At 59.1% G+C, this 57,671-nt stretch carries 39 protein-coding genes and 1 pseudogene (1 of these 40 cut by a window edge); 31 read left to right on the plus strand and 9 right to left on the minus strand.

Translation table 11 applies throughout. The features are described from left to right. The first annotated feature begins 136 nt into the window (after positions 1-136). The 19 genes from DXX3274_RS07480 to DXX3274_RS07575 all read left to right on the plus strand — a co-directional run bounded on the left by DXX3274_RS07480 (position 137) and on the right by DXX3274_RS07575 (position 26,139). Entirely contained in the window at positions 137-526 is a 390-nt protein-coding gene (locus DXX3274_RS07480) for a hypothetical protein (RefSeq protein WP_042859273.1), read from the plus strand. 796 nt (positions 527-1,322) lie between these two features. Further along, entirely contained in the window at positions 1,323-2,480 is a 1,158-nt protein-coding gene (locus tag DXX3274_RS07490; RefSeq protein ID WP_042859274.1) for a M20 aminoacylase family protein, read from the plus strand. Positions 2,481-3,451: 971 nt separating this feature from the next. Next, on the plus strand, positions 3,452-3,955 hold the full coding sequence (gene tssB, locus DXX3274_RS07495) for a type VI secretion system contractile sheath small subunit (RefSeq protein WP_012770486.1): 504 nt from the start codon (positions 3,452-3,454) through the stop codon (positions 3,953-3,955). A 31-nt stretch (positions 3,956-3,986) separates the two neighbouring features. After that, positions 3,987-5,465, plus strand: coding sequence for a type VI secretion system contractile sheath large subunit (gene tssC, locus DXX3274_RS07500; RefSeq protein WP_038660504.1), 1,479 nt, complete (start codon positions 3,987-3,989; stop codon positions 5,463-5,465). 6 nt (positions 5,466-5,471) lie between these two features. Then, the gene (gene tssE / locus DXX3274_RS07505) at positions 5,472-5,903 is read left to right on the plus strand and encodes a type VI secretion system baseplate subunit TssE (RefSeq protein WP_013317140.1); all 432 of its coding nucleotides are present in this window, start codon (positions 5,472-5,474) and stop codon (positions 5,901-5,903) included. 2 nt (positions 5,904-5,905) lie between these two features. Next, positions 5,906-7,672 carry a type VI secretion system baseplate subunit TssF gene (gene tssF, locus DXX3274_RS07510; protein WP_038660500.1) on the plus strand — a complete coding sequence of 589 codons (1,767 nt, stop codon included), beginning with the start codon at positions 5,906-5,908 and terminating at the stop codon, positions 7,670-7,672. Then, positions 7,636-8,649, plus strand: a complete 1,014-nt coding sequence (gene tssG / locus DXX3274_RS07515; RefSeq protein ID WP_039691354.1) for a type VI secretion system baseplate subunit TssG — start codon at positions 7,636-7,638, stop codon at positions 8,647-8,649. The genes tssF and tssG overlap by 37 nt, the downstream gene beginning before the upstream one ends. 2 nt (positions 8,650-8,651) lie before the next feature. Beyond that, positions 8,652-9,866: a type VI secretion system-associated FHA domain protein TagH gene (tagH, locus tag DXX3274_RS07520; protein WP_038660494.1), complete on the plus strand. Its 1,215-nt coding sequence runs from the start codon at positions 8,652-8,654 to the stop codon at positions 9,864-9,866. After that, complete coding sequence (gene tssJ, locus DXX3274_RS07525) at positions 9,866-10,387, plus strand: type VI secretion system lipoprotein TssJ (RefSeq protein ID WP_042859275.1); 522 nt, start codon at positions 9,866-9,868, stop codon at positions 10,385-10,387. Before tagH ends, tssJ begins: the two co-directional genes overlap by 1 nt. A 2-nt stretch (positions 10,388-10,389) precedes the next feature. Beyond that, on the plus strand, positions 10,390-11,727 hold the full coding sequence (tssK, locus tag DXX3274_RS07530) for a type VI secretion system baseplate subunit TssK (protein ID WP_038660487.1): 1,338 nt from the start codon (positions 10,390-10,392) through the stop codon (positions 11,725-11,727). A gap of 16 nt (positions 11,728-11,743) precedes the next feature. Next, positions 11,744-12,520, plus strand: a complete 777-nt coding sequence (icmH, locus tag DXX3274_RS07535; RefSeq protein WP_038660484.1) for a type IVB secretion system protein IcmH/DotU — start codon at positions 11,744-11,746, stop codon at positions 12,518-12,520. 15 nt (positions 12,521-12,535) lie between these two features. Next, positions 12,536-15,154: a type VI secretion system ATPase TssH gene (gene tssH, locus DXX3274_RS07540; RefSeq protein ID WP_042859276.1), complete on the plus strand. Its 2,619-nt coding sequence runs from the start codon at positions 12,536-12,538 to the stop codon at positions 15,152-15,154. 2 nt (positions 15,155-15,156) lie between these two features. Continuing rightward, positions 15,157-16,695: a sigma-54-dependent Fis family transcriptional regulator gene (locus DXX3274_RS07545; RefSeq protein ID WP_042859277.1), complete on the plus strand. Its 1,539-nt coding sequence runs from the start codon at positions 15,157-15,159 to the stop codon at positions 16,693-16,695. Next, positions 16,695-17,258 (plus strand): type VI secretion system-associated protein VasI, encoded by a 564-nt coding sequence (vasI, locus tag DXX3274_RS07550; RefSeq protein ID WP_039691349.1) that lies wholly within the window; start codon positions 16,695-16,697, stop codon positions 17,256-17,258. The genes DXX3274_RS07545 and vasI overlap by 1 nt, the downstream gene beginning before the upstream one ends. A gap of 11 nt (positions 17,259-17,269) precedes the next feature. Continuing rightward, on the plus strand, positions 17,270-18,712 hold the full coding sequence (gene tssA / locus DXX3274_RS07555; protein ID WP_042861939.1) for a type VI secretion system protein TssA: 1,443 nt from the start codon (positions 17,270-17,272) through the stop codon (positions 18,710-18,712). Positions 18,713-18,737: 25 nt separating this feature from the next. Continuing rightward, on the plus strand, positions 18,738-22,235 hold the full coding sequence (tssM, locus tag DXX3274_RS07560) for a type VI secretion system membrane subunit TssM (RefSeq protein ID WP_042859278.1): 3,498 nt from the start codon (positions 18,738-18,740) through the stop codon (positions 22,233-22,235). Positions 22,236-22,288: 53 nt separating this feature from the next. After that, positions 22,289-23,722, plus strand: coding sequence for a VasL domain-containing protein (locus DXX3274_RS07565; protein WP_042859279.1), 1,434 nt, complete (start codon positions 22,289-22,291; stop codon positions 23,720-23,722). A gap of 71 nt (positions 23,723-23,793) precedes the next feature. Then, the gene (locus tag DXX3274_RS07570; RefSeq protein ID WP_042859280.1) at positions 23,794-25,161 is read left to right on the plus strand and encodes a tetratricopeptide repeat protein; all 1,368 of its coding nucleotides are present in this window, start codon (positions 23,794-23,796) and stop codon (positions 25,159-25,161) included. 45 nt (positions 25,162-25,206) lie between these two features. After that, positions 25,207-26,139 (plus strand): DKNYY domain-containing protein, encoded by a 933-nt coding sequence (locus DXX3274_RS07575; protein WP_042859281.1) that lies wholly within the window; start codon positions 25,207-25,209, stop codon positions 26,137-26,139. Positions 26,140-26,228: 89 nt separating this feature from the next. Here DXX3274_RS07575 and DXX3274_RS07580 read toward each other — a convergent pair whose 3' ends face one another. After that, positions 26,229-27,107 (minus strand): ABC transporter six-transmembrane domain-containing protein, encoded by an 879-nt coding sequence (locus DXX3274_RS07580; RefSeq protein ID WP_042859282.1) that lies wholly within the window; start codon positions 27,105-27,107, stop codon positions 26,229-26,231. Positions 27,108-27,204: 97 nt separating this feature from the next. On the opposite strand from DXX3274_RS07580, the gene DXX3274_RS07585 reads away from it, so the two are divergent. Beyond that, entirely contained in the window at positions 27,205-27,783 is a 579-nt protein-coding gene (locus DXX3274_RS07585) for a TetR/AcrR family transcriptional regulator (RefSeq protein WP_042859283.1), read from the plus strand. 42 nt (positions 27,784-27,825) lie between these two features. On the opposite strand, the gene DXX3274_RS07590 is transcribed toward DXX3274_RS07585, so the two are convergent. From DXX3274_RS07590 to dgcN, 3 genes are read right to left on the minus strand one after another with little or no spacing between them, the layout of a single operon-like run. Continuing rightward, positions 27,826-28,686, minus strand: a complete 861-nt coding sequence (locus tag DXX3274_RS07590) for a D-amino-acid transaminase (protein WP_042859284.1) — start codon at positions 28,684-28,686, stop codon at positions 27,826-27,828. Next, a complete protein-coding gene (dgcA, locus tag DXX3274_RS07595) occupies positions 28,686-29,696 on the minus strand; it encodes an N-acetyl-D-Glu racemase DgcA (protein WP_042859285.1) in 1,011 nt (336 codons plus the stop codon). Before dgcA ends, DXX3274_RS07590 begins: the two co-directional genes overlap by 1 nt. 10 nt (positions 29,697-29,706) lie before the next feature. Continuing rightward, positions 29,707-30,699 carry an N-acetyltransferase DgcN gene (gene dgcN, locus DXX3274_RS07600; protein WP_042859286.1) on the minus strand — a complete coding sequence of 331 codons (993 nt, stop codon included), beginning with the start codon at positions 30,697-30,699 and terminating at the stop codon, positions 29,707-29,709. Between the two features lie 1,439 nt (positions 30,700-32,138). Here dgcN and DXX3274_RS07605 point away from each other — a divergent pair. The 6 genes and pseudogenes from DXX3274_RS07605 to DXX3274_RS07625 form a co-directional block, all read left to right on the plus strand. After that, positions 32,139-33,167, plus strand: a pseudogene (locus tag DXX3274_RS07605) (diguanylate cyclase domain-containing protein); the annotation flags it as partial. A gap of 115 nt (positions 33,168-33,282) precedes the next feature. Beyond that, on the plus strand, positions 33,283-33,414 hold the full coding sequence (locus DXX3274_RS24395; RefSeq protein WP_256379569.1) for a hypothetical protein: 132 nt from the start codon (positions 33,283-33,285) through the stop codon (positions 33,412-33,414). A gap of 315 nt (positions 33,415-33,729) precedes the next feature. Then, positions 33,730-34,575 carry an iron uptake transporter permease EfeU gene (gene efeU, locus DXX3274_RS07610; protein WP_042859287.1) on the plus strand — a complete coding sequence of 282 codons (846 nt, stop codon included), beginning with the start codon at positions 33,730-33,732 and terminating at the stop codon, positions 34,573-34,575. Positions 34,576-34,617: 42 nt separating this feature from the next. Further along, positions 34,618-35,739: an iron uptake system protein EfeO gene (gene efeO, locus DXX3274_RS07615; RefSeq protein WP_042859288.1), complete on the plus strand. Its 1,122-nt coding sequence runs from the start codon at positions 34,618-34,620 to the stop codon at positions 35,737-35,739. An 11-nt stretch (positions 35,740-35,750) separates the two neighbouring features. Continuing rightward, the gene (gene efeB, locus DXX3274_RS07620) at positions 35,751-37,064 is read left to right on the plus strand and encodes an iron uptake transporter deferrochelatase/peroxidase subunit (RefSeq protein WP_042859289.1); all 1,314 of its coding nucleotides are present in this window, start codon (positions 35,751-35,753) and stop codon (positions 37,062-37,064) included. Between the two features lie 50 nt (positions 37,065-37,114). Continuing rightward, on the plus strand, positions 37,115-37,342 hold the full coding sequence (locus DXX3274_RS07625; RefSeq protein WP_042859290.1) for a DUF1272 domain-containing protein: 228 nt from the start codon (positions 37,115-37,117) through the stop codon (positions 37,340-37,342). A 103-nt stretch (positions 37,343-37,445) separates the two neighbouring features. On the opposite strand, the gene proP is transcribed toward DXX3274_RS07625, so the two are convergent. Then, the gene (gene proP / locus DXX3274_RS07630) at positions 37,446-38,951 is read right to left on the minus strand and encodes a glycine betaine/L-proline transporter ProP (RefSeq protein ID WP_042859291.1); all 1,506 of its coding nucleotides are present in this window, start codon (positions 38,949-38,951) and stop codon (positions 37,446-37,448) included. 112 nt (positions 38,952-39,063) lie between these two features. Here proP and DXX3274_RS23670 point away from each other — a divergent pair, with 112 nt between their 5' ends. Continuing rightward, positions 39,064-39,255 carry a hypothetical protein gene (locus tag DXX3274_RS23670; RefSeq protein ID WP_152495237.1) on the plus strand — a complete coding sequence of 64 codons (192 nt, stop codon included), beginning with the start codon at positions 39,064-39,066 and terminating at the stop codon, positions 39,253-39,255. A gap of 188 nt (positions 39,256-39,443) precedes the next feature. Here the strand turns inward: DXX3274_RS23670 and DXX3274_RS07635 are convergent, their stop codons facing one another. The 4 genes from DXX3274_RS07635 to DXX3274_RS07650 are packed head-to-tail and all read right to left on the minus strand — an operon-like array spanning position 39,444 to position 42,936. Then, complete coding sequence (locus tag DXX3274_RS07635; protein ID WP_050569825.1) at positions 39,444-40,157, minus strand: 4'-phosphopantetheinyl transferase; 714 nt, start codon at positions 40,155-40,157, stop codon at positions 39,444-39,446. Then, the gene (locus tag DXX3274_RS07640) at positions 40,154-41,083 is read right to left on the minus strand and encodes an efflux RND transporter periplasmic adaptor subunit (protein ID WP_042859292.1); all 930 of its coding nucleotides are present in this window, start codon (positions 41,081-41,083) and stop codon (positions 40,154-40,156) included. Before DXX3274_RS07640 ends, DXX3274_RS07635 begins: the two co-directional genes overlap by 4 nt. Then, complete coding sequence (locus tag DXX3274_RS07645) at positions 41,080-41,799, minus strand: ABC transporter ATP-binding protein (protein ID WP_042859293.1); 720 nt, start codon at positions 41,797-41,799, stop codon at positions 41,080-41,082. The genes DXX3274_RS07640 and DXX3274_RS07645 overlap by 4 nt, the downstream gene beginning before the upstream one ends. A 9-nt stretch (positions 41,800-41,808) precedes the next feature. Next, positions 41,809-42,936: an ABC transporter permease gene (locus DXX3274_RS07650; RefSeq protein ID WP_042859294.1), complete on the minus strand. Its 1,128-nt coding sequence runs from the start codon at positions 42,934-42,936 to the stop codon at positions 41,809-41,811. 696 nt (positions 42,937-43,632) lie between these two features. Here DXX3274_RS07650 and DXX3274_RS07655 point away from each other — a divergent pair. The 4 genes from DXX3274_RS07655 to DXX3274_RS07670 all read left to right on the plus strand — a co-directional run. Beyond that, on the plus strand, positions 43,633-44,610 hold the full coding sequence (locus DXX3274_RS07655) for a hypothetical protein (RefSeq protein ID WP_152495238.1): 978 nt from the start codon (positions 43,633-43,635) through the stop codon (positions 44,608-44,610). Between the two features lie 148 nt (positions 44,611-44,758). After that, positions 44,759-51,733: a type I polyketide synthase gene (locus tag DXX3274_RS07660; protein ID WP_042859296.1), complete on the plus strand. Its 6,975-nt coding sequence runs from the start codon at positions 44,759-44,761 to the stop codon at positions 51,731-51,733. A gap of 146 nt (positions 51,734-51,879) precedes the next feature. Continuing rightward, a complete protein-coding gene (locus DXX3274_RS07665) occupies positions 51,880-56,190 on the plus strand; it encodes a beta-ketoacyl synthase N-terminal-like domain-containing protein (protein ID WP_042859297.1) in 4,311 nt (1,436 codons plus the stop codon). Between the two features lie 2 nt (positions 56,191-56,192). After that, a protein-coding gene (locus DXX3274_RS07670; RefSeq protein ID WP_042859298.1) for a PfaD family polyunsaturated fatty acid/polyketide biosynthesis protein crosses the window boundary here: on the plus strand, positions 56,193-57,671 show its beginning. 1,530 nt of this gene lie beyond the right edge of the window; only the first 1,479 of its 3,009 coding nucleotides appear in the window; the start codon lies at positions 56,193-56,195; the stop codon falls past the right edge of the window.

Genomic DNA, 57,671 nt, shown 5'->3' on the forward strand with positions numbered 1-57,671 from the left:
CCTCATGCTGGGTCTGTAAGTCAGTTTGAGAAACATCACGGCGTAGAGTATGAGTCACCTGAAGCTAAACGTATTGCTAAAGAAATGAATGCGCCTAAACCACCTAAAGCTTGTAAATAGAAATGGAGAGGTTTAAATGAATAGTGATGATTTTGAGTTTTATGAAGATGATGAAGGTATTGCAGTAAATATTGACTTGGATATTTTCAATGAGACAGATATGCAAGTTGTTTATCTGGAGTCAGATTCCAGTGATGACAAGATGGTGGGTGATGTTAATTTTATGATTAATAATCAGGATGATTTTTTTAAAATATCAGAAAGGGAAATATCTTCATATATTGCATCCGTTTACAAAAGCAAAGATGTTCGCTTTAAATTGATGAAGATTTATATTTTCCCTGATATGGAAAATGAGTTCGGTTTTTTATTTAGATGGGTAGGGGATGCTGAACACGGTATAGGTATTAAGTTCTCAGGTCTATCAGTTAAGAAAATAGGAAGTGCAGAGGTGGCGTTTCTATAAAAAAAGCCGGAAGCGATCTAACGATCCTTCCGGCTTTTTTATATTTATCAATCGGTATTATTAAGCCAGCATCGCACCCGGTTCAGCCTGGAGCATGATCCGGCCCAGCAGGGCTTCACTGCTTAACGACTGGCCGAGTAACCCGCTTTGAATCAGCCAATTGCCTGCCAGCGTCATTCGCCGTTGTCGCCCCCCAGTCCGCGCCTTCGGTGTCGCTGCCATCCAGTTCGGCCACCAGCGCGGCGATATCGGTGTCGTCGTCCCGCCGGTCAGCATCAGCCCGTTGCGGTAGAGGCTGATACGAAGCAGCGCCCTGGCGCGCTAAAACCGGCTTGTGCCATTGTGTCGCCTTCAGGATTATTTACCCGCAATTTATTGAATTACCCGTCAGAGATTGATTAGCGTCTTAATCACTATCTTTACCCACTATCCTTACCCACTCACCTGTCACGGTAACCGGCTCCCGGTCATCAAGTCCGACTCAGCCAGCAGCTTTTAAGCTCGACTGGCAAAAGGCGGGTGGAGTCTGCTTTTTTGTTATTTCCCCAGTTTCAATCAGTGTGCTGGACAGGTAACTATCCAGAACCAGTGCAAGATGTCGGCGGTAATGCCGATAATGGTGATTGAAAGATGAGATGGCACGCATGGGCGTTATCCCGCGTGCATTCTTGTCGGACATGGTTTTGTTCATGGAGGCTGGTGGAGTAGAGTAAGTGATTCTCTGTGGGCGATTCCTGAACAGAGTGAGCGGCATATCAGGCGGTGGGCTCTGATGTGAATCAACGGGAGGATGCGTATGGGGATTTCTCCGGCGCTGATTGCGCAGGCCGTTGAATGGCGGCGCAAACTGCATGCCAATCCGGAACTGGGCTATCACGAGCGTCAGACGTCCGGGATGGTGGCGACGTTGCTCGCCGCCTTTGGTTTTCAGGTTCATACCGGCCTGGCGGATACTGGCGTAGTAGGAACGTTGGAGAACGGGCCTGGTCCTGTTATTGGATTGCGGGCCGACATGGATGCGCTGCCGGTTACCGAACTGAGCGATCTTGCTTATAAATCCCGGCATGCCGGCGTCATGCATGCCTGTGGTCATGACGGACATACCGCCATGTTGCTGGCCGCCGCCCGCCATCTCAGTGAAACCCGGCGTTTCAGCGGTACGGTGCGGGTGGTGTTTCAGCCGGCGGAAGAGAATCTGGGCGGTGCGCGACGTATGGTGGAGGAGGGGTTGTTTACCCGTTTTCCAATGGATGACATCTATGCGTTGCATAACTGGCCGGGGCTGCCTGTTGGACAGGTCGGGCTGAGCAGTGGGGCGATGATGGCCTCCCTGGATTCGTTTGAAATCGTGCTGATCGGCAAAAGCTGTCATGCCGCCATGCCGGAAAACGGCGCTGACCCGATTATGGCCGCCTCTCAACTGGTGCTATCGTTACAAACCATCCCTTCGCGACGCCTGTCGCCTCAGTCGTCTGCGGTGATCAGTATCACGCAGATTAACGGCGGCGAAGCCATCAACGTCATTCCGGAAAAAGTGGTGCTGCGCGGTACGCTGCGCTGCCTGCAAACCTCAGTGCGCGAGCAGGTGAAGGCGTTGATTGCGCAGTTTGTGGCGCAAATCCCCGAAGTATTCGGCGTCACGGGCTCCATTGCCTATTACCCCGGTTACCCGGTTACCCAAAATGACGCCCGAGCGGCGCAAATGGTGCGTGAGGTAGCGGAAACGACGTTTGGCGCGAGCCAGGTGCATTGGGAAATTGCGCCGTCTATGGCGTCCGAAGATTTCGCCTGCATGCTGGAACACTGTCCCGGCGCCTATTTCTGGTTAGGGGCCGATGGCGATACGCCATCCCGTCCGCTGCATAACGCCTGTTATGACTTCAATGACGCGTTGATTCCACACGGTGTCGCCATGTGGGTGGCGTTGGTGGAAAAGCGGCTACCGATTGGGTAAATCTCTCCGGTCTGCGTTGGGGCTGGAATAATTGACGTCAATGGAAACTAATTTTCCTTAAAATATGATTTTTATTTTTTCTTGATTCAAATTGCAATTATGAATAATAGAATAGGAATCGGTTTCCTATAAATGCCGTTGTCAGACCGGAGGAAACCATTTTTTTCTGATGTTTCAGCGAGAAACTGCCATGCAATATGGTTTTTAATTGAGCGATGTCCCGGTGTTTTATTTGCATTTCATGACGAAAATAGTGGTGAAATGTTTCGTTTGCGTTATGCCCTGGCATAAAAATAATCATTTTTTAGTCATGTAAATATTCCATATAAAAAAGCGGTTTATTCCTGAAAATAATTAGCTGGATAATTGTTTTAAAATCTAACGAAATTAGAGAGGCCAAAAATACCCGTTTTTTGGAAAATTGTAATGCAGGTTTATGTAACTATTTCACCGGTAATAATGTATGTTTTCGGGGTGTTCATTTTATTTATATTGTTGTTTTTTATTGTGTTTTTTTATTTTTGGAGCTTTGGGATATCAAAAGTATATTAGCGTTGACCATGTGTCAGCGTTATGTGTATGATTGGCGAACGAAGCAGAAATATATCTACACATTTTGAATACAGTTCTGTCGTTTTTTATTGGCTTACTGATTCCATACGGTTTAAGAATGCGTTGAGTGAATGCGCCGAGGCGGCGGGTTCTATTTCGTGCATATCGTCGGTCGAAAAACAAACATATCCAAAATAATTCGAGTTGCAGGAAGGCGGCAATCGAATGAATCCCCGGGAGCTTACATAAGTAAGTGTCCGGGGGAATGAAGGCAGCCAACACACCTGCAACTTGAAGTATGAAGGATATAGCCTATTTGTTCGCTGAATAGCCCGGTCTGTCATGGATTCTGGCGGGTCGTTCAGTAGGATTCGACCTTATTTTTTCGGGCCAGGGTGCCCTCACGTTGGTATTGACATATGGCAAAAGGAACTGACGGTGCATCTGTCGCACCAAAGGAACGTATTAATATCAAATATGTCCCGGCCACTGGTGGTCAGCAGGCGGAAATTGAACTGCCGCTTACGCTGATGGTGGTGGGAAATATGAAAGGACGCACAGAAGAGACGCCGATTGAAGAACGTCAAACGGTGTCTATCGACAAGAACAACTTCACTTCGGTGATGAAAGAGGCCAACCTGGAGCTGAATTTCAGCGTGCCTAACCGTCTGGAAGAAGACAGCCAGGATGACCTTCCCGTCAAACTCAGCATTGCTTCGCTGAATGATTTCTCCCCCGATCGCATCGCCCAGCAAGTGCCGGAACTGCGCAAACTGCTGGAACTGCGTGAAGCCCTGGTCGCTCTGAAAGGGCCGCTGGGTAATATTCCCGCTTTCCGTAATCGCCTGCAGGATCTGTTGTCCAGCGAAGAAGCCAGAGAGCAGCTGCTCAAAGAGCTGGATCTGGTGAAACCCGCCGAATAATTGATTGTTACTGACGAGAAGGGAAACAAACATGTCAATGGTTGAAGAACAGGCCCAGACAGGCGCGGCCGGTGGTTCATCGTCGCTGCTTGAAGAAATCATGGCGCAGGCGCGCATCACCCCGGTGGATGAAGGTTATAACGTCGCCAAGCAGGGGATCGCCGCGCTGGTGGCCAACATTCTGGACAGCGGTAACGCGGCCGAGCCGGTGAACAAGGCGCTGGTCGACAGTATGATCGTTGAACTGGACAAAAAGCTCAGCAAGCAGATCGACGTGATTCTGCATGCGCAGGAACTGCAGGAGCTGGAGTCTTCCTGGCGTTCGCTGAAGTTGCTGATCGATCGCACCGATTTCCGCGAAAACATCAAAATCCTGCTGCTGCACGCGACCAAAAACGAGCTGCTGGAAGATTTTGAGTTCGCACCGGAAATTACCCAGTCCGGTTTCTACAAACACGTTTATTCCAGCGGCTACGGCCAGTTCGGCGGCCAGCCGATCGGCGGGGTTATCGGCGATTACGCGCTGACCCAGAGTTCGCCGGACATCAAGCTGATGCAGTATGTCAGCGCGGTGGGCGCTATGGCGCACGCGCCGTTTATCTCCTCCGTCGCGCCGACCTTCTTCGGCGTGGACAGCTTCACCGATCTGCCGTCCATCAAAGACCTGAAATCGGTGTTTGAAGGCCCGGCCTACACCAAATGGCGTTCGATGCGCGAGTCGGAAGATGCCCGCTATCTGGGCCTGACGGCGCCGCGTTTCCTGGCCCGTCTGCCTTATGACCCGGTAGAAAACCCGATCAAAGGGTTTAATTACAAGGAAGACATCAGCGCCAACCACGAACACTATCTGTGGGGCAACACCGCTTACCTGATGGGTACCGCCATCACCGATAGCTTCGCCAAGTACCGCTGGTGCCCGAACATCATCGGCCCGCAGAGCGGCGGCGCCATCACCGATCTGCCGGTGCACGTCTATGAAGCGATGGGCCAGTTGCAGGCCAAGATTCCGACCGAGGTGTTGATCACCGACCGCCGTGAATACGAAATGGCCGAAGAGGGCTTCATCACCCTGACCATGCGCAAAGACAGCGACAACGCCGCGTTCTTCTCCGCGAACTCGGTGCAGAAACCCAAGGTATTCGCCAACACCAAAGAGGGTAAAGAGGCGGAAACCAACTACAAACTGGGTACGCAGTTGCCGTACATGTTCATCATCAACCGTCTGGCGCACTACATCAAAGTATTGCAGCGCGAGCAGATCGGTTCCTGGAAAGAGCGTCAGGATCTGGAGCGCGAGCTGAACAACTGGATCAAGCAGTACGTCGCCGATCAGGAAAACCCGCCGGCAGACGTACGCAGCCGTCGCCCGCTGCGCGCCGCCCAGATCAAGGTGCTGGACGTGGAAGGCGAACCGGGTTGGTACCAGGTGACCATGGCAGTGCGCCCGCACTTCAAGTACATGGGGGCGAATTTCGAACTGTCCCTGGTTGGGCGTCTGGATAAGGAATAACGACTGATGCCGTCGCTCTCTGCCTGGGAGCGGGGATCTGCGGCCAGCCTGTTTGATCGTATCCGGGGAGAGGAGCGCCGTTCCTCTCCCGAAACGGAGTTGGAAGACTTGATCGAGTCGGTGAAACGCCAGCTCGATCAGGTGCTGAATACGCGTCCCGGCAGTTGTCGCAGCGCACCCGAGCTTGGCGTGATTGATTTCAATGACGCCACGCAGGGCGGCGCGGATATCCGGGGCAAGATCCGTGAAGCGATCCGACAGTGTATCTGCCGCTTTGAACCGCGAATTGTCCATGTGGACGTCAGTGCGTCGGACTATCTGTCCAATCCGCTGGAGATGTCGTTTCAGGTCACCGCGCATGTGCGGCTGGAAGATCTGGAGCAGGTCACCTCCTTCAATATTCATATGGACAGCCACCGCCATTACAGAATGATGTGATTATGTCGCTGGAACATTTCTTCAGGGATGAACTCGCCTATTTGCGTCTGCAGGGACGCGAATTCGCCAGGGCACACCCTGAACTTACCCGATTTTTGTCAGAACAGACGACGGATCCGGATGTCGAGCGGTTGCTGGAAGGCTTTGCCTTTCTGACCGGCAGCCTGCGGGCGAAGATCGAGGATGAGTTTCCGGAACTGACTCACGGCCTGCTGGGCATGCTGTGGCCGAACTATTTGCGCCCGGTGCCCAGCATGACCATCATGCAGTTTTCGGTACTGCCCGGCGCCATCGCGCAACCGGCGTTCGTGTCGCGCGGCTGCGAGCTGGACAGCCTGCCGATCGACGATGTGGTCTGCCATTTTCAGACCTGCCACGATGCCTGGATCTACCCGGCGGATATCCGCCAGATCAACGCGCAAAGCGGTAACGACATGTCCGCCATCACGCTGGATATCGGCCTGCACGGGCCGTTGTCGCTAGGGGATCTGCAGCTCGATAAACTGCGTTTCTTCCTGGGCGGCGACCGCTATACCGCCTACGAACTCTATTTCTGGATCGCCAGCCAGCTGTCGCACATTGAGCTGGAAATCGACGGTAAACGCTTTCGTCAGGAAGCGAATGTGTTGAAAACCGTCGGCTTCGAGCGTGAAGACGCAATGCTGCCGTATCCCGGCAACGTCTACTCCGGCTACCGTATCCTGCAGGAGTATTTCTGTTTTCCGGAAAGTTTTCTGTTCTTCCAGTTGTCCGGCGCCAGCTGGCCTAATCAGCCGCTGATGGTGACGGATTTTAAACTGCACTTCTGCTTTGACCGGCCGTTGCCGGCGGAACTGAAAATCCGTCCGGACTCGTTCATGCTCAACTGCGTGCCGGCCATCAATCTGTTCCGCCATGACAGCGAACCCATCAATCTGGATGGTCGCCAGACCGATTACCCGCTCAAAGCCAGCTACCGCCACGCCGACAGTTTCGAAATTTTCTCCATCGACAAGGTGGAAGGCTGGGTGGAGGGCAACAGCGGGCGTTCGCGCGGCATTCCGCGGCTCTATCAGCCTTTCGAGAGTTTCCAGCATCAAATCGAGCGAGCCAAAGGGCGGCTGGCGCTGTATTACCGTATTCGGGTGCGTGAAGCGGTCAGCGGCGACGGCTTTGACCACCTGCTGTCGTTTGTGCGCGGCGACGAGAAAGAGGTGATCGATCTTGATGAATCCATTTCGGTCACCCTGACCTGCACCAACCGTTCGCGAGCGGCGCAGTTGCCGGTGGGCGCCATCTGCGTGCCGACCGGCAGCTCGCCGTCTTTCGCCACTTTCCGCAACCTGATTCGGCCGACCCGTCCGCTGCGCCCGGCGCTGGACGGCAGCCTGCACTGGACGCTGATCTCCAACCTGTCGCTGAACTATGTGTCGCTGCTGCGGCGCGATGCGCTGGTGCAGATTCTGCGTACCTACGACTTTCCCGCGTTGCATGACAAGCAGGCGGAGCAGGCGTCACGCAAGCGGCTGGCGGGGATCGAGACGATTGAAACCACGCCGGTGGACCGGCTGGTGCAGGGGATGCCGGTACGCGGGCTCAAGTCGGTCTTGTCGGTGCGGCAATCGGCGTTCTCCAGTGAAGGCGAACTCTATCTGTTCAGCACCGTGCTGGCGCATTTCTTTTCGTTGTACGCCAGCGTCAACGCCTTCCATCTGCTGGAAGTGGTCAACATCGATAACAAGGAGCGCTACCGATGGCCGGTGCAGATAGGTCAGCACTCGATGATGTAATGCCCGGTCAGGCGATGTTTCGCCAGGATGCGCGCCACTTCAACTTTTTCCAACTGGTGGAACTGCTTAACCAGATGGAGGGCGTCGATCTGGAGCAGGCGCTCGACTTCCGGCCGGAGTTGGAACGCATTCGCTTTCGTTCCACCGCGTCGATTGGCTTTCACCCCAGCGACGTACTGCGGGTGGGAGAGGATGTCGACGGCCGGCAGGAACTGGAGGTCGCGTTTCTCGGTCTGCACGGCAGCCAATCGCCGATGCCGGGGTATTACCTCGAAGAACTGGCGTGGGAGTACGCCCAGGGCGAGCAGAAGCTGGGCGTGTTTCTCGATTTTTTCCATCATCGGCTGCTGACGCTGCTGCATCGCGCCTGGCGTAAATACCGCTATCACGTCCGTTTCCAGAATGACGGCGAAGACGGTTTCTCCCGGCTGATGTTCGCACTGGTGGGGCTCGGCAATGACGCGGTACGCGACAGCCTGCCGGTCAACCGGGCCAAGATGCTGTCTTACGCCGGCCTGCTGGCCAGCCCCAGCCGCTCGCCGGAAGTGGTGGCCGGCCTGGTTATTCACTGCTTTGACCTTGAAGACGTGGAGGTCATCGCCTGGCAGCACCGCAAAGTGCCGATTTTCGAAGACCAGCAAAACCGGCTGGGACGCGCCAACAGCGTGCTGGGCGGGGATTTTGTCATTGGCGACAAGGTGAATGACTGCGCCGGCAAATTCCTGCTCAAAGTGGATAACCTCAGTTTCAGCCGTTTTCTCAGTTTCCTGCCCAACGGCGAGCATTTTCAGCCGCTGGTGCGTTTTGTTTCCTTCATCTTGCGCGATCAACTGGCCTGGGACCTGCGCCTCGGTTTCGCCGAAGGAGAAGCCAGAGGCTTGCGGCTGGGCGATGACCAGAGCAGCCGTCTGGGATGGAGCAGCTTTCTCGGGCAGCCGCCGGCCGACCCGTATGTGACGATTTGTGTGCAGGAGTAATTGTGAACGAAAACAACCCACTCACTCTGGTTGTGCTCAACAGCGAACAGCTGGATATCAATTCGCAGGTGCAGCACCGGTTTGATCACCGCGGCGGCACGCTGGGCGCGTCGGAAAAAGATCAGTGGCAACTGCGCGACCGGCTTGGCGCGGTATTGCCGGAACATGCGCGCATCGAACTGCAGGACGGCCAATTTTGTGTGTGCGATCTAAGCGGCCAGACCTTCATCAACGGTGCGTTGTCGCCCATCGGCCGTGACCGCCGGGTGTGTCTGGCGCATGGCGATGAGCTGGTGATCGGCCCGTTTCGGCTGGGGGTTTACCTCGACGATCCGGCGCGCGAGCAGGACATCGATCAGGTGTTGGGCCAGCGCCCCGGCGATGTGCTGGAAGGGTGGCTTGGCGAAGAGCGACACAGCCCGACCGTCGAAGAGACGACGGCGAGCCGATTTAATGACCCGTTGTGGGCGTTGCAGCAGGAACAGAGCCGCTCGCCGCTGGCAACGGAGGGTGAGCACGGCGACGAACTGCCGACCTCGCTTTCTTCTTTTTCTGCCGTTGAGGACACCATGGATCAGAAATTTGTGGAATTACCGACCATTGATAACCCGCACGCCGGGGCGGGGCTGGGCGGGCAGGCTGACGCGGTGACGCTGGCGCCGCTGCTGCGCGGGCTGGGCGTATCGCTGAATACCGGTGATGAGCAGCAACTGCGCGAGATGCTCGAAGAGATGGGCCGAAGCCTGAAGGCGATGGTGGAGGGGTTACTGACGCTGCAGGCCGATCAGGCGGCTCTGGCGGATACCCATCTGCGGCCGATCGAAGATAACCCGCTGCGGCTGGGGCTGGATTACACCGATACCCTATCGCTGCTGTTTGCCGATGATAAAAGCCCGGTGCATCTGTCCGCGCCGGCGGCCATCAGTGAAGTGCTCAGTAATATGCAGGCGCATCACCGGGCCAACCAGCAGGCGATCGCCGTGGCGCTGGAGAGCATTCTGCAGGCGTTTTCACCGGCGGCGCTGCTGGGCCGGTTCGAACATTATCGCCGCAGCGGCGAACGTCAGGCGCTGGACGACGGCTGGGCATGGCAGATGTACCAGCACTATTACCGCGAGCTGACCTCGCCGCGTCAGCAAGGGTTCCAGAAACTGTTCCATCAGGTGTATGCGCAGGCCTATGACCGCGCGGTTCGCCAGCAACAGGAGCAGAAATAATGCTGCGAGCCTTATGGTTATGCGCCTTGATCCTGCTGCTTCCCGGCTGCTCCACGCTCGGCAAGATGGCGAAGGTGGCGGCCAATCCGGATATTCAGATCGGCAGCAACGATAACCAGCCGTCCACCGTCGGTTTCAGCCTGGTGGCGGAACCGGACGTTAACCCCAGCGAGAGCGGCGAAGCGGCGCCAGTCGAGTTTCAACTGGTGATGCTGGCGGAAGACTCCCGTCTGCTGGCTACCGATTACGATCAGGTGACCACCGATATCGAAAAAGCGCTGGCCAAGAATTACGTCAGTCATCAGGACTACACGCTGCTGCCGGGGCAGTTCAAATACCTGCCGCCGGTCAAGCTGGATGAGAAAGTGCATTACATCGGAGTAATCGCCAAGTACGCCGATCCGGACAGCGCCGAGTGGCGCAAGGTTGTCAAGTTGAAAAACACCGGCCGCACTTATCAGCTTCTGGTGCATCTGCGCCGTGAAGAAGTCGAAATCAAGAAAGATCAAGAAGAAGAATAACTATGTCGAGCCGAAATCGGATTATTTGGCGGGAAGGGCTGTTCATCAAGCCGCAGCATTTCCAGCAACAGCAAAGACACACGGACTACGCGCTGCATGCCCGTCTTAGCGCGCTCAGCGATTATTTTTATGGCCTGCAGTCGCTGGCGATCAACGAGGAATACCTCAACTTCGGGCGCATCGCGCTGGTGAACGCCACCGGCGTGATGCCGGACGGCACGGTATTCAACATTCCGGGGGATGACGCGCTGCCGCAGCCGCTGGAGGTAACCGATGTGGCGCTGGCTAACCAGAAGGTCTATCTGGCGTTGCCGCTGGCGGTGAACGGCGTCAGCGAGGTGGGACAAACGGGCGCCGGCGTCGCCACCCGTTTGCAGTCGCACCGCCATGATGTGCGCGATTTGCACAGCGAAGGCGGCGACGTGGTATCGGTGGAAGTGGGCAAGGTCAGCCTGCGGCTGATGCTGGAGCGCGATGACCGCAGCGCCTACGCCTCGCTGGCGATTGCCAATATTCTCGATAAGCGGCCGGACGGCGGTCTGGTGCTGGACCCCAATTTCATGCCGTGCAGCATCAGCGTCACCGCCATTCCGAGCCTGAAACGCTTTTTGGGCGAGTCCGCCGGTCTGGTGGCGGAACGCGCCCGCAGTCTGTCTCAGCGCATCGCCGCGCCGGGTCAGCAAGGGGTGGCGGACGTGGCGGAATTCATGATGCTGCAACTGCTTAACCGCGCTCAGCCGCAGCTATCGCATCTGGCGCGCCTCGGTACGCTGCACCCGGAGCGGCTGCACGAAGCGCTGGTGCAACTGTGCGGCGAACTGATGACCTTTACCGACGAGTCGCGTCTGCCGCCGGAGTTTCCCGCCTACCGTCACGAGCATCAGCAATCCAGCTTTGAGCCGCTGATGATGGCGCTGCGTCAGGCGCTGAGCACCGTACTGTCGCCGCGCGCGGTGTCGATCCAGATGAAGGCGCAGCCTTACGGCGTGCGGGTGGCGCTGGTGGGCGACGCCGAACTGATGACCAGCGCCGAATTTGTGCTGGCGGTGCGCGCCCGTATGCCGCAGGAGCATTTGCGCAAACAGCTGTTGCAGCAAACCAAGATCGCCTCCAGCGACAAAATCCGCGAACTCATCAGCCTGCAACTGCCCGGCGTGCCGCTGCTGCCGTTGCCGGTGGCGCCGCGTCAGCTGCCGTATCACGCCGGCTACAGCTACTTCCAACTGGACAGGCAAAGCCCGGCCTGGAAATCGCTGGTCACCAGCAACACGCTGGCGTTCCACATCGCCGGCGAATTCCCGGAACTGGACATGCAACTGTGGGCCATCCGCGGCCAGTAGTTAACAGGAGGATCCCGTGAGTACCGACATCATCAAAAGCGATCAGTTGGGCGACCTGCTGTATGACAACGCCCGGCAACTGGATATGGATTCCGATTACTGGTTTCGCCTGCGCGGGCAGAGCATCAACCCGATGATCGACGCCGTTACGCCATTGCTGGGCATGGTGGAGCGGGTGCGCCAGCTGTCTGAATACGACGGCGTGGCGGAGCTATACCAGCGCGTACAGTCCGAAATTCAGGCCATTGAGCAGGAACTGCATTCCCACGGTTACGAAAACGGCGTGATTTTGTCGTTTCGCTACATTCTGTGCACCTTCATCGACGAAGCGGTGATGGGGCGGGAGTGGGGCGGCCAGAGCGTATGGTCCGCCCATTCGCTGCTTACCCGTTTCCACAATGAAACCTGGGGCGGCGAGAAGGTGTTCGTGTTGCTGGAGAAGCTGCTGGATGACCCGACGCGCTACCGCGACATTCTGGAGTTTATCTACCTGTGTCTGTGCCTCGGTTTCGAAGGCCGCTACCGGGTGATGACCCAGGGACGCGAAGAGCTGGATCGGGTGGTGCGCCGTTTGCACGACACCCTGCGTCCGGAGCCGGAAAATCCGCCGACGGTATTCCACCTCAATCTGGGGCAGCAGTCTTCCCGTTACCAACTGCGGAAACAGATTTCGCTGCGCACGCTGTTTATCGGCCTGTGCGTGGTGATGGCCGCGGCGTTTGGCCTCTATCACTACCAGCTAACCAACCAGACCCAGGACGTGCTGCGTCAGCTGGGAGAATTATTACAATAACAGGAGCGTATTCTCGTGATTCGAATCGAACTGCCGATCCTGGTTGAGCGACTCAACCCGCTGTGCCGCCACATAATGGAAGAGGCGGCGGCGCTGTGCATTCAGCATCAGGGCGCGGAGATCCGCATTGAGCACCTGCTGCTGAAAATGCTGGAGACGCCGTTGTGCGACGTGCGTCAGATCCTGAAACGCGCCGGGATGGATGTTGACGAACTGGCGGCATTGCTGCAGCCCAATGCCGCGGACAAAGGGTTTGAGTCGGGCTATCCCTCGTTTTCGCCGCTGCTGGTGGAGTGGTTGCAGGACAGCTGGCTGCTGGCCTCGGCGGAACTCCAGCACGCCCGTCTGCGCAGCGGCGTACTGCTGCTGGTGTTGCTGATGACGCCGACGCGTTATCTGTCGGCGACGGTGACCCGCCAGTTGGCGCAGATTAACCGCGAACTGCTGCGTCAGCAGTTTGACGAATGGGTAAAAGATTCAGCGGAAACCGAGGTGATCTCCGCCGCTGGCGCGACGCCGGAACAGGCGGCCGCGGCCACCACCCAGCTGTCCCGCTATACCCAGAATGTCACCGAGTCGGCCCGTCAGGGCAAACTGGACCCGGTATTGTGCCGCGATCATGAAATCGACCTGATGATCGATATTCTGTCCCGCCGTCGTAAAAATAACCCGATCGTGGTCGGCGAGGCCGGGGTGGGTAAAAGCGCGCTAATTGAAGGACTGGCGCTGCGCATTGTCGCCGGTCTGGTGCCGGAACGGCTGCGCGATGTGGAACTGCTGACGCTGGATTTGGGCGCGATGCAGGCCGGCGCGTCGGTGAAAGGCGAGTTCGAGAAGCGTTTCAAAGGCGTGATGCAGGAAGTGAAAGAGGCGCCGAAACCGGTTGTCCTGTTCATTGACGAAGCCCACACGTTGATTGGCGCCGGCAATCAGGCCGGCGGTCTGGACGTGTCCAACCTGCTTAAACCGGCGCTGGCGCGCGGCGAACTGCGCACCATCGCCGCCACCACCTGGAGCGAATACAAGAAATACGTGGAAAAAGACGCCGCGCTGTCGCGTCGCTTCCAACTGGTGAAAGTGGGCGAGCCGAACGTCGACGAAGCCACGGTGATTTTGCGCGGGCTGCGCAGCATTTACGAACAATCGCACGGCGTATTGATCGACGAAGAAGCCCTGCAAGCGGCGGCCAATCTGTCCGCGCGTTATATCTCCGGGCGTCAGTTGCCGGACAAAGCGATCGACGTACTGGATACCGCCTGCGCGCGCGTCGCCATCAACCTGACCACGCCGCCGCGCGCGGTCAGCCAGTTGCAGACCCGTTTGCATCAGCAGGCGCTGGAAATCGCTCAACTGGAGCGTCAGGGCCGCATCGGCCTGGGCGATACCGCAGAGCGACTGGCGACGCTGCGTGACGCCAGCGAAACGGATGCGGCGACGCTGGCGCAACTGGAAGCCGACTGGCAGCGTCAGAAAACGCTGGTGCAGCAGATCGTCGCCCTGCGCACCGCGTTGCTGGCCGATGAAGCGCCGGAAGATTTCGATGCCGCCGCCGCGGCCGCTGAACTGGCCGACGGCGAGCGGGCGCTGGCCGAACTGCAACAGCCGTCGGTGCTGGTGTCCCCGCATGTGGATAAAACCCAGATTGCGTCGGTGATCGCCGAGTGGACCGGGGTGCCGTTGAACCGGATTTCCCAGGGCGAGCTGGACGTGGTCACCCGCCTGCCGGATTACCTCGGCGACAGCATCAAAGGGCAGCAACTGGCGATCGCCCAGTTGCACAAGCACCTGCTGACCGCTCGCGCCGACCTGCGCCGTCCCGGTCGACCGCTGGGCGCGTTTTTGCTGGTGGGGCCAAGCGGCGTGGGCAAGACCGAAACCGTGGTGCAGATTGCCGATCTGATGTTCGGCGGCCGTAATTATCTCACCACCATCAACATGTCCGAGTACCAGGAGAAGCATACGGTTTCCCGCTTGATCGGTTCGCCGCCGGGGTATGTCGGCTTTGGCGAAGGCGGGGTGCTGACCGAGGCTATTCGCCAGAAACCCTATTCGGTGGTGCTGCTGGATGAAGTGGAAAAAGCCCATCCGGACGTGCTCAACCTGTTCTATCAGGCGTTTGACAAGGGCGAACTGGCGGACGGCGAAGGGCGGGTGATCGACTGCCGCAATGTGGTGTTCTTCCTGACCTCCAATCTGGGGTTCCAGACGATTGTCAATTTTGCCGAGCACGTCAATGTTGCGGATCGACCGGGCGAACTGCTGGATGCGCTCTATCCGGAACTGGCGGCGTTCTTCAAACCGGCGTTGCTGGCGCGAATGGAAGTGATTCCCTACCTGCCGTTGGATCACGACACGCTGGTGGCGATCGTGCAGGGCAAGCTGTCCCGTCTGGTTACGTTGCTGCAGCAGCGCTTTGGCGCCGAGGTGGTTATCGACGCATCGGTGCCGGAAGAGATCCTGCGTCTGGCGAACCGCAGCGAAAATGGCGCGCGCATGCTGGAGTCGGTGATCGACGGCGCACTGTTGCCGCCGGTGTCGTTGCAATTGCTGCAACGCATGTCGGCCGGTCAGCCGGTCAGCCGCATTCATTTCCGGGTGGAAGACGGCCAGTTCCGGTCCGAGGTGGAGGGCTGAGCATGCAATCAGCCCTCGATCTGGCGCTCTCGCTGACCCGTCACCGGGATGAAGCCGGCCTGTGCGACTGGCTGATGAGCACGCTGCGTGCCGCATGGCAGCCGCAGGGTGCGCTGCTGGGGATGGTGGATGTCAGCGGTCGTCAGTTGATATGCAGCGGTTGGGTGCATCGCGCGCCGCTGTCGCTGTCGCTCGGCGTGGATGATTTCAGTCATCCGCTGGCTTACGTGCTGCTCAAGAATCAAACGCGCAGCTGGACGTCGTTGTACGGCGGCGCGCGTATCGAACACGGCGGTTTTCGCCAGTTGCTGACCGACGCGGGCGCCGCCTGCGGCCTGTACGCCATGCCGTTGCAGGCGGACAGCGGCAAACCGCTGGCGGTGCTGGCGCTGCTGGATACGCCGGAGCGGCTGCAGGCGCTGGGGAAACATGGCGATTGCGCGCAGCTGGCGCAGGTGTTTTGCCGTCAACTGGCGCTGATCCGCGATTTGGGACGCAGCCGGCGCGAGCAGACCGCGCTGCGTGATTCGCTGCGCCAGATTAAAGACGAAGGCGCGCTGCGGCGTGAGCGGGAAAAACGGGTGGCCGCCGGGCTGATTGGTCAGTCCGGCGCGGTGCGACAACTGCATCAGCAGATCTGTCAGGCGGCCAGCCACCGGTTGTCGGTGCTGATTCACGGCGAAACCGGCGCCGGCAAAGAGGTGGTGGCCGGGCTGTTGCACCAGTGTTCCGAGCGCGCCGAACGACCGTTTATCGCCATCAACTGCGCCGCTATTCCGGAAAACCTGATTGAAAGCGAGCTGTTCGGCTATGAAAAAGGCGCGTTTTCCGGCGCGCAAAGCAACAAGGTCGGGCTGGTGGCGCAGGCCAACGGCGGCACGCTGTTTCTGGATGAAGTGGGCGACATGCCGCCGCTGATGCAGGCCAAGCTGTTACGGGTATTGGAAACGCACAGCTTCCGGCCGCTGGGCGCCGGGCAGGAGCAACATTCCGATTTCCGGCTGATCGCCGCCACGCATCAACCGCTGGAACAACGGGTGGCCGAAGGCCAGTTCCGTCAGGATCTCTACCATCGTCTGTGCCAGTGTCTGGTGCAGGTGGCGCCGCTGCGCGATCGTCCGGACGACATCAGCCTGCTGTGCGAACACTTCATCGGGCAGTTCGCCCGCCAGCAGCAGAAAAACCTGGGGCCGTTGCACCGTGCGTTTCTCAAGCAACTGGTGGGCTACGACTTCCCCGGCAATGTGCGTGAGCTGAAGAACCTGCTGGAGGTGGCCTGCGCCCATACGCCGGAAGGGCAGCCTATTCGTCTGGAGTCGCTGCCGCCGGAGTTGCGTGAGCGGGTGTGCGGCGAAACCGCCGCCGATAGCGATGCTTTCCACCATATTCAGGATCTGCGCATCGCCACCCAGCAGTATGAAGCCGCGGTGATTGCGGCGCGTCTGCGCCAGTTTCAGGGCAACCGACTGCTGGTGGCGGAGAGCCTGAATATTCCCAAACGTACCCTTGATCACAAGTGCCAGAAACTGGAGGTGAACTGATGATGCTGACGATGGTGCCGCTGCTGATGGCGGCAGTCGGCTCGCCCGATCCCGCCTGGCAATCACTGTGGGAACAGTGCCGCAATGAGACGTCGCCGCAGGTGCGTCTGGCCTGTTATGACGCGCTCGGACGCGAGACGGAACGCGCGGGCGCTGTGCCGCCCGCTACGAATAACGGCGCGGCGGGGGAGAACGCATTTCGTCTTAACCGCGAGGCGGTCAATGGCGACCTGACCCTGACGCGCACGCTGGCGGACGGCAATACGCTGGTGATCAGCTGCGCCAGCAGCATTACCCATCTGCGGCTGACGCTCAGCCAGCCGTGGCCGGGCGACAACGTCACCTCGCAACTTGACGGCGCCGGCGCGCCGGATAACTGGTTTGTGCGCAACCGCGGCACGCTGCTGGAATTTGGCCGCGGCCTGCCGGCGATCGACGCGCTTAAGCGCTGGGTCGGCCACCGGGAGCTGGTGCTGAATGGCGAGCAGGATCATGTGCTGCGCATCGATCTCACCGGGCTCGGCGAGGCGCTGGCGCCGTTGCGCCAGCAGTGCCGCTGGTAGGAGCGATGAGCATGTATGCACACCCTTGGTGTAAGCGACTGTTGACGACCCTGCCCGACGATGCCCTGCGGGCGGCGGTGGCGGCGGATGATCCGCTGTGGGAACAGGTGGAAACCGAGCTGGTCAAGCTGGGGTCGCTGGCGCACAGCCAGGTGGATCTCAATGCTGTCGCCGGTCAGTGCCTGACGCTGCTGGAAAGCCGTACCAAAGACATGCGCGTGCTGGTGCAACTGCTGCGCTGCCTGCAGCACCCGGCCAAGGCTACCCCGTTCGCCACCGCGATCATGCTGCTCGACAGCTGGCTGGACGCTTACTGGACGCTGGCGTTTCCCGCCAGCCCGGTACAGAAACAGAAGCTGATGGTGCAGATCATCCGCCGTTTTGAGGGCGTGCTGCCCCGCATGGCGGAAAACGCCTCCGGGGCGGAACTCAGCCAGTTGCATCAGTTGGCGGAACAACTGGCGGTACGCTGGAGCGCGCTGGCCGCCGACAAAGCCGACCTGACCGACGAACTGGTGGCGGCGCTTCACCGCGCCCGCCAACGCCATCAGGCACAGGAGAAAGCCAATCAGGCGTCGGCTGAGCCGGCGTCTGGCGGGTCGGGCGGAACAACCGGGGACGTTGCTGCCGCCGGCGGCGGTCATGGGAGCGCCACCGGGGCGACCAGCGCGGTCGCTACGGTGGAAATCAACAGTTCGGATGACCGCAACTGGAAGCAGACGCAGCTTAATGTGGCGGCGCTGCTGGTGGAGCGTCAGCCGGAAGCGCCGGTGGGATATCGCCTGCGCCGCAACGCGGTCTGGGCCGGGATCGCCACGCCGCCGACGGCGGCTCGCGGTAATAAAACCCAACTGGCGCCGGTGTCGCTTGACCGGGTGGATGAGTACCAGAGCGCGCTGGCACAAGCGGATCTGGCGTTGTGGAGCAAGATTGAACAGAGCCTGACGCTGGCGCCGTACTGGTTTGACGGCCACATGCTGTCGGCGACGGTGGCAACCCGGCTGGGACATAGCGCGGTCGCCAGCGCCATCGCCGATGAACTGTCGGCGTTTCTCGCCCGGCTGCCGGAACTGCGTGAACTGGCGTTCAGCGACGGTTCGCCGTTCCTGTCCGCCAAATGCGCCCAGTGGTTGCAATCGGCCCAGCCGGCACGCGGCGGCGGCGGTCAGCGGCAGGACGACCTGGCGGCCGAAGCGGCGGCCTGTTGCGCCGAGCAAGGGCTGGGGGCGGCGCTGTCGCTGCTGGATGAGCGCATTCGGCGGTTGAAAGAACCGCGCGAGCGTTTTTGCGCTGAACTGGTGCTGGCGGATTTGCTGGCGGAAGAAGGCATGAAAGCACTGGCGGCACAACATTATCAGCACCTGTGGCAGGAAAGCGAGCGACTGGGCCTGATGCAGTGGGAACCGGGAATGGTCAGCCGACTGGAACGGCTGGGCGCGTCCCGCAGGAAATAAGACATTCGGAGTTGAATGGTCACTTATGTTGAAAATAATCATTACCTTTCTGCGGCAACAGCTGCCGAAACTGAAACCTTCCTGGCTGCTGCTGGGGGTGGTGGTATGGGTGGTGGCGCTGGTGCTGGCCTGGTGGCTGGGGCCGCGTCTGACCCTCGGCGACATGCGTCCGCTGCAAAGCGTGTGGGGCCGCGTGGTGTTCACGCTGATCTGGCTGTGGCTGGGCTTTGCCTACAGCGCCTGGCGCGTCTGGCGCCGGGTGCAGCAATTGCGCGCGGAGCGGCGTGAACAGCAGATTATCGAGCAGGACCCGCTGCAGGTGTACGTCGACAGCCAGCAAACCTTTCTGGACCGCTGGTTGCAGGCATTTCAGGCCCAACTGGGCAAAAAGGCGCTGTACGCCATGCCCTGGTATCTGGCGATCGGCCTGTCCGGCAGCGGCAAAAGCAGCCTGATTCATCGCGCCAATCCGGCCAACAAGCTCAACCCGAAACTGGATGCGGAACTGCGCGAAGTGGCGGGCGGTCAGCAGGTCAACAGCTGGGTCGGCGAGTCGGCGGTGATCTGGGACCCGAGCGGTCAGCTGCTGGCCCAGCCGGAAGTCGGGGCGGAGCCGTCGGCCGGACGTCATGCCCGCCTGTGGCAGCATCTGTTGCAGTGGCTGAGCCTCAACCGTCGTCGCCAGCCGTTGAACGGGCTGGTGCTGACGATCGATCTCTCCTGGCTGTCGCAGGCCAGCGTGTCGGAGCGCAAGGCTTACGCGCAGGTAATGCGCGCCCGTTTGCAGGAAATCGCGGTTAACATCAACACCCGTCTGCCGCTGTATGTGGCGCTGACCCGTCTGGATATGCTGCGCGGCTTTGACGTGGTGTACCGCTCGCTGAACCGGGAAGCGCGTCAGGCGGTGCTGGGGGTGACGTTCACGCCGCAGGCCAGCCACGGCAAAGGCTGGCTGGAAGAGCTGGAGCGCTTCTGGGACGACTGGATCACTAACCTCAACAATAATCTGCCGGAAATGCTGCTCACGCAGTCGGAGCGCGGCGTGCGCAATACGCTGTTCACCTTCGTGCGCCAGCTGGCCGGGCTGAAGGATTACGTGACGGAAGTGCTGAACGAAACGCTGGCGACCGGCGACGACCGCGCGTTTCTGGTGCGCGGCGTGTACGTCAGTTCTGTATACCAGCAAGGCGTGCCGTTTGACGCTTTCGCGCAATCCGCTTCCCGGCGCTATCAGTTGCCGGAACCGATCAACGCCGCCATGCGCGGCGAGTCCAATACGTTCTTCGTCCAGAAGCTGTTTCCGGAGGTGATTTTCCCGGAAGCCAGCCTGGCGGGGGAAAACCGGCTGCACAGCCTTTATCGCCGCCGCCGCATGAGCATCGGCATTACCGGTATGGTGCTGTTCGGGCTGGCGATGATCGGCAGCTGGCACCATTTCTACCGGGTGAACGAAGAGGCCGGGCGTAACGTGCTGACCAAGGCGCAGGCGTTCATCGGCACCAACGAACTGGAAGGGCAGGCGGGGTACGGTTACCAGCAATTGCCGCGTCTGAACCTGATCCGCGACGCGACCCTGTCGTTCGGCAACTACCACGAACGTACGCCGATGCTGGCCGACCTCGGCCTGTATCAGGGCGATAAGATCGGCCCTTACGTGGAAGGCTCCTACCTGCAGATGCTCAATCAGCGTTTCCTGCCGGCGGTGATGCAAGGGCTGTTGGAGGACCTGAATCAGGCGCCGGCCGGCAGCGAGCAGAAGCTGACCATTCTGCGGGTGATGCGGATGCTGGACGACGCCTCCGGACGCAACAAGACGCTGGTGGAACAGTTCATGGCGCTGCGCTGGCAGAAAGCGTTTCCGGGCCAGGGCAAGGTGCAGGAACAGTTGATGCAGCATCTGGATTACGCGCTGGATCATACCGACTGGCACCAGTCGCGCGAGCAGAAGGATACGGTGGCGATCTCCACGTTTGCGCCGTTTGTGGACCCTATCGCCAGCGCCCAGCGCGAGCTGAGCAAGCTGCCGATGTACCAGCGCGTCTACCAGAGCCTGGTGATGAAGGCGACGCAGGTGTTGCCGCCGGATCTGGCGATTCGCGACGAGGTGGGGCCGACGTTTGATTCGGTGTTCACCCTGCGCAACGACAAGGCGGGCACGGTGCCGCGGTTGCTGACCTATCCCGGTTTCAGCGATTTCTACCTCAAACAGGACAAAGCGCTGCTGGACCTGACCGCGCTGGATGCCTGGGTGCTGGGCCAGCGTGAGCGCGCTCACCTGAGCGAGGCCGACCGCAAGGAGATCCTGCGTCAGGTGAACGACCGCTACATCACCGACTACATCAACCAGTGGCAGAAAGTGCTGGCGAATATTGATGTACAGTCGCTGGAAAGCCCGGAACAGGCGCTTAACGTACTGACGGATATTACCGGTAACGACCAGCCGTTCCAGCGCGTGTTGACCACGCTGAGCGACAACACCCGGATCCGCAAGCTGGCGGATGACGAGAACGACACCGCGCAAGGCATCAATACCCGTATCGGTCGCCCGTTCATGACCATCAACGCCGCGCTGAGCGGGCGGGGCGAGCAGGGGCCGCTGGTGCAGGAGGTCAATCAGAAGCTGACCGATCTCTACCACTATCTGGATCAGATCGTGAACGCCACCGATCCGGGGCAGGCGGCGCTGAAAGCGGTACAGGCGCGTCAGGGCAACAAGTTCGCCGATCCGGTGTTCGCGTTGCAGCAGTATGCCCGCAGCCTGCCGGCGCCGCTGGACCGTTGGGTCGGCCAACTGGCGGGAGAAAGCGCCAGTCTGGTGACCGGGCTGGCGATGTCGTCGCTTAATCAGGAGTGGATGGACAAGGTGGTGACGCCGTTCAACGAGAAACTGGCGGATCGCTATCCGTTCAATCCGTCTTCCGACAAGGATGTGCCGTTGTCCGAGATGGAGCGTTTCTTCGCCGCGGGCGGTACGCTGGACAGCTTCTACCAGACCAACCTCAAGTCGATCATGGAAAGCGGCATGCTGGAAGGGGAAGGCGCGTCGCCGTTGCAGACCGAACTGGGGAAACAGCTGGACCGCGCCACCCGCATTCGTCAGACGCTGTTCAATGCGCAGGGCAGTCTGGAAGTGCACTTCGTGGTGGAACCGGTGGAGCTGACCGCCAACAAACGCCGCAGCGTGCTGAATCTTGACGGACAGTTGCTGGAGTACAGCCACGGCCGCCGGACCAAAACGCCGCTGGTGTGGCCGAACAGCATGCGCGACGGCGCCGAAAGCAAGCTGACGCTGGTGCCGGATGACCGCGAGCGCTCGCCGCGCAGCCTGAGCTTCACCGGTCCGTGGGCGATGTTCCGCCTGTTGACCAACGGTCAGCTGACGCAGGTGAACGACAACACCTTCGACGTGCGTTTCTCGCTGGAACAAGGCGGCATGACCTATCGCGTCTATACCGACGCCAGCCACAACCCGTTTGCCGGTGGCCTGTTCAGCCAGTTCAAACTGCCTGATTCTCTTTATTAACCCAGAGGGCGAGCAGGCCCAGTCCTTGCTCGCCCGTAGCCGGATGAAGTGATATGCAAGATGCACAACAGGCCCTGAAAGTGGGCCGTGATCCACGGATGCTGCCTGAGTACGAGGCGTTGCGCGCGGAAATCAACAAGCTGAGCCATGCCTCCCGCCCGGAAGTGGACTGGATGCGGGTGCACGATATGGCGACCGCTATTTTTGAAAAACAGGGCGTCGACCTGCAAACCGCCATCTATTTCACCCTGGCGCGTTCGCGGCTGGCCGGGCTGAACGGTTTTACCGAGGGCTGTGAATTTCTCGCCAACCTGATCGTAACCCAGTGGGAAAACTTCTGGCCGCCGGTACATCAGGAGCGGGCGCGCATCGAAATTCTGGACTGGTTTATCGCCCGCATCAGCGAGGTGATTCGCCAGTACGCCATCAGCCACGAACACAAGCGGCTGGTTTATCGCTGCGAGCGCGCTCTGCAACTGATGAGTGAAAAACTGCATAACTCCGGCCTGAGCCGCATCCCCCGGGTGGAAAACCTGCTGCACTTTATCGAGGGTTACACCCATCTGTTTGATGAAACCGAGATTGTGATTGTCTCTGACGATCAGACGCTGAAAAAACAGCAGGATATGCAGATTCCGCCGATGGTGTTCTTCCAGTCCGACATGGAACCGGGCGGGATGGCGTCCGCGGCGGCGGCGGCCCAGCCGGCGCTGCCGTCGGGCAGTATTCTGGTCGGCCGGGAGAAAGGGCAGATGAAACCGACGGTATTGAAGATCGAAGCGCACCGCAAGCAGAAGCCGGCCTGGTTCTGGTTTGTCTGCGGCGTGCTGACCTGTGGACTGCCGGTAGCGGCGGTGAGCGGCTGGCAGTACTGGCAGGATCAAAAAACCGAGGCGCTGGCGCTGTTGCAGCAACCGGCCTATGCGTTGCCGTCCGCGCCGGATCACAACGATATCCGCCGGGTGCGCATCGTGCTGGGCGAGCAGAAGCTGCAAGGCATGGAAGGCGAACTGATCAACCGTTATCAGGCGCAACTGGAGCAGGTCAAGAACGCCTCGCCGTTCTATCTGTACCAGTATGGTGAAGGGCTGAAAGGCGTCATGCAGCAGCTGTATCCGGACTCGCTGGCGGTCAAAGAGATGGACCGTCAGTGGCAGATCGCCCTCGACCGCCAGCAGGGCGACAAGCCGCCGCGCGTCAGCGGCTACGAGCAGGCGCGCGCCGGAGTGGGCGAGACGCTGCAACAACTGCTGGATTTGGAGAAACAGCGCCGTACGGTGACCATTTCGTATCTGAAGTCGCAACTTTATGATATTCAGAAATATTTTGCTTCCGATGTGCCATTTAGCATCCGTTTACGGACGATGGAGGCGCGCAAAGCCGCCCGCCAGCCGCTGACCCCGGCGGAGCTGCGCGGCATGGAAGATGAACTGCGTGCTTTCAATATCCGGCTGTACCGATTGCAGCAAGGCGATAGCGGCAGTTAAGGCCGCCGCGTCGGGCGGGATGGCGCTGCCCGGCGGCGTCGCCGGATGTCTCCAGGGGTAACGACGGTAACATGATGAGAAAAATACGATTATTGACGGCGCTGTCCGTGTGTCTGCTGGCTGCCTGTCAGGCGCCGGTGTCGTCGCTGTCCGACGCGGATTTGCGTAAGTCGGCACAGAGCGGCAACGGAGAAGCGCAGTACCGGCTGGCGAAGCAACTGGCTTCCCGTTCGCACTACGGCGAAGCCATGCAGTGGATGCAAAAAGCGGCGGATCTGTCAGACCTGTCCGGGCCGCGGGAAAGCCGGGCGCTGGCGGCGTTGCAGGTGGGCGACTGGTATCAGACCGGGCTGGGCGAGCCGAAAAATACGCCGCTGGCGCGCCAGTGGTGGCAGAAAGCCTCGCGGCTGGGCAGCGGCGAGGCCGGCTACCGGCTGGGAATGGACTGTCAGGCGCAGCATCAGGGCAAACTGGTGGCGGCCTGTCTGGATGCGTTCGAACGCGCGGCCGACAACCAGTATGCGCCGGCGCAGCTGGTAGTGGCGCAGTGGTATGCCGCCCATCCCGGTGCGGAAGAAGAGGCCGCCGGATGGGTAGAGAAGGCGGCGGATCTGGGCAACCGGGACGCGCAGTACCAGCTCGCCCAGCGTTATGAACAAGGGAAAGGCGTAGCGAAGCGGACCGACCTGGCCGAGCGCTGGTATTTCCGGGCGGCGGACAAGGGACAAACCCAGGCGCAGTTGTGGATGGCCCGGCACGCCGACGGTAAAGACGCGCTGGACTGGTATCAGAAAGCGGCGGCCGGTGGCGAGGCGCCGGCGCAACTGTGGCTGGCGCAGGCGTATCGCCGTGGCGATCACGGGTTGCCGCAGAACGACAAGCAGGCCAATTACTGGCTGGAGCGCGCCTCCGGCAAGGGCAATGGCGAGGCGGATTACAAGCTCAGCCAGGTACAGACCGATAAGGCCAAACGGGAACAGTATCTGGTGCTGGCGTCGTCGGCCGGCTATGTGCCGGCGCAGCTCGAACTGGGCGACTGGCTGCTTAAGCGCGGCGAACTGGAACGGGCTCGCGAGGTGTTCGCCAAAGCGGCGGCGATCGGCGATACCGAATCCCGACTGGCGTACGGCGAGATGCTGCGGCTGGGGCAGGGCGGCAAGGCGGACTATGTGGAAGCGATGAAACAGTATCGCTTCGCGGCGCATGACGGCAACCGTATGGCGCAGTATCGTATGGGGATGATGCGGCAGGATGGACTGGGCGCATCGCGCAACCGTATTCATTCCTACGCCTGGTATTCGCTGGCGGCGACCGAGGGCATGGCGGAGGCCATCGCGGCCCGCAATGATCTGGAAGCCACCATGCAGCCGGATGAAATCAAGGCCGGGCAGAAACTGGCCATGCACTGGTCGACAGGCAAGGAGACGGATACACAGTGATTCAATGGGGAAAGTGATTCGATGGGTAAAATTAAAGGAAAGCGTATGAAACGGAACGGATATCTCGCTCTGCTGCTGAGTATGGCGGCGCTGTCGTCGCAGGCGGAAGTGAAGCCTCCCTATCAGGTTGAGCAGGGTAAGGTGGTGTACCGGGTATCGACGAATGCGGATCCGCAGGTGCTGACGGAAGCCAAACCGGAAGATTTCCGGGTGTTGTTGCGGGAAAAGCGGGTGGCGCTGGCGGTATCCGGCCCTCGTTACTACTGCAACCAGCAGCCTCTGCCGGACGGTTTCAAGCCTGAAAGCGCCAAACTGCGCTACGACGCTTTTCTGATTACCAATGTCGGGTCGTTCGTCGGCTGTGAGCGCATGAAGCAGGATATCGATGCCGACAGTTTTCAGGCGCTGGATTTTCCGTTCTTCCGCGATCGCAATCATGTCTGGCTGCCTGACGGTGAGGAGATGAGTGGCGTGGATATCGCCAGTTTCAAAACGCTGGCCAGAAATCAGGCGTTCGACAAGCAGAACTACTATTTTGTAGAGAATGAAACCAGCGTGGTTGCCTATCAAAAGCAGGCGCCGAGCGCGGGCAACTGCTTTGGCTGGGCCACCATTGACGGCAGTCTTTACTACCGTGGCGAGCAGCGCGCCGATGGCGATGCCGCCAGTTTCCGCTGCCTGACGTTCAGTACCGCGCTGGACAAAAACGGTTTCTATGTCTTCGGGCGGCCGTATCAGAGCATCCCGGCCGGGGTGAAAACGGCGGATATCCGCATGTTGCCGAATAATGAAAAACTGGCGACCGACGGCGAGCATGTCTGGTTTTTGGGGGTAGAGCCGGTGCAACTGGCCGGACTGAGCCTGCGCCACGTCAGGGTGGTGCCGGACGCCAACGGTTATACCATTAGTGACGGCAAAACCCGCTGGCTGTGCGGCTCCGGCAAGGTCAACGGTCGCCCGCTGTGCCGCAAGGGATGAGTGGCGTGGCAGATGCCGCCGGGCGATAGACCTGCGGTGAGAACGCGCCCTGTCCTGATGCGGCAGGGCGCGTATGGCCGGTCGGGACATCAGGTCAGCCCGGTGTTGATCCGTTTCCCGATGTCCTTCAGTTTGGAAAATTTTTCAAGTAACTGAGGCGCGTCATCCAGACTCATCACGAACATCCACAAATAGGTCATGACCGAATAGATATGCCCGGCATTGCTGTATCCTTTTGCCAACATCAGCATAATGACCGCGCCGAAGAGCAGTGCAGCGGCCACGCCGATTGACAAATACCCCCAGGCTTCGCGATCGGAAAGACGAATCCTCAGTCTGGACAACATCACATAATGCTTGATCAGCGTGCGCGTTTTCGCCTGCCCGATCAGCCCCACCTCTTTTTCAAGGCGATTGTTGAGCCGGTTGTACAGGTATTCATTCTTTTGGATATAGCTGGCCAGAAAAAAGCTGAAAACCAGCAGGATCGCCAGACAGAAGAACCCGGCCCAAAACTCGATAATCATCAACATGAATACCGCGCCGCTGACCGAAAATAACGACGTCAGCAAGACGGGCAGGTGCACTTCGAAGAAATCCACGAATTCTCTGGACAAGGCTACTCTGGCCGCGACAGTCGACTGCGAATGCTGGTTTTCTCGCTGGGTGACAATCACCGGGACCGCCAGCTCCGCATAAATGCGTGAAAAAACGCGGGTATCGGCACTGCGTCTGGCGGCCCCGATGAGCCACATCAGCAAGACAATGATGGCATAAACCAGCGCCAGCGCGGCGTTGCCATCAATAATCGCGTTAATGGCAAAGCCTGCAAACAGCGGGTATGTCAGCAGCAAGGTGTTTTCCGCGGCTACCAGTCCAAAGGTCAGAAGTAATTTTTTATTGTGCAGTCGCATCAGCGCCTTAAGCGTCACCCAGGCGTTGTGCGGAGCTGGCTTGCGATGAAACATGATGGCAACTCGTGTTAATATCAGTATGTTGAGCAAGTGCTCAAGCGTGAGCGGACTGTACTTGAGCGTTTGCTCAATGTCAATGCGGGAGCAAAACATGAAAAATGAGTCGGGCAATGCGTTGAAAGAGACGATTCTGGACGCCGCCATCGCCCTGTTTAAGGAAAAAGGGGTGACCGCGGTTAAAACGCGAGATGTCACTGATTTTTTGGGGATTTCACGCAGTCACATTTACCACTATTTTTCTGACTGGAATGCGTTGCGCATCGCAGCGTTTTTACGTTTTATGCGCATGGATCTGGACGAGATTACCGCCCGGGTCGGCGCATTGCCGCCAGATGCGCGCTTGCCTGCGTTGATCGATCACTATCTTCCCGAGTCGGTCGACGCCGCCTGGGTGCTGTACAGCGATATCTGGAAATATGCCATGCATGACCAGATATTTGCCGGGATGATTACGGCGTTGATAACGGAATGGGATCAACTGATGGCGCAGGTTATTCGTGATGGCATCGCCGCCGGCCTCTACAAGCCGGTGGAGGCTTCACGCGTCGCCCGTCAGCTTGGCGCGGTGGTGAATGGCTATGCGGATGTGCTCACCCTGCACCCCGACCCGGTAAGACGGGCCGGAGCGCTGGACGATATTCAGGTTCTGGTGCGGGTTCTGCTGCAGTAAGGCGCGGCTTGCCATGACGGCATTACCCGCCGCGTCAGATTATTACCCCGCGGTCTGGGCGCGAATCATCCCGATATAGATGTCCCGCAGTTGGCGCGCCAGCGGTCCGGGGCGCCCATCCCCAATCGTGACGCCGTCGATCTCCACCACCGGCCAGACAAAGGTGGTGGCGGAGCTGATAAAAGCTTCTTTGGCGGCGAGCGCTTCCTGCGGCGTGAACGCCCGTTCTTCCACCGTCAGATGATGGTCGGCGGCCAGTTGCAGCAGCGCTTTGCGGGTAATGCCGTGCAGGATGTCGTTGCTGAGCGGGCGGGTAATCAGGCGGTTGTCGGCATCGACGATAAAGCAGTTGCTGGAGCTGCCCTCGGTAATCAGGCCGTTTTCTACCAGCCAGGCGTCATCGGCGCCTTTGGCGTGCGCCCACTCTTTCGCCATACAGGCCATCAGCAGGCTGACGGTTTTGATGTCGCGCCGGTGCCAGCGCAGGTCCGGGCAGGTGATGACGCGAATGCCTTTCTCCGCGCTGGGGTGGTGGAGAACCGGGCGGGACTGGGTAAACAGCACCAGCGTCGGTTCGGCGTCGGTGGGGAACGCGAAATCCCGGTCGCCGGTGCTGCCGCGGCTGAGCTGTAGGTAGATACCGCCTTCTTCCAGCCGGTTTTGTTCGATCAGCGCCAGATGAATCTCCCGCAAGGCCGTCTGGCTGACCGGCAGACGCAGGTTCAGCTCGCGGCAGGAGCGCTCCAGACGCGCCATGTGGCCGTCGTATTCCGCCAGCCGGCCGTTGACCACCGCGGTGACTTCATACACCGCGTCGGCAAACAGAAATCCGCGATCGAACACCGAAATCGTCGCTTGTTCCTCGGGCAGGTAACGCCCGTTAACGTAAAGGATACGTGACATTATGCAACTCCCGTTAAACAAGGGCGGGGGTGGCCCCACAATCCCTCTTCAGGTAAATACAACTGGCTGCCGCGCCATTCCAGCCCGCCGACCCGGTCGTCCGCCAGCAGCAGCGGCCCGTCGAGATCGACGATGTCCGCGCCCTGCGCCACCAGCGTGGCCGGCGCCATCGACAGCGAAGTGCTGACCATACAACCCACCATGATCTTCAGGCCCTGCGCCTGCGCCGCCTGACGCAGCAGCAGCGCCTCGGTCAACCCGCCGGTTTTATCCAGCTTGATGTTAACCATGTCGTAGCGCGCCGCCAGACCCGGCAGCGACTGGCGGTCATGGCAGGATTCGTCGGCGCACAGCGGAATCGGACGCGGCAGCGCGGCCAGCGCGTCGTCGTCGCGGGCGGGCAGCGGCTGCTCAATCATGCCGACGCCAAGGCGCTGCAACTCCGGCACCAGTTTCAGGTACAGGTCGGCGTTCCAGCCTTCGTTGGCGTCGACGATCAACTGCGCTTGCGGCGCCCAGCGGCGTACCGCGGCAACCCGTTCGATATCGTGTTCGTCCGCCAGTTTCAGCTTCAGCAACGGACGGTGCGCGTTGCGCTGCGCGGCCTGCGCCATGCGTTCCGGGGTATCCAGCGATAGCGTAAACGCGCTGGTCGCCGGTTCCGGTCGCGGCAGCCCGGCCAACTGCCACACCGGTTTGGCCTGCCGCTGGCTATCGAGATCCCACAGCGCGCAGTCCAGCGCATTACGCGCGGCGCCGGGCGGCAGCAGTGTCTGCAATGTGTTCCGGTCAAGACCGCGTCGCACCGCGTCTCGCAGCGCCAGCAACTGGGCTTCCACACCGCTGATGTTTTCGCCGTAGCGGGCGTAGGGCACGCTTTCGCCGTGGCCTTCGCAGCGCCCGTCGCGTACCGTCACCTTGATGACATCGGCGTGGGTTTTGCTGCCGCGCGAAACGGTGAAGGTTTCTTTTAACGCCCAGCGTTCATGAGTGACGATCAGTTCCGCCATGATGCCGTCCTTACAAGTTATCGACGATACGGCCCACGCCCTGACGGAACGGGTCGACTACCGGCAGCCCCAGCTGGTGTTCCAGTTTCGCCATGTAGGCCAGCGCGTCCGCTTCGCTCAGGTGTGCGCTGTTGATGGAGACCCCGACGAAGCGGGCGTTCGGGTTGGTCAGCCGCGCCATCGCCAGATTGAGATCGATACAGGCTTGCAGATCCGGCAGCGGATAGTCCACGCCGCGCATGCGGGTGCGGGTGGGTTCGTGACACAACACCAGCGCGTCCGGCTGGGCGCCGTGGATGATACCGGTGGTGACCCCGGCGAAAGAGGGGTGGAACAGCGACCCCTGACCTTCGATCACGTCCCAGTGGTCGGCGTCGTTATCGGGCGCGAGGGTTTCCACCGCGCCGGCGATAAAGTCGGATACTACCGCGTCAATGCTGACGCCCGCGCCGGAAATCAAAATGCCGGTCTGGCCGGTGGCGCGAAAAGTGGCGTTGCCGCCGCGTTCCAGCAGCGCTTTTTCAATCGCCAGCGCGGTGTACATTTTGCCGCAGGAGCAGTCGGTGCCGACCGGCAACAGACGTTTGCCGCTGCGTTTACGCCCGCTGGCCACCGGGAAGCTCTGCGTTGGGTGACGCACGTCGAACAGCGAGCGCCCCAGCCGCGCGGCCAGTTCACTGATTTCCGGCACATCCGCCAGTTTATTGTGCAGACCGGCGGCCAGGTCCATGCCGCACTCCAGCGCCTGACGCAGCACCGCGACCCAGGCGTCGGAAATGATGCCGCCGCGGTTCGCCACGCCGATCACCAGCGTCTGCGCGCCTGCCGCCCGCGCGGCGGCGATATCCATGTCCGGCAGCCCGCAGTCCGCCTTGCATCCCGCCATTCGATACTGACCGACGCAGTATTCCGGATGCCACTGTTTAATGCCGATCGCTACTTTAGCGGCCAACTGGTCGTGGGCATCGCCAAGGAACAACAAATAAGGTTTTTTAATATGCATCGCAAACTCCATCATTAAAATAATATACCCGTCATACTTCAAGTTGCAGGTGCGTTGGCTGCGTTACTCGGCCCATTTCATGGGCCTCGCCCCTTCGGGGCCGCTGCCAGCAGCGTTCAAATCGGCTTACGCCAATTTGTCACTCACCCCAGTCACTTACTGATGTAAGCTCCTGGGGATTCACTCGGTTGCCGCCTTACTGCAACTCGAATTATTTAGGGTATAAACTCAGGATAAAAGGCAGCCGTCTCACCAGTTGGTAAGGTTTAGATATTTAAAATCAATAAATTAATGCGCTCGTCAACCCGGATGTGAATCGATGTCGCTATCCGAATAATTAAGGCTGACGCGCCGTTTTTTCGATATTATCAACTAGTGTTATGTTGTCAATAATGACAAAAAATAAGATTTATATTCTGGCTTGGTGGCGTTTGTTTGTTTTTGTTGCCTTCCATTTATTAAATTTAAACATAAAAATCTGTAGTTTTTAAAAAAATTAAAAATGGACCGATTTTTATAAAAATGGGCGTGGATAAAAATAATATTGATTATTTTAGTGCGCCGGGTGCGTTATTTTGGTGCTGCTGTGCATTATTGGTTGGGGAATAATGATTATTTTTTGAAAATGTTAAATTATCCGCCGGTAATATGAATCATCACGTTAATAAAAGGCACGGATAACGCGCAAGCGAGGTTATTTATTTCACGCTGGATGATGGCGCTGCACTAAAATGGAGCGAAGGGGTGATGGCGCGGATGTGACGGTGTGACAGCGGAAGCGGTCGTCCGTAAGATGCGCCCGATATTGCGGCAACCGGCTTTTTTGCAGAATTGATTATTTTGTCACAGATTTATTATAGGCTATGCCTGATGTAGTGAGGCGGTTACGGATGAGCGCTGAACGCCGATTGATGCCGTGATGGTGGCCTGAATGCGCGTTTTCGTCCCTGAAGAACGTGACGGACAGCATTGTGGACCGTCCGAAATATCAGGTAGCATGTCTATACCCGTCATACGTTACGTTGCAGGCGCGTGGTTTTTCCTCGCCCTCCAGCCACCTGCCTGGCAGGCTTATGAGGAAGTGCTGCGTTGCCGCATTCTGCAACTCGAACGTGTAGGGTATGGATAAGGTCGTTGCCTTACTGAGAACGCATATGTCAAATAATAATAATTTTCTGCCCAGCGCTCTGCGTTTCCTTCGCTCTTTGCCTTTTAATTCTTCCCCCGGTATTACCATGATGGCTTTTCTGGTCGTCTGTAGTCTGATTTTTGTCACCACCAGTATTTGGAATTTTCTGGACTCCTATCAGCGTATGTTGGTGGATGCGCAGAAAAACGTGGCTAACCTGTCCGTGGCGATGTCACGTCAGGCGGAAGATACGTTTGTGCCGATTGAAGTGGCGATCGATGACATGCTGCGGGAGCTGTCGCAAACCGGCATGCTGGATTCCACGCGAGTGAAAAGCGTTCTCGATACCCATCGTGCGGTGCTGCCGCAATTGGTGGGTTTCTACCTGTTTGACGAAAAGGGAAATCTGATTTCCTCTACCGGTAAAGGGCCGCTCTATATTTATAATGCCGGCCGGCGGGAATATTTTACCTGGCTCAGGGACAATAATACCACGTCATTGTTTATCAGTAAGGTTACCGTCAGTACGATCACCGGCAGGCGTATTATTCCGGTAGCGAAACGGATAAATGGGCCGAATGGCGAATTCAAGGGCGTTTTTCTTGCCACTATCGACCATAATTATTTCGGTAATTTCTACAGTTATTTCAGTCTGGATTATGACGGTGTGCTGTCATTGATGAATGCGGACGGCCATGCGATTTATCTCTACCCCAATCGTGAACAATATATTAATAGTAATTTCGCTGACGGCGGCCTGTTTGAACAGTCCCGGCTGGAACAAGGCAGCGGCAGCGGTACCTGGCGCACCACGCTGGATAACCGGGTGCGTATTGTCGGCTACGTTAAACTGAAGCGTTATCCGCTGGTGGTGGCGGCGAGTCTGGACCGGGGCGCGTTGCAGGCGCGCTGGCTGGCGGAAAATATTTCGGCTATGGCGCTCAACATCATGGTGCTGCTCGCCATGTTTTTCCTCGGCGGCTTCGTCCTGAAACAGATCCGGTTAACGGTGAAAAATAAAGAGGCGATCAGCCGTCTGCATCAGGAGGAAAGCGACAAAAACAAAGTGCTGCAAAAACTGGCGATGGTCGATCCGCTCACCAAACTGGCCAACCGCCGGCGTTTTGATCTTTATCTGGAGCAGTCGCTGTCCCGGGCCCGCGAAGAGGGCGGAACCTTGTCGCTGATTATGCTGGATGTGGATTTTTTCAAACTCTACAACGATACCTACGGGCATGTACTGGGCGACCGCTGCCTGACCCAACTTGGCAGCGTGCTGAGTGGGTTGCCGTTGCCTGACGGCGGATTGGCCGCCCGTTACGGCGGCGAGGAGTTCGCCATTATTTTGCCGGGCATGAGCGGCGAACAGGCGGCGGTGTTCGGTGAGCGAGCCGTGGAGGAGTGTGCGCAAGTGCGCCGTGCCGCATCAGGCTTCGCTATTGCCCCGTCAGGTGGTGACGGTAAGCGTGGGGGTGTATTCGCACTCCAGCGACAACCCCTGCGATATTCAGCGTCTGAAAGAGGGCGCCGATCAGGCGCTGTATCTGGCGAAGAAAAAAGGCCGTGACCGCTGCGTGCGGCTGTAGGCTGTTCCCGACGTGAATTGCCCAACCCTTTGGGAGCGTAGCGCTCCGCTTTGATAGCGGCGGGTTAGGCTGCGCCCGAGACGCGAATCATGGCGGTACACCGCCTGCTTTTCCCTGTCGTGATTTCCCTGTCGTGACGCGCCGCCACGCCAGACTGCGGCGTTGAAATATTTGATTAGAAAAAAGTGCTTTACCAATCCTTACATTTCTTTATTAATAAGAACTATTATCATTCTTTATCCGATTTGTATCCCTGCGGCGGTGCGTCCGGGCTGTGAAGGCGCGTCGCCCAGTCTGTCTGAGGAGTTTCCATCCATGTTCGTTCCGTTACTCATCATGTTCCGTGAAGGGCTGGAGGCGGCGCTGATCGTCAGCCTGATCGCCAGCTACCTGAAGCGTACCCAACGCGAGCAGTGGCTGGGCGCGGTCTGGGCCGGCGTGGTGCTGGCGCTGGCGCTATGTCTGGCGCTCGGCGTCTTCATCAACGCCACCACCGGCGAATTTCCGCAGAAACAACAGGAACTGTTCGAAGGGATTGTGGCGGTGATCGCCGTGGTGATCCTGACTTACATGGTGTTCTGGATGCGCAAGGTGTCGCGTTCGGTACGGGTGCATCTGGAAGGCGCTATCGATCAGGCGCTCAACGCCAGCAAGCGTCAGGGATGGGCGCTGGTGGCGATGGTGTTCTTCGCCGTGGCGCGCGAGGGGCTGGAGTCGGTGTTCTTTCTGCTGGCCGCCTTCCAGCAGGATGTCGGCATCTATGCGCCGATCGGCGCCGTGCTCGGGCTGCTGTGCGCCGTCGTGGTCGGGATGATGATCTATTGGGGCGGGGTGAAACTGCATCTGGCCCGGTTCTTCAAATGGAGCAGCCTGTTCATTCTGTTTGTCGCCGCCGGTCTGGCTGCCGGGGCGATCCGCGCGTTTCATGAAGCGGGATTGTGGAATCAATTTCAGCAAATCGCCTTCGATTTCAGCGCCACGCTGTCGACCCATACGCTGTTCGGCACGCTGCTGGAAGGCATGTTCGGCTATCAGGAAACCCCGACGGTCAGCGAAGTGGTGGTCTATTTCCTGTATCTGATCCCGGCGCTGGCGTTCTTTTTCCTGCCGCAGCGCATGGAGCCGGTCACGGCTTCGGCGTCGCGTAAACATCATCATTAACGATTATCACCATTAACAACTAATGTAAAAAGGGATAGGTCTATGTCTACACCATTCTTCCGCCGTACGGCGCTGTGCGCCGCTCTGCTGGCTCTGCCGGCGTTCAGCGCTCTGGCTGCCGACATTCCGCAGGTTAAGATAACGGTTAACGACAAGCAGTGCGAACCGATGCAAGTCACGGTAGCGGCAGGTAAAACGCAGTTTGTGGTCGCCAACGCCAGCCAGAAGAACCTGGAGTGGGAAATCCTCAAAGGGGTGATGGTGGTGGAAGAGCGTGAGAATATCGCGCCGGGCTTCACCCAGAAAATGACCGCCAATCTGGAGCCGGGCGAATACGACATGACCTGCGGCCTGCTCAGCAACCCCAAAGGCAAGCTGGTGGTGACCGCCGGTGGTGACGCCGCCGCCGCGAAAACCAACGTGCTGGATCTGGTAGGGCCGATCGCCGAATACAAGGTTTACGTGACCAAAGAGGTGGAAGGGTTGGTGCAGCAGACCAAACTGTTCACCGCCGCCATCAAGGCCGGCAAGCTGGATGAAGCGCGCAAGCTGTATGCGCCGACCCGCCAGCACTACGAGCGTATCGAACCGATCGCCGAACTGTTCTCCGATCTGGACGGCAGCATCGACGCTCGTGAAGACGACTACGAGAAGAAAGCCGAAGACCCGAAATTCACCGGCTTCCACCGGCTGGAGAAAGCGCTGTTTGCCGATCATGCCACCAAGGGCATGGAGCACTACGCCGATCAGCTGTACGCCGATACGCAGGAACTGCAAAAACGCATCGCCAGCCTGACCTTCCCGCCGAGTAAAGTGGTGGGCGGCGCGGCCGGGTTGATTGAAGAAGTGGCGGCGACCAAGATCAGCGGCGAGGAAGACCGTTACAGCCGCACCGACCTGTGGGACTTCCAGGCCAACGTCGACGGCGCGCAGAAGATTGTCAACCTGCTGCGTCCGCTGCTGGAGAAAGCCAATAAGCCGTTGCTGACCAAGATCGACGCCAACTTCAAAACGGTCGACGGCGTGCTGGCGAAGTACAAAACCAAAGGCGGGTTTGAATCCTACGAGAAGCTGAGCGATGCCGATCGCACCGCGCTGAAAGGGCCGATCACCACGCTGGCGGAAGATCTGGCGCAATTGCGCGGCGTGCTCGGTCTGGATTGAGGCGAGCTATCATGAGTCATACCACGGGCCCGCAGGACGGGCCGCATTCTTCCCAACCCTCCGCTTGTCCGGCACAGCCGGACATCGCTTCTCCCTCACGCCGCCGGCTGTTGCAGGGGCTGGGGATGATGGGCGGCGCGTTGGCGCTCGGCGCCGACCGGTTGGCGCGGGCGGAGGACAAGCCGCAGACGCCGCAGGATGAACGCTGGGAAAAACAGCCGTTCTACGGTCCGCATCAGGCCGGTATCGTTACGCCGCAACAGGCGGCGATGATGCTGGTGGCGTTCGATGTGCTGGCGACCAGCAAACCGGATCTGACCCGCTTGCTCCAGTTGCTGACCCAGCGCATCGCGTTTCTGACGCAGGGCGGCAAAGTGCCGGAGGTCGACCCGCGTCTGCCGCCGCTGGATTCCGGCATCATGGGGCCGGAAATCTATCCGGATAATCTCACCATCACCGTATCGGTCGGCGCGTCGCTGTTTGACGAGCGGTTTGGTTTGCAGGCGCTCAAGCCGCTGAAACTGCAGCGCATGACGCGTTTTCCCAACGACTCGCTGGACGCCAGCCTGTGTCATGGCGACCTGCTGTTGCAGATCTGCGCCAACACCAATGAAACGGTGCTGCACGCGCTGCGCGATATCATCAAGCAGACGCCGGACCTGCTCAGCGTGCGCTGGAAGCGGGAAGGGTTCATTTCCGCGCACGCGGCGCGCAGCAAAGGCCAGGAAACCCCCGTCAATCTGTTGGGTTTCAAGGACGGCACCGCTAACCCCAATACCGGCGATAATACGCTGATGGACCAGATCCTGTGGGTCGGCGCATCGTCCGGCGAACCGGCATGGACGGTGGGCGGCAGCTATCAGGCGGCGCGCATCATCCGTTTTCATGTCGAATTCTGGGACCGCACGCCGCTCAGGGAGCAGCAGACCATTTTCGGCCGGGAAAAACACAGCGGCGCGCCGCTGGGCATGGCTCATGAGCATGACGAGCCGGACTACAGTCAGGATCCGGAGGGTAAAGTGATTCCGCTGGATGCGCATATTCGTCTGGCTAACCCGCGCACGCGGGAAACCCAGGCCAATCTGATGCTGCGCCGCGGCTACAGCTACTCGCTGGGGGTGTCCAATTCCGGCCAGTTGGATATGGGGCTGCTGTTCGTCTGCTATCAGGCCGACCTGGAAAAAGGCTTCCTGACGGTGCAAAAACGGCTCGACGGCGAGCCGCTGGAGGAGTACATCAAACCGATCGGCGGTGGTTACTTCTTCGTGCTGCCGGGGGTGAAAAATGCCGGCGACTGGCTGGCGAGCGGGTTGCTGACGGCGTAAGCCAGGCAACGTTATGAACCGGGTTGATACCTGAAAACAGGAGCGCCATCATGCTGGAATTGCGGCCTAATTGTGAATGCTGCGACGTCGATCTGCCGCCGGATTCATTGCTGGCGCGGATTTGTTCGTTTGAATGTACCTTCTGCGCCGATTGCGTGCAGGAGAAACTGAACGGTCGTTGCCCCAACTGCGGCGGCGAGCTGGTTCGCCGGCCGATCCGACCGGCGGAAAAGCTCATCAATAACCCGGCGTCGACCCGGCGGGTGCTCGCCCGCTAGCGCGGTTGTTGGTTGTTGATAGTCTGTCGCTGACGTAAAAAACGCCCGTCGACCGTATGGCCGGCGGGCGCGTATTTTTATTCATTACTTCATTACTTCATTACTATTCATTAATCCGCGGATGCTGGGCGACCAGCAGCTTGCGTTTCTCTTCCAGTTCAGCGATTTGCTGCGTGATATTCTCGATTTTATGTTCGATATTGTCGTGGTGCTCCTGCAAAATTTCCTTCGCTTCCGACAGGTCGGAGGCGGCCGGCGTAGCGCCTTTCAGCGGCTTGTTGGCCGTCTCTTTCATGAACAGACCGGTCAGCAGGCCGATAACGGCGATCACCATCAGGTAGTACGCCGGCATGTACAGATTGCGGCTGCTTTCCACCAGCCAGGCGACGGCGGTTGGCGTCAGGCCGGCAATCAGCACCGAAATGTTGAAGGCGCTGGCCAGCGCGCTATAGCGAATGTGCGTCGGGAACAGCGCGGGCAGGGTTGACGCCATCACGCCGGTAAAGGCGTTCAGGATCACCGCCAGCATCAGCAGCCCCAAAAAAATCAGGCCGATAACGTTGCTGTTGATCAGCATGAAGCTCGGCACCGCCAGGAAAAACATGGCGACGCTGCCGATAACCACGAACGGTTTGCGGCCGAAGCGGTCGCTGAGCAGGCCCATCACCGGCTGCACGAACAGCATGCCGATCATGATGGCGATGATGATCAGCACGCCATGGTTTTCCGAGTAATGCAGGCTGTGCGACAGATAGCTTGGCATGTAGGTCAGCAGCATGTAATAGGTCACGTTGGTGGCGATCACCAGCCCGATGCACACCAGCAGGCTTTTCCAGTGATGGGTGGCGATGTCCCGAAAAGAGACGCCCGGCCCGGCTTTCAGCCCGTCGCGATCGTTCTGCTCCATTTTTTCCACGTGTTGCTGAAACGCGGGAGTTTCTTCCAGCGCGTGGCGCAGGTACAAGCCGATAATGCCAAGCGGCAGCGCCAGAAAGAACGGCAGACGCCAGCCCCACTCCAGAAACGCCTGTTCGCCGATGATGGTGGAAATCAGCACCACTACGCCGGCGCCCAGCACAAACCCGGCGATGGAGCCGAAATCCAGCCAACTGCCCATGAAGCCGCGTTTACGGTCGGGCGAATACTCCGCCACGAAAATCGACGCGCCGGTGTATTCGCCGCCGACGGAGAACCCCTGCGCCATTTTCGCCAGCAGCAGCAGGATCGGCGCCCAGATGCCGATGCGTTCGTACGACGGTATCAGCCCGATGCAGAAGGTGCTGATGGACATGATGATGATGGTGATGGCGAGGATTTTCTGGCGGCCGTATTTGTCGCCCAGCGCGCCGAAAAACACGCCGCCCAGCGGGCGGATTAGAAACGGCACTGAGAAGGTCGCCAGCGCGGCGATCATCTGTACGCCGGGGTCGGCGCCGGGAAAGAACACCTGGCCCAGCGCATAGGCGACGAAGCCGTAGACGCCAAAATCGAACCACTCCATGGCGTTGCCGAGCGCGGCGGCGGTAATGGCTTTACGCAGACGGCCGTCATCAATGATGGTGACATCGTCCAGCGCGATAGGTTTTACACGTTTTCTCTTCAATTTCATCAAGTGGTTAACCTTTTATTATCGTGACATGAAAAGGGAGGTGAAGCGTGGGGAAAAAAACACCGTCTTGCCGGGTATGACGTCAGGTGCTATCGGGTAGTGTGGTGAGGGTGTGTCGGACATCAGCCCGCAAAACGTTTATTCACGTCGGCGCGCCTGCAACGTGGCGCAACACCGTCTCATTCTCCCCCTTGAGCATCAGATCGTATCTCGCCGCTGCGTTGATGCAGTGTTGGGGGCGGCGATGCACGAATCCAGCAATAATATCACAAAAATTGATATTATAAAAATTAATGATAATTAAACGACGTCTGACTGGATTTAAATATGTGTTAATTGGTGTTTTACTGGTTTTTTATGCTTGTGATGAAAGTGGCTGCAGGCGGCATGACGCGCGCTGTCGCGGATAAGTGGCATGTAGCGGAGAAGTGGCATGTAGCGGATAAGCGGCAGGCCACTGTACGTGAAAGCAATGCTTGGTCTAGCCAGGTTTTAAGCCGGAGCGAGGCCGGGCTGGGGCTCCAGACAGAGTGTCAGGACGTGATTGTCAAAACAGTGGTAGTAACAGCAGATCTGTTTCCCCTGCGGGTTAGTGGGGCTAAGGGATTGTGTCAGGGTGAGTTGAAAGCACTGGCGAGACGGTTGCCAGTCAGTTAACTGCGCGCAGGAAAAATCGAAAATCCGCTGTACGTCGGCGAACAAGGCTTTGAACAGGCTCTCCTTGGCGGAGAACAGCAGGGTGCCGACCAGCGTCTCGGCGAGCCCGGTCTGTGCCGCAAGGCGCAGCTCTTGCGGTTTGGCGATCAGCGCGCGCACGTTATCCAACGCGCTTTCGGTCATACACGCTTCGATATCCATCCCCACGCTGTGCAACGCCTGACGATGGGCGACGACGGCGAACGCCAGCTGGTTGCAGTGGCTGATGGAGCCGACGATGTCGGCTGGCCACACCGGGTGGCGATGGGGCGAAATCGGCAGCGAATCGGGAACCGTCAATCCCGCCAGTCGCAGCGCCTCGCGCGCGCAGGCGCGGCCCGACAGAAATTCCACCCGGCGTTTCAGTACGGCGCGGTTAAGCGACGCCGGCAGCGTTAATCCGCTGTCGAGCAGCCGGGTCTGGGCGGCGTCGCTGACCTCGATCGTCTGGCTGGCGAAGTAAAGATGGCGCCGTAACGCGTGCGGCAACGCTGCAAATAATACTGTCATGGCGCCGTGGCCGGAGCGGGAGTGCCGACGGGCGGCACCGTGCCCAACGGGTAGATTTTAACCATCACCCGCTGACCGAGTTTGATCTTCGGCGCATCCAGCGACAGCACGCATTCAATCACCCGGGTGTCCTGTTTGGCCGTCGGATCGTCCGTATTTTGTACGCTGGGACCGAAGACTTCGCTAAGCCGCAGCACTTTGGCCTGATAGACCTTTTTCTCGTTGTTTTCCAGCGTGACCTCGGCCAACTGACCGGGGCGTACGTTATCGACAAAGATATCCTCGATTTCCGCGCGCACGATGCGCGGCGCATCCGGCGCCAGCGTGAACAGGCGGGTCACATTGAGCGTGGAGGAGCCTTCCCCCGGCTTGGCGTATCGCCGTACGATCTTGCCGTTTTCAGGGGCGAGAACCTTGAACTTGTCCACTTCCAGTTGGGCCGACGCCACCTTGGCTTTGGCCGTTTCCAGCGCGGCTTTTTTGCCGGCCAGGTCCTCGCGCGCCAGCGACATCTGGTCCTTCAGGTTTTGTTTCGACTGATCGGAAATAATCTGAGTGCCGAGCGGCAGCACCCGGCGGTATTCCCGTTCGGCAATCTCCAGCTTGGTTTTGCTGGTGGCGACATCCTGCGTGGCTTCATCCTGCGAGGTCAGAGACTGCCGCAACGACAGCTCCACCTCCTTATCATCGATTTGCGCCAGCAACTGCCCTTTTTTTACCTCATCGCCTTCTTCCGCCAGGATCTGCTTGATGATGCCGGCGCGCGGCGCATCAATGCTGATCATGCCGCCTTCAATGCTGATGTAGCCTTTGGCGATAGCGACCCAGGGTGTGGACTGCGCGGCCGGCGGCGACGGTTTTTCGGCGTCGCAGGCGCTGAGCGCCAATGCCATGACGAGACTACTGGCCAGGTGGATAACTTTCATGTCAGTGAAACTCCGTGAAATGAAGAGCCGGAATCATGGGTGATACGGCCATCTTCGATGGTAATAACCCGGTCGGCGTGTTCAATCAGACGGTTATCGTGAGACACCGCCACCACGGTGGAACCCTGCTGGTGGGCAATGTGGCGCAATGTGTCGATAACAATTTGACCGTTATGCTTGTCGAGCGCGCTGGTGGGCTCATCGGCGAACAGGAACTGGCCGTGCTTGACCAACGCACGGGCAATCGCCACACGCTGCTTTTCTCCGCCGGACAGTTCGGCGGGGTAGAGCGTTTTGCGATTGTTGAGTCCCACGGCATCCAGCGTGGCGGACGCCCGCTCTTTCGCCTCCTGCTGCGAAAGTTGTTCGCCGTAGGTCAACGGCAGCATCACGTTCTGCAACGCGTTCAGCGCGCCGAACAGATTGAAGCCCTGAAATACGAAGCCGCAATGATGCAACCTGAATTTCTCCAGATCGCGATCGTGATATTGGGTGATGTCCTGCCCGTTGATAAACACCTGCCCTGATTGCGGGCGCAGCAGCCCGGACAGGATCGCCAGCAGCGTACTTTTGCCCGAGCCGGAAGGGCCGATAATCAGGGTCAGTTCACCGGCGGCAATCTGCAAATCCACCTCTTTCACCACGGGTTGGACTACCTTGCCGGTGGTGAAGCTGTGGCTGACGTGTCTGGCGTTTATGGTGATGGTTGTGCTCATCCGCTTGTCTCAACGTAACAGGGTGAAAGGTTCAGCGCGGTTCAACGCCCGCAATGCCATCAGCCCGGATAAGAGCGTGATGGTCATCACCAGACCGTACAGGAAGATCAGCGCGGGCCACGGCAGCGTAAAAGAGACATACAGCGCCTGGGCGCCGGCCGATAACGCCAGCGTTATAAGGGTGGTCAGCAACAGCCCGGCCACGCCAATCCAGAATGACTGTTCCAGCACCACTTTGCGCAGCGCGCGAGTGGGTACGCCCATTGCGCGTAAGGTGGCGTATTCGCGCAGTGCGGCGACAATGGCCGCCATCAGGGTCTGGCTGGTGATGACGATGCCGACGACGAAGCCCAGTGTTGAGGAAAACAGAAAGCCGCTGCCCGAACCTGATTCGAAGATCCAGTAGCCGACCGATTGATCGGAAAACTCCTGTGCGGTCCAGACCTGAAAACGGCGATTTTCACCGGTCGGTTGCAGTTGGTCGCGTACGCGCTCGGCGTCCGCGGGGTTTCTGAGCTTGACCAGGAAATAATCCAGGTTGTTTTTCAGCAGCGCCGGATCCAGCGTGCGGGCGGTGTACAGCGACGTGATGATGTTGACGCCGCCCATTGAGCGCATGCCGCTGACCGTACCCGCGACGCGCACCCGCTTGCCGTTCAGTTCGGTATAGTCGCCCACCTTCACGCCCAGTTTGTCGAGATCGCTGATATCCACCAGCAGATTGCCCGGCACCTGCAGCAGTTGTTTCTTTTCCGGCGTCAGCAGGCGGGCGAACGTCATGGCGTTCGACTGCAGATTTATGCCGATGATGACCGCTGAAATCCTGCCGCCGGCAGGCCGCCGCCAGTCGCCCAACGTCCACGACAGCCGCTCGACCGCGGTGATCTCCGGATTCATCAGTAAGGTGTTTTCAATTTTTTCTGAAATCGGCCTTGGCAGGTCGATGCTTTGCGTATCGGGGAAGCCGACCCAAAGATCGGCGGAAGAACGGTCAATGTAGACGCTGACTGCGCCGAGCATGCCGAGCAACAGCCCCAACTGCACAACCACCAGCAAGCCGGAGAAAGCAACCGCCAGTACCGCGGGCAGAAAGCGCCGCCATTCATGGATGAGAATCGACCGTGCAAGAGAAACCATCACAGAATCCTTTCTGTCTAAATACAAGAATAAACGCAGTGATGAGCGCGGCTGACAATCTGTCAGAAAACCTATCTGTCAGAGAACCTGTCTGTCAGAAAGACCGTCAAAGCAAATCGATCCGAACGCCCTTTATATAGATATGTCAGAATTCATTATTCCAGACAACTTAATTTTCGGTTGTAGTAGTTATTTAATAGAACGCTTGCCAGCTATTTAAACCTCATCGACTTTATATAACACATCTATTTGTTATCAATCAATTCAATTATAAGCGAATGTAAAGATATTGTAAGCACCCATTGCCTTTTTGTTTCTATGAATACTCTATCAATTATTTATGAATATTTTGTCAATGTTTTATCAAGAATGGCTTGTTACATGATTATCGGTAACATGAGCTGTTTTTGGTTTGTTCTTTGGTTTTTTATTCTATTTTTTGTTTGTTTTTAAATTTTTATGTCCGATTTTGGCGGGGCTGTCGCCTAAATGGATGATTATTATAATTTTGATAATTTTTGATTCTACTTTCTGGCTGGTTTGAAAAGGTGCTATTGCTGCTGTATACAGTAAGTCATCAAAATTAAACCAATCCAAAATCCAATAAATAAAACAGTGTTTTAAATATTAAAAAAGTTAATGATTTTTTCAGTTAATTGATGCCGTTCTGAGATGGTGGTTTTTCTGGAGATGTTTATGGATAGCGTTATGCGACAAGGGATTATTAGTTTTAGGTTATCTATTGCCGTCTTTATCCGTGTGGCTATCGAACTGGCAATATTCTTCATTATATTCTTTCTATCTGCAGCCAGTGCTGATGCCGATAAAGGAATACACTTTATCCTATTCTGTGTTTTCTTCCCGATGATTGCCGTCTTCTCCATTACCGTTGAGTTGATACTGGAGGAGATTGGCCGTCTTACTGGTACGGTTCCATCATTGCCGTCGGTGCAAGCCTCCCTGCCTGTAAATAATCGCCCGGCCAGGCTATGGGCCAGGTTGGCTATTGCCTCGGTGATGATTTCTATTCCTGTAATGATAATTTCCTCCGTGATTTATCACACTGCAGCTATGCAGTATAAAGCGATCCCGCTGCTGGCGCTCGGTAGCTTATTCTGGGGCGTTTCCTTATCAATATTGTTGATCTACAAGACCTTTATTCCAAGGGTGAAGCAGTGGTATCAGCAACAGATGCTCGTTGGGAAGCGCAATGAAAATAAGGCCTTTAGCGATGAGCATCTGGTGGTGAATTATTTTATTCCCTGGATGATTATCGCCATGTTAACGGTGGGGTTTATTTCATGGAAATATTACCACCAGCAAACGAATCTGGATGTGGAAACCATCGCCTTCGGCTGTGGGGGAACCGCATGGATAATATCAATATGGATCACGCATATTGCGAAAAAGCAGGCGGTGATTGACGCCAGGATAGGGATGTTGCATTTCGACGATGATGATGAACTGGATGAGTGGTCAATGTACTTCATTCTGCATGCATTTAGCGCCGCGGTGGTGGCGAGCATATTCATTATTGTGAAGTATTTCCCTTTTAACATAACCAATATGTTTTCGGTGATAGCGTTTGAAATCGTTGTCGCCGCTATGGCCGCTATTATCGGCGTTATCATAGGGATGCTGCGGGGTAGAACAGAGGTCTTGTCAAAGAAATGAATGGGAGTTGTTTTAATTTCCGGTTGTTTCATGACTGTGGCATCTGAGCATAACCTTCAACTTTGATTAGCAATGGAGCCGGTCGGGATTAAGGCGCATGATTTCATGTCGCTCAGGGCTGACCACGCCTCCGTGTAAGAGGGAATATATGTTAGGGAAAGATATATTGAACCTGAATAATGGGTCGAGTGATATTGCGATTGTCGGAATGGCCAGCCATTTTCCCGATGCCGCCAGCCTGCATGATTTTTGGCGCAATATAAATGGGAAAAGGAGTTCCATTACCGATATCGATACCCTGCCGGGAGACGATTATTGGTATAAAGACGATTTTTATCACCCCGACCCTACGCAGGCGGATAAAACCTACGGCCACAAGGCCGGTTTTATTCAGCCGATTGATTTTGACCCGGTGGAATTTAAGATTCCGCCCGCCATTGTCGACTCTATCGGTACCGCGCAGTTATTTGCGCTATACGTTGCCAAACAGGCGATGGAGGATGCCGGTCTGGTGGGGGACGGCAGCGCGGTTGACCGCGATCGCATCGGCGTGATTCTGGGCGGGAGCGGTAACGGCAATACCTCATTTTCGTTGGCGGCCCGTCAGCAAGCGCCTTATCTGCGCCGCATCATGGTCAAGTCCGGGCTGTCGGAAGCGGTTGCCGATGACGTGATTAACCGCGTTCACGACCTGTATCTGGAATGGAATGAAGATAGCTTCCCCGGTTTTCTGGGCAATGTGGCCTGCGGTCGTATCGCCAGCTACTTCGATCTCGGCGGCACCTCCTACATGGTGGATGCGGCCTGTGCCAGTAGCCTGGCCGCTATCAAGTCGGCGGTGGGCGAACTGCAATCCGGCAGCTGCGACGCGGTGCTGACCGGCGGCGTCAATCTGGAGAACTCGGCCTTCTCGTTCCTGTGCTTTAGCAAAACCCCCGCGCTCTCCAAAAGCAACCTGTCGCGCCCGTTCGACCAGCAGTCGGATGGCATCATGCTGGGGGACGGCGTCGGGATGCTGGTGCTAAAACGCCTGGAAGATGCCGAACTGAACGGCGATCGGATCTACGCGGTGCTGAAAGCGGTGGAAGCGTCCAGCGACGGCCGGGCGAAAAGCATCTTCGCGCCGCGTTACGAAGGGCAGGTAAAAGCGATTCATCGCGCCTACCAGCGTGCCGGGATCGCGCCGTCGGATATCCAACTGGTGGAAGCGCACGGTACCGGCACGGCGTCTGGCGATAACACCGAACTGAAAAGCCTCGGCGCGGTGTTCGGCGAGATGGCGCTGGCGCCCAAATCGATCGCGCTGGGCAGCGTTAAATCGCAAATCGGCCATACCCGCTGCGCAGCGGGCGCGGCGTCGATGATCAAGGTGGCGATGGCGTTATCCCACAAGGTGCTGCCGCCGACCATCAACGTCGAACAGCCGTGTGACGCGGTGGCCGACAAGCACTCGGCCTTCTATGCCAATACCGATGCGCGCCCCTGGCTGCGTCCGGCGAATAATGCGCCGCGTCGCGCCGCATTGAGCGCTTTTGGATTTGGCGGCACCAACTTCCATGCGGTGCTGGAAGAGTATGAGCGCGAGCCGCAGGGGCGCTACCGTCTCAACGATCTGCCCGCCACGCTGCTGTTTCAGGCCGAGACGCCCGATGCGCTGCTGACCGTCTGCCAGGCGGCTGCGGCGCAGGTTGCCGCGTCGTCGCCGGACATCATGTTGCGCGAACACCTCCGACAGCAGGATCCGGAAGCGTTGCCGGCAGAACACGCCAGACTGCTGTTTGTGGTGGAAGATGCCGGGCAGGTGGCGTCGTTCCTTGATTCGGCGATCAAACAGCTCTCCCGTCAGCGCGAACAAGGGTGGGAGCATCCGGCCGGTATTTACTATCAGCCGCGCGCGCAGGCGACGGCGGGAACGGTAGTCGCGATGTTTCCGGGGCAGGGCTCCCAGTATGTCAACATGGGGCGCGGCGTGGCCGTGGATTTTCCTGAACTGCGCCAGACGCTGGAAACGCTCGATACCCTGGCGCAGGACGACAACCTGCCCGCGCTCTCTCCGGTTATCTACCCGATTCCGGCATTTAACGATATTGAACGGCAGAAACAGCAGCAGCGCCTGACGGAGACCGCCAACGCTCAGCCGGCTATCGGCGCCATTAGCGCCGGTTACTACAATTTGCTGAAGAACATCGGATTCAAAGCGGATTTCTTCTGCGGTCATAGCTACGGCGAGGTTACCGCGCTGTGGGCCGCCGGCGCGTTGTCGGACGATGATTTTTACCGGGTGTCGCTGGCCCGCGGGCAAGCGGCGGCGTTAGCCAGCAAGCCGGGGGATAATCAGGATGCCGGCGCGATGCTGGCCGCGTCGCTCAGCGCCGCCGAACGTGAAGCCATTCTGGCCGCGTATCCGGATATCGTCATCGCCAACGACAACTCGTCTTCTCAGGTGGTATTTGGCGGCGCCAGCGATCAGATCCGCCAGTTGCACCAGCAACTGGAAGCGAAAAAAGTCCATTGCCGCCTGTTGCAGGTCTCGGCTGCGTTTCATACCCGCTACATCGCCGCGGCGGCAACGCCGTTTCGCCAGAAGCTGGCGACGGTGAATGTTCAGGCTCCGCACGGTGCGCTGTATTCCACCGCGCTGGCGCAGGCTTATCCCGATACGCCGGCGGCCATCACCGAGGTGCTGGCTAACCAACTGATTCAGCCGGTGCTGTTCCGCCAGACCATCGAAGCCCTCTATCAGCAAGGCGGGCGGCTGTTTATCGAGATTGGCCCAAAAGGCGTTCTTGGCAAACTGGTGGCGGATATTCTCAAGGATCGGCCGCACAGCGTGGTGTCGCTCAACACCAGCGACAAGGGTGAAGAACGCGTGCAGCTGTCGCGGGCGATTGCGCGTCTGGTGGCGGAAGGGCTGCCGCTGACCACCTTCGATCGCTATGCCCGCCCGGCGCCGCTGCCGTCGCGTAAACGCAGCAGCGTCAGCGTGCGCTTGAACGGCGGCTTTTTCCTGTCGGCGAAAAACCGCGCCCGTCGCCAGAACGCTCTGCGCGATGGCGATACCCACGTAGTGGATCAGTTCATCGCCCAGGGCGCCGCCGTTGCTACCCCGCCGAAAGCGGATACCCGTCCCAACGCCAATGTCAGCACCAGGACCGATGAGTTAACGCGCGGCGATTTAAAGGCAGATGTTTTAAAGGCAGACGTTTTAAAGGCAGACGTTTTAAAAGCGGATGCTTTAAAGGCTGATGCTTTAAAAACGGCGGCTCCCCAAACAGCGGTTCTACCGACCGAGACGTTGAAGACCGGTATCGGCCCGTCGGCAACGTCCGTACCCGCCCCCCAGGCGCCTGCTTCAAGGACGCAGGAAACAGGAAAACCATCTTTACCTACCTCAGAGAGAGATACTGTAATGGAAAACAAGGCTCCCTTGACGCACAGTCACGATAACGGCAATTTGCACGGCCTGCTAACTGCCCAGCAGGTGATGAGTCAACTGCATCAGCAATTCCAGACCAACCAGAAGGAGTACATCTCGTTGCTGGAGTCGTTGCTGAACAAGCAGTTCACATTGCTGGACAAATACCCCGATCACCAGAACCTGCCGCATATGCTGACCAGTCTGGGCCAGAGCGTTCAGTTGCTGAACAAAAATCTGGAGCTGTACCACGCCAATCATGAGCGTTATTTCGCCACCCAGCAGGATCTGTTTGACGTAAACGATAATCACCATGCGGTGTTGCAACCTCGTCGTGCGGTAATTGCCGCGCCAGTATCAGGGAACAACGTTCTGTCCGTCACCGCCGTTCCGGTAACGGCGCCCGTGGTTGCCGCGTCGGTGCCGCCGGTGGCGGCTGCTGTAACGCCGGTTGTCGCCAGCGCGCCATCGCTGCCTGCCATTCCCGAACCGGTGGTTGCGGCCAGCCCGTCGCCGGTCGCCGTACCTGCCGCCGCACCGGTGGCGACGCCGGTTGCCGTTCAGGAAAGCGCGCCGGTTGCCGCCGCTGCACCAGCCGCCGCCACTGCGCCAGCCGCTAAGGTGCTGACGGCGGAAGAAGAAGAGCAAGTCGCCCGTTTTGAGGCGATCCAGGTGGAAGAGATCACCGCCAAACTGATTGCGATCGTCAGTGACCGCACCGGTTATCCGCAGGACATGATTGACGGTGAGATGGATCTGGAAGCCGATCTGGGCATCGACTCCATCAAGCGCCTGGAAATTTTCGGCGCGATGTTCGATGCCTTCTCCGCTGATGCAGGCGTCTATCACGACGCTTCCAAGAACAAAGATATGGAAACGCTGGATATCGAAGCCCTCAGCAACATCAACAAAATGTCCGATTTCTTCATGGGCATGATCGCGGAAATTATCGCCGATATTCGCGGCGGCGGAACGCAAGAGGGCGAAACCGAGTCGGCGCGCGAGTTCTTCGTGGAAGATAACCTGCGTGAATCGGAAACCCAAGACGGTCGCGATACCGGTTCTGAGGCGACGCTGCGTTCGCTGGGCTTTGTCACCACGACCACGGTGGACAATACGGTAAAAAAGCCGCTAGCTGAATCACGCGCTACTGGTGTGATTCAGCCGACCACAGCTCAATTCGCCGCGTCTACCGCTGACGCCGCGATCGTCGAGACGCCGGTTGCCGACACGCATGGCGTCGGGCGTTATGACGTCGTTCAACAGCCGTTACCGTTGCCGGATCGCCTGCCGCAGGCGTTTGCGGCAGCGCGAACCTGGCTGGTTGTCGACGAAGAGGGGCAAACGCCGACGGCGTTATTGCAGCAACTGGCGCAACACGGCCAGCGTACCGTATGGATGACGGTGTCGCCGGCTGCGCCGAAAGGGAAAAAACGCAGGAAAAGCAGCGCCGCGCTGACGCTGATTCAGCCGGACGAGGCGGCGCTTGACGACGCCATCACCACGCTGGAGGCGCAGCATGGCGCCATTGGCGGCGTGATTTACCTGCAGGCGGCGCGCCCGGCGGTCAAACAACTGCGGGACGTGTTCCGGTCGCAGGACTACAGCGCCGTCGAGACGCTGTTCCTGCTGGCCCGCCGTCTGCAACCGTCGCTGACGCAGGCCGACAACGGTTATTTTCTGGTGGTGGCGCGCGGGGACGGTGAACTGGGCACCGCACAGCGCCAGATGCTGCCGGTGGTGACCGGCGGCGTTACCGGCCTGACCAAGGCGCTGAATATCGAATGGAAATCGGTATTTTGCCGCACGGTGGATATCGCCGCGTCGCTGGGCGACGAGGCGGTGGCGCGCATCGTCTGCGAAGAGTTGCAGGATAGCAACCAGGCGATCGGCGAGGTCGGTCGGCCCGCGGGCGGCGAGCGCATGACGCTGGCATTGCGCCCGGCCGCCGCCGCGCTGACGGCGGGTGAAAGCGCGGTGACGGCACAGGATGTGTTCGTCGTCACCGGCGGCGCCAGAGGCATTACCGCCGGCTGCGTGCAGGCGCTGGCGCAGGGCGTACCCGCCACGTTCATTCTGCTGGGCCGGACCGACATCGACGCGCCGCTGCCGGAATGGGCGGTGGGCGCACAGACGCCGGAGGCCAGGAAGGCCGCGGCCATCGCCAGCCTGCAACAGCAGCATGTGCAGCCGACGCCGGTGAAAATCAGCGCGATGTTGAGCGGACTGGAGCACAACGACGAGGTGCGCCGGACGCTGCTGGCTATCGAACAGTGCGGGGCGAAAGCGGTGTACCGCCAGTGCGATATCACCAACAGGGAACAGCTTGCCGCCATCCTTGCCGACGTCGCGGCGCAGTATGGCGCCGTGACCGGCATCATTCACGGCGCGGGCAATCTGGCTGATAAACGCATCGAGAAGAAGACGCTGGACGACTTGCGTTCGGTCTTCGACGTCAAGGTGCGCGGGCTGGAAAACCTGTTGCAGGCGGTGGAACCCAGCCAGCTGCGCCAGGTAATCCTGTTCTCGTCGGTATCGGGTTTCTTCGGCAACGCGGGGCAGACCGACTATGCGCTGGCAAACGAGATCCTCAACAAGGTCAGCTGGCTGCCGCTTGCCGGGAAGCATCGTCCGGTATTGCGCGCCATCAACTGGGGACCGTGGGACGGGGGGATGGTCAACGACACCCTGAAGCGGGCTTACGATGCACAAAACATGATCATCATTCCGGCGGCGGAGGGGTATCGCCGCTTCCTGGATGAGTTCCGCGATGGCGCGACCCGGCAGGTCGCCATTGGCGGCGCCAGTTACCGGGCGGTGCAGGCGGTCAAGGCGTTGGGGTCGGGGGAAACGGTACACCGGCATCTGCTGGCGCAGCGTAACCCGTTCCTGCTGCACCATGTCATCAACGATAAGCCGGTATTGCCCGCCACGGCGGCGATTGCCTGGATGGCGCACGTCGCCGCGGAGCGTTTCCCCGGCTATCGGGTGACCGCGGTGGACGCCTTTTCGGTACTGAAAGGCATCGTGTTTGACGGCAGCCAGCGCGAGGACTGGCAGGTACGGTGGCAGCCCGCCGCCGGGTATCAGCCGGGCGATGAGGCGCTGGCGCTGGAGATGGTGATTCTCAACGATCATGGCGAGAAACACTATCAGGCGAAACTGACGCTCGGCATCAAGGCGCCGGTTTCGCAACAGCAGCGGGTGACGGTGGATCTGAACCAGCGAACCGGGCTGGAGCAGCCGGTGTACGGCGATATGCGGCAGGGCAGCCTGCTGTTTCACGGCGAAGCGTTCCGCGGCATTCACGAACGGGTAAGCATTGACGATGAAAGCCTGACGCTGTTCTGCCGGCTGCCGGAGGCGACGACCGCCGGGCAATTCGCCACCACGGCGTTCGATTTCTTCGTCCATGACGTCGGCCTGCAACTGCCGTTGATGTGGCTGATGCTGCGTTCCGACAAGGCGGGTTTGCCGTCGGCCATTGGCCGCATTGAACATCTTGCGCCGGTACCGGTCGGTGTTCCGTTCTTTGCCTCGATGCGTATCGTTAAACAAACGCTGTCGTCGTTTATTACCGATATCGTCCTGCATGATGAACAGGGACATATTTACAGCCGGTTAAATCAGGTGGAATTTACCGCGTCATCAGCATTAAGGAAATTATTCTGCTATTCGCAGGCCGAGAGCGTCATCGCAAATAAATGACCGTTTAATTAAATCGAGCCAACCGGTTCCTGAATAGATACCCAATAGATTTCGAGTTGCTGCCAAAGCGGCTGCGACTTAAAAGATGAAGGGCATGCGTGAGCATATTCAGGATCCCCCGGCTGATATTCAGGAGTGATGTTTTCATGGAACCGATAGCCATCGTTGGGCTGGGATGCCTGTTTCCTGGCGCGGATAACCCTATGGCGTACTGGGAAAACCTATGCCGGCAGAAGGATAGCGCCTCGCCTGTGTCCGAACAGGAGTTGGGAACGTCGCCGGATAATTATTATCATCCGGTACCGGGCACTGCCGATAAGATTAATTACAATCGCAACGGTTATGTCAGAGATTTTATATTTAATTCTCAGGGCTATTATTTATCACCCGACGAATTGAATTCTCTGGATGCATTATTTAAATGGACCCTGTATGCCGCAGAACAGGCGCTGAGTCATAGCGGGTATCGCCATAATGAAGCACTCCTGAAAAAGACCGGGTTAATTATCGGTAATATCGGCATGCCGACGCATGCGGTAAAACGTTTGATGACGCCTTTTTATCATCAATTGCTGCAACCCTATATTCAGACGCTGATCCATCGCCCGGATTTCCGGTTTGACGCTATCTGGCCGTCGGCCGCGTATGATGACGCCAACCTGATCACCGGCGGTCATAACGCCACCGTGGCGGCGCTGGCGCTGGGGCTGGCCGGGCCGAGCTTCGCTCTCGACGCCGCCTGTTCGTCGGCGCTGTACGCCATCAAACTGGCGTCGGACTATCTGGAAAGCGGCAAGGCCGACCTGATGCTGGCCGGGGCGGTGTGTCACGCCGATCACATTTACATCAATCACGGCTTCAACGTGCTGCAGGCGTTCCCAAAACAGGGGATCTCGATTCCGTTCGACCGCGCTTCGGAAGGGCTAAAGGGCGGCGAAGGCGCCGGTATCGTCGCCCTGAAGCGTTACCGCGATGCGGTGCGTGATAACGATACCGTCTACGCGGTGATCGAATCGGTCGGGCTGTCCAATGACGCCGGCGCCAAGCACATGCTGGTGCCGGATATTCAGGGGCAGCGCACCGCGCTGGCGCGCGCTTATCCGGACGGCGATACCCGCATTGACTATCTGGAATGTCATGCCACCGGCACCCCGGTCGGCGATCAGGCAGAGCTGGCGTCGGTGGAAGGGTTCTTCGCCGCTCACGGCGCGCTTCCGCTGATCGGCGCCAACAAGGCCAACAACGGCCACATGCTGACCGCTTCCGGCATGGGCAGCCTGCTGAAAGTGGTGTTGTCCCTTAACCACGGTCAAATCCCCGCGACGCCCGGCGTAACCGAGCTGGTCAACACCCCGGAAGGCAAACTGACGCTGGACCATGTGGTGCGCAGCACCCGTGCGTGGCCCGATACCGGCAGGCCGAAGCGTGCCGGTATCAACGCCTTTGGCTTCGGCGGGGTCAATGCCCATCTGGTGGTGAGTGAAGACCACGCCGGGCTGCGCGCTCAGCATGCCGCGTCATCCCCGGCGGCGCGGGTTCAGCAGCCGCTGGCGTTGGTCGGCATCGGTATACACCTGGCGCATACCCAGCAGAGCGAACAACTGGCGCAGGCGCTAAAACAGGGCGAGCAGTTCTTTACCGACCTGCCGCGCACCCGCTGGATCGGCATGGAGCAACGGCCGGACGTGCTGGCGCAGCGCGGTGTGTCTCAGCCGCCGCAAGGCGCTTATATCGAACGTTTCGACTTTGACTGCAAACACTTCAAGCTGCCGCCGAATGTGGTTGGCCCGCACCTGTTGTCGCATCTGTTTCTGTTGCCGGTGGCCGAGCGCGCCTTTCTGGACGCCGGTTATACGCTGGACGGCAGCCGCCGCAACATCGCGGTGATCGTCGCCGGCGGCGTGGACTACGGCTGCCTGCGCTATCAGGCGCGCAATGAGATCGGTTGGCAACTGGCGCAAAGCCTGCAACGTTGCGGCATCGAACTGTCCGCTGATGATCAGGCCGCGCTGGAAAGCATTGTGCGCGACGGGCTGTTCCCGGCGCCGTACCCGGAAGGGATTACCGGCGGCATCGGCAATATCGTGGCGTCGCGGCTGGCCGCTCACCTGCGGCTTAACGGACCGACCTTCTCGTTATACAGCGAGGAGAGCGCGCCGTTTAAAGCTATCGAACTGGCGCAGTTCATGCTGGATCGCCAGCAGGTGGACGCGGTGCTGATCGCCAGCTGCAGCTTTGCCGGCGGCGTGGAAAATGTCCTGTGGGACCATCAGTCGTTGCAGGCCAATCAGGATGTGGGCGACGGCGGCGGCGTTATCGTACTCAAACGCGAGCAGGATGCGCTGCGCGACGACACCGCGATTTACGCGCTGGTGGATGGCCTGGCGATCGCCCATGCGCCGAACCGTTCGCTGCCGTTCATGCCCGCGACGCAGACGCTGGCGGAAAACATGACCGCCGCGCTGGCCGCGGCCGGGTGCGATGCGCATCAGGTGGCGTATGTGGAAGCGTACGCCGGCGCCCGCCCCGGCGAACTGGAGGCCGAGTGCGCGGCGCTGCGTCAGGCTTACCGCACCGAAAATCGTGCCACTCCGCTGACGTTAGGCACGCTGAAAGCGCATTACGGGCATTTGTCCGCCGCCAGCGGGTTGCTGGGGATCATCAAAACCGCGTTGCAGCTGTCGCAGGGATACCTGCCGGGAGTGCCGGACTTCACGCTGGCCGAGCCGCTGCGCGCCGCCGCCTCTGGATCAGGGTTACAGGTGCCGCGACAAGGGGCTGACTGGCCGACGTCGGCGCAGGGACCGCGTCGGGCGGCCATCAGCCACATCGGCGTCGATCGCGCTTACAGTCATCTGATTCTGCGCGAGCCGACCCAGGGGCGGCGGGCCAGCGCCGGTCATATTGCGTCGCCGGCCAGCGTATCGCTGAATGTGAGCGTCTTTACCGGCCGCGATAAGACGGTGGAAGAGATTGTACTGAGCGAGGCGGCGATCGCCAGCTTTGCCGCGCTGGCGGATAACGCGCCGGTCACCCGGTTGCCGCCCGTCGCGCTGAGCGTCACCTCGCGGGTGCCGCACGATACCGCGCACCAGTGGCGTCACGCTTACACCCAACTGCGCTATCTGACGCTGGAAAACACCTTTCACCGGCTGATCGCCCGCCAGTTGGGCGTCGAGCTGGAGCCGGCCGCGCCGGTGCGCCCGGTGCTGGATTATCAACAGCTGCTGGAACTGACCGACGGCAGCATCGCCCGTGTGCTGGGCGAGGCGTATCAGGAAGCGGACAGCTACCCGATCCGCACCCGTATGCCGTCGCCGCCTTACCTGTTCGTGTCGCGCATAACCGCGCTGTCGGCGCAAAAAGACCGGCTGGAGCCGGGCTTTATCGAGTGGGAATACGATATTCCCCCCGATGCCTGGTACGTGGTGGACGGCAAGGCCCCGGCGTTTATGTCGCTGGAGTCGTCTCACGCCATGATAGTGGCGTTTACCGTCATCGGCTGCGACATGATGTTCAAGGGGCAACTGTGCTACCGCGCGGTGGACAGCCAGACCACGGTCTACAGCGAGATGCCCGTCGCGGGCGAAACCCTGCGCGGCCGCGTCAACATCACCTCGGTGGTGAAGGCGGGCGGGGTGGTGCTGATCGGTTACGAGTACTTCTGCTACGTCGATGACCGGCTGGTGTTCAAGCTGGTCGCCAACTCCGGTTTCTTCAGCGCCCGCGACATGGCGCGCGCCAAGCACCTGGATACCGCCGCCTACTTCCGCGAGACGATCCCGTCCACGCGGTTTACGCCGCCGCTGCGCTGCGACAAGACCGCGCTGTCGGACCGCGAGGTGTCGGCGCTGTTGCAGGGCGACGTCGCCGCCTGTTTCGGCGCGGCCTACGCTCGGCCGGGAATCGGCCACATCTGCAACCCGCACACCCGCATGCTGGACCGGGTGGTGTCGATGTCACGCGACGGCGGCGCATTCGGGCTGGGCGAGATGCTGGGCGAGGTGGATATCGACCCGGATCACTTTGTGTTCAAAGCACATTTCAAGAATGACCCGGTCATGCCCGGCACCTTTCTGGTGGAAGGGTGCGAGCAGATGGTCAAGGTGTTCCTGCACTATCTGGGGCTCAACTCGCAGCCGCACCTGACGCCGCGCACGCTGTGCGACCACCACTACAGCGCCCGATTCCGTGGTGAAGTGAAGTGTGAGCGCGACGTACTGCGCTACCGGCTGACCTGCAAATCCGTCAACGCCCGCTACGCGGCGGATGGACACACGCTGGAAGACATCGCGCTGACGTTCATTGTGGAAATGCTGTATCGCGGCAATGTCATCGGGCTGTGCGACAACCTCGGTGCCGGATTCAGCCGTGACGCGTCGGACGCCGCCGCCACCCACCCTCACACCACGCCGCTTCAGGTTGACGCGGCCGAACCGATAAGCCAGGGAAGCTGACTATGAGTACACAACACAATACGGCCAGTTCGTCGGCTGTCGCGGGCAAACCCTTGCTGGGCGGCGAGGCGCTTTACGCGCTGGAAACGCCGCTGGCGGTGGTGGAGTACGACCGCGACGTGCGAATTGAAGCCGGTCATGCCGCGCCGCCAGACGGGCGACTGATTGGCCTGCTGCCGCCGATGGGGGCCGACCGTCTGGGCGACCGGCAGTTCCAGCGCGACTATGGCGTGCGTTTTTCCTACTACGCCGGGGCGATGGCGAACGGCATCCACTCCAGCGACATGGTGGTGGCGCTGGGGCAACAGCAGATTCTGGGGATTTTCGGCGCCGGGGGGTTAAGCCTGGAGCGCATCGCCGCCGAGCTGGAGCAGATTCAGCGCCAACTGCCCGCCGGGCCGTTTGGCGTCAACCTGCTGCATAACCCCGGCAACCCGGCGTGGGAGATGGGCTGCGTTACGCTGCTGATCGAACGTCAGGTGCGGGTGATCGAAGCGTCTGCCTACATCAACCTGAGCGCCGCGCTGGTGTACTACCGCGCGGCCGGGCTGACGCGCGGGGCTGATGGCCGTATCCAGCCGCAGAACCGCATTATCGCCAAGGTGTCCCGCCGCGAGGTGGCGCAGCACTTCCTGCGCCCGGCGCCGGAAAACCTGCTGAAAAAGCTGCTGGATGACGGGCTGATTACCGCGCAGCAGGCGGAGCTGGCGCGCCAGGTGCCGATGGCGGACGACATCACCGTGGAAGGGGATTCCGGCGGTCATACCGATCAGGGGCTGCTGGCGTGCATTTTCCGCTCGGTGGTGGCGTTGCGCGACGAGATGCAGGCGCAGTCCGTCGGCGGCTGGCGGGTGCGCATCGGCGCGGCCGGCGGCCTCGGCACCCCGCACGCGGTGCTGGCGGCGTTTGCGCTGGGCGCGGCTTACGTGGTGACCGGGTCTGTCAATCAGGCCTGTGTCGAAGCCGGCACCTCGGATGCGGTGAAACAGATGCTGGGCAAGGTACAGATTGGCGATGTCGCTACCGCGCCGTCCGCCGACATGTTCGAGCTGGGCGCCAAAGTGCAGGTGATGAAGCAGGGCAGCATGTACGCGGTGCGCGCCCAGAAGCTGTACGCGCTGTACAAGCAGTACGACCGGCTGGAAGACATCCCCGCCGAGGATGTCGCGCAGATTGAAAAACAGATCTTTCACCAGTCGTTGGCGCAGGTCTGGCAGCAAACGGTGGCCTACTTCGAGCGCAATCACCAGCCGCAGGCGATCGTCAAAGCCGAACAGCAACCGAAGAAAAAGATGGCGCTGATTTTCCAGTGGTATCTCGGCCAATCGTCCCGCTGGGCTATCAACGGCGAACCGTCGCGCCAGCTGGACTATCAGGTCTGGTGCGGGTCGGCGCTGGGCGCGCTCAACGAATGGCTGCGCGGCTCGGCGCTGGAAGACGTGGCGCATCGCCGCGTCGGCGACATGGCGGTACTGCTGATG

This window comes from Dickeya sp. NCPPB 3274 (assembly GCF_000406205.1).
In the GTDB taxonomy this organism is placed as follows: Bacteria; Pseudomonadota; Gammaproteobacteria; order Enterobacterales; family Enterobacteriaceae; genus Dickeya; species Dickeya fangzhongdai.

Bases quoted from the DNA above. Each gene is read 5' to 3' on its own strand.
- DXX3274_RS07480 (WP_042859273.1), top strand. From the start codon at position 137: ATGAATAGTGATGATTTTGAGTTTTATGAAGATGATGAAGGTATTGCA.
- DXX3274_RS07490 (WP_042859274.1), top strand. From the start codon at position 1,323: ATGGGGATTTCTCCGGCGCTGATTGCGCAGGCCGTTGAATGGCGGCGC.
- tssB (WP_012770486.1), top strand. From the start codon at position 3,452: ATGGCAAAAGGAACTGACGGTGCATCTGTCGCACCAAAGGAACGTATT.
- tssC (WP_038660504.1), top strand. From the start codon at position 3,987: ATGTCAATGGTTGAAGAACAGGCCCAGACAGGCGCGGCCGGTGGTTCA.
- tssE (WP_013317140.1), top strand. From the start codon at position 5,472: ATGCCGTCGCTCTCTGCCTGGGAGCGGGGATCTGCGGCCAGCCTGTTT.
- tssF (WP_038660500.1), top strand. From the start codon at position 5,906: ATGTCGCTGGAACATTTCTTCAGGGATGAACTCGCCTATTTGCGTCTG.
- tssG (WP_039691354.1), top strand. From the start codon at position 7,636: ATGGCCGGTGCAGATAGGTCAGCACTCGATGATGTAATGCCCGGTCAG.
- tssJ (WP_042859275.1), top strand. From the start codon at position 9,866: ATGCTGCGAGCCTTATGGTTATGCGCCTTGATCCTGCTGCTTCCCGGC.
- tssK (WP_038660487.1), top strand. From the start codon at position 10,390: ATGTCGAGCCGAAATCGGATTATTTGGCGGGAAGGGCTGTTCATCAAG.
- DXX3274_RS07545 (WP_042859277.1), top strand. From the start codon at position 15,157: ATGCAATCAGCCCTCGATCTGGCGCTCTCGCTGACCCGTCACCGGGAT.
- vasI (WP_039691349.1), top strand. From the start codon at position 16,695: ATGATGCTGACGATGGTGCCGCTGCTGATGGCGGCAGTCGGCTCGCCC.
- tssA (WP_042861939.1), top strand. From the start codon at position 17,270: ATGTATGCACACCCTTGGTGTAAGCGACTGTTGACGACCCTGCCCGAC.
- tssM (WP_042859278.1), top strand. From the start codon at position 18,738: ATGTTGAAAATAATCATTACCTTTCTGCGGCAACAGCTGCCGAAACTG.
- DXX3274_RS07565 (WP_042859279.1), top strand. From the start codon at position 22,289: ATGCAAGATGCACAACAGGCCCTGAAAGTGGGCCGTGATCCACGGATG.
- DXX3274_RS07570 (WP_042859280.1), top strand. From the start codon at position 23,794: ATGATGAGAAAAATACGATTATTGACGGCGCTGTCCGTGTGTCTGCTG.
- DXX3274_RS07575 (WP_042859281.1), top strand. From the start codon at position 25,207: ATGAAACGGAACGGATATCTCGCTCTGCTGCTGAGTATGGCGGCGCTG.
- DXX3274_RS07580 (WP_042859282.1), bottom strand. From the start codon at position 27,107: ATGTTTCATCGCAAGCCAGCTCCGCACAACGCCTGGGTGACGCTTAAG.
- DXX3274_RS07585 (WP_042859283.1), top strand. From the start codon at position 27,205: ATGAAAAATGAGTCGGGCAATGCGTTGAAAGAGACGATTCTGGACGCC.
- DXX3274_RS07590 (WP_042859284.1), bottom strand. From the start codon at position 28,686: ATGTCACGTATCCTTTACGTTAACGGGCGTTACCTGCCCGAGGAACAA.
- dgcA (WP_042859285.1), bottom strand. From the start codon at position 29,696: ATGGCGGAACTGATCGTCACTCATGAACGCTGGGCGTTAAAAGAAACC.
- dgcN (WP_042859286.1), bottom strand. From the start codon at position 30,699: ATGCATATTAAAAAACCTTATTTGTTGTTCCTTGGCGATGCCCACGAC.
- efeU (WP_042859287.1), top strand. From the start codon at position 33,730: ATGTTCGTTCCGTTACTCATCATGTTCCGTGAAGGGCTGGAGGCGGCG.
- efeO (WP_042859288.1), top strand. From the start codon at position 34,618: ATGTCTACACCATTCTTCCGCCGTACGGCGCTGTGCGCCGCTCTGCTG.
- efeB (WP_042859289.1), top strand. From the start codon at position 35,751: ATGAGTCATACCACGGGCCCGCAGGACGGGCCGCATTCTTCCCAACCC.
- DXX3274_RS07625 (WP_042859290.1), top strand. From the start codon at position 37,115: ATGCTGGAATTGCGGCCTAATTGTGAATGCTGCGACGTCGATCTGCCG.
- proP (WP_042859291.1), bottom strand. From the start codon at position 38,951: ATGAAATTGAAGAGAAAACGTGTAAAACCTATCGCGCTGGACGATGTC.
- DXX3274_RS07635 (WP_050569825.1), bottom strand. From the start codon at position 40,157: ATGACAGTATTATTTGCAGCGTTGCCGCACGCGTTACGGCGCCATCTT.
- DXX3274_RS07640 (WP_042859292.1), bottom strand. From the start codon at position 41,083: ATGAAAGTTATCCACCTGGCCAGTAGTCTCGTCATGGCATTGGCGCTC.
- DXX3274_RS07645 (WP_042859293.1), bottom strand. From the start codon at position 41,799: ATGAGCACAACCATCACCATAAACGCCAGACACGTCAGCCACAGCTTC.
- DXX3274_RS07650 (WP_042859294.1), bottom strand. From the start codon at position 42,936: ATGGTTTCTCTTGCACGGTCGATTCTCATCCATGAATGGCGGCGCTTT.
- DXX3274_RS07655 (WP_152495238.1), top strand. From the start codon at position 43,633: ATGGATAGCGTTATGCGACAAGGGATTATTAGTTTTAGGTTATCTATT.
- DXX3274_RS07660 (WP_042859296.1), top strand. From the start codon at position 44,759: ATGTTAGGGAAAGATATATTGAACCTGAATAATGGGTCGAGTGATATT.
- DXX3274_RS07665 (WP_042859297.1), top strand. From the start codon at position 51,880: ATGGAACCGATAGCCATCGTTGGGCTGGGATGCCTGTTTCCTGGCGCG.